The organism is Bacillus sp. FSL K6-0993, from assembly GCF_037977205.1.
GTDB classification, from domain to species: domain Bacteria; phylum Bacillota; class Bacilli; order Bacillales; family Bacillaceae; genus Bacillus; species Bacillus subtilis.
The window spans coordinates 2,755,830-2,813,500 of sequence record NZ_CP150275.1; the positions used below are offsets into that span (position 1 = coordinate 2,755,830).

Sequence of the window (57,671 nt, forward strand, 5' to 3'; positions counted from 1 at the left end):
TAATTTCATAAGTCGATTTTTCTTTTAAAAAGCCGTCCTGATGGATGCCTGATTCATGAGCAAATGCATTATCTCCAACAACCGCTTTGTTGCGCGGGACAGCCATGCCTGTCAGTTTGCTTACTAAATCACTTGTTCTCTTAATCTCGTTTAGTGTAATACCTGTTTCGACTTGGTAGAAATCTTTTCTGGTATGGAGGGCTACGGCAATTTCCTCTAATGCCGCGTTTCCGGCTCTTTCACCGATCCCATTCACAGCGCATTCGATTTGATCAGCGCCATTTTCAATCGCAGCAAGAGAGTTTGCGACTGCCATTCCCAAATCATCATGACAGTGGGCTGAAAGCTTTGCTTTGTGAATGTTCGGAACGTTTTCCTTCATATATTTAAAGATATTTCCGTATTCCGCCGGGGCCAGGTAGCCGACAGTGTCCGGAAGATTGATAACACTGGCGCCTGCGTCAATCACTTTTTCGACGATTTCTGCTAGAAACGGCAGTTCAGTGCGGCAGGCATCTTCAGCTGACCATTGCACAATCGGAAAACGTTCTTTTGCGTATTTCACCATTTCAACCGCTCTTTCAATGACTTGCTCACGTGTCATTTTCAGCTTGTGCTTCAAATGAATGTCCGATGTGGCGATAAAAACATGTATTCTCGGGTGAGAACCTTCTTTTAACGCTTCCCAAGCAGCATCAATATCACCTTTTACACAACGGGCCAGACCAGTTACTGAACAATTTTTAATGGTTCTTGCGATTTCCTGAACAGCTAAAAAGTCACCTCGGGACGAAGCGGGAAATCCCGCTTCAATGATATCTGCCCCGAGTCTTTCGAGCTGCTTAGCTATGGCAAGTTTCTCCTGTGTATTCAAGTTCACTCCAGGGGACTGTTCACCATCACGAAGCGTCGTATCGAAAAAATTAATTTTGCGCAACGGAGACCACCGCTTCCTTCTTCTTGCCTTGTTTCACAAACGGCATCATTTCACGAAGCTTTCTTCCTACTACTTCGATTTGATGTTCGTTCTCGCTTGCATTGATAGCGTTGAAACGAGGACGGTTTACTTGGTTTTCGACGATCCACTCTTTTGCGAATGTACCGTTTTGGATATCTTTTAATACTTCTTTCATAGATTCTTTTACTTTAGCATCAACAACGCGAGGCCCTGATACGAAATCTCCCCACTGTGCTGTGTCAGAGATTGAATATCTCATTCCTGCCAATCCTTCTTCGTACATAAGGTCTACGATTAATTTCAGCTCGTGCAGACACTCAAAGTATGCAAGTTCAGGCTGATAGCCTGCTTCAGTTAATGTTTCAAATCCGGCTTTGACAAGCGCGCTTAATCCGCCGCAAAGAACTGCTTGCTCACCGAACAAATCTGTTTCTGTTTCTTCTTTAAATGTCGTTTCTAATACGCCCGCTCTTGCGCCGCCGATTCCTTTAGCATAAGCGAGGGCTTTGTCTCTTGCTTCTCCAGTCACATCTTGATAGATTGCGAACAATGCAGGTACGCCAGCTCCTTGCTCATATGTTCTTCTGACCAAGTGTCCCGGGCCTTTAGGCGCCACTAAGAATACATCTACATCCGCCGGAGGAACAATTTGATGGAAATGCACGTTAAATCCATGAGCGAATACTAATGATTTTCCTGCTGTCAATTCATCTTTGATTTCAGCTTCGTATACTTTTTGCTGCTGCTCATCCGGAAGCAGAACCATGATGATTTCGGCTTGGGCTGCCGCTTCTTTTACTGAAAATACTTTATGTCCGTCTTCTTGGGCTTGAGTGAAAGATTTTCCTTGTCTAACACCGACGATCACGTCTACTCCGCTTTCTTTAAGGTTCAGGGCATGTGCGTGACCTTGCGAACCGTACCCGATAACCGCTACTGTTTTTCCAGCCAATACGTTCTCTTTGATATCACCGTTATAATATACTTTTACCATTTCAATCTCTCCCTTGTTATGTTTTATACAATAGATATTGTTTTATTGGATGACGCCTTTTGCTGGGTTCCCCTCGCAAAAGCCGTTGTACCTGTTCTCGCGATTTCTTTAATGCCATAAGGTTTTAATAAATCAATAAGCGCTTCAATTTTGTTAGATTCACCTGTCACCTGAACAACGATGCTGTCTCTGCTGACATCAACGACAGAGGCTCTAAACGGTTCTATGATTCCATTAATCTCTGTTCTCGTTGAAGGTGCGGAGACAACCTTGATTAAGGCCAGCTCCCTCTGGACAATCGATTGATTTGTGATGTCTGTGACTTTCAGCACATCAATCTGTTTGTTGAGCTGTTTCGTTAACTGTTCAACATCATTTTCTCCTTCAACGTGAACGACGAAGGTGATTCTGGAAACGCCGGCTGTTTCTGTGTGTCCAACTGTAATGCTTTCAATGTTGTAATGCCTTTTTGTGAATAGACCGGTGATCCGGTTTAACACTCCGGAGCGGTTCACCACAGTCAATGTGATAATTCTTTTCAAGGTTTCACCCCCACCATTTCATGCAGCCCTTTCCCCGGAGCCACCATCGGGAATACTTTTTCTTCGCTGGCAACCCGCACATCAATGACAACAGGTTCTCTTGATGTTAATGCCTCTTCCAGCTTTTCCTTTGCTTCCGCTTCTGATGAAATTCTGATGCCTTTAATGCCGTACGCTTCGGACAATTTGACGAAGTCAGGCTGAGAAGCGAATTTAGATTCTGAATAACGTTCTTCATAGAAAATTTCTTGCCACTGTCTGACCATTCCGAGACAAGCGTTATTTAAAATCACTACCTTAACCGGAAGATTTAATTCGCGAATAACATCGAGTTCTTGAAGCGTCATTTGGAATCCGCCGTCTCCGACAACCGCGACAACAGTAGCATCTTTTTCGGCCAGCTGTGCGCCGATCGCCGCCGGAAGACCGAATCCCATCGTTCCAAGTCCGCCTGACGTGACCCATTTATCTGCTTTTAGGAACGGATAAAATTGCGCTGACCACATTTGATGCTGGCCTACATCCGTTGCGACAATGGCCTCTCCTTTTGTAAATTGATGAATATATTCAATCAATTTCTGAGGTTTAAAACCTTCTTCTTCATTATCTACATACCAGAGCGGATACTCTTCTTTCCATTCTGCGAGCTGTTTTTTCCATTCGCTTGAATCGCTTTGTTTGCCGTCTTGTTTGATCAGCTCCTGCAGGACAATTTTGCTGTCTCCGACTACAGGAATCTGTGTTTTCATGATTTTTCCGATTTCAGCTGGATCAATATCGATGTGGGCAATCTTTGCGTTTCTGGCAAAGTGTTTCAGGTTTCCTGTGACACGGTCATCAAAACGGGCGCCGATACTGATTAATAGATCACATTCATGAAGGGCCATATTGGCTGTATAAGTACCATGCATTCCCGCCATCCCTAGGAAAAGCGGATGGTCAGCCGGGAAGCCTCCGAGTCCCAAAAGGGTGTGTGCCACAGGGATTTGCTGCTGTTCAGCATAATTTTTTAATTCTTCTGACGCTTTTCCGTGCAGTACGCCCGCACCCGCCAGGATCACCGGTTTTTTCGCACTGCTCACGGCTTCCACAAGCTTGCGGATCTGCAAATAATTCGGCTCTGTTGTCGGCTGGTATCCCGGGAGATTCATCTCATGATCGTAGCTGAATTCTCCTTCAATTGTTGCTACATCTTTCGGAATATCAATCAATACAGGTCCGGGTCTTCCAGTTGTTGCAATATGGAACGCTTCTTTAATGATGCGCGGCAGATCTTCCGGCTGGCGAACCTGGTAGCTGTGTTTTGTTACTGGCATCGTAATCCCTAAAATGTCCGCTTCCTGAAATGCATCGCTCCCGATTACAGAGGTTGCTACCTGCCCTGTAAAGACGACTAATGGCAATGAATCAATCATGGCATCAGCAAGGCCTGTAACAAGGTTTGTCGCTCCCGGTCCTGACGTGGCAATGACGACACCCGGTTTTCCGGAGACTCTTGCGTATCCCTCCGCTGCATGAATTGCTCCTTGTTCGTGACGGGGAAGGATATGTACCAACCCTGAATTGTATAGCTTATCGTAAATCGGAAGCACAGCCCCGCCCGGATAACCGAAGATCATTTCTACTTTCTCTTTTTTTAATGATTCAATCAGCATTAATGCTCCGCTCATCGTCTGTGTACATTTGGCAGATGCTGAATCCACCTGTACATTAGTCCCCATTTTAGTTCCTCCTTTTGGATTTTCATCCTTTAAAGATCATCTTTTCATTAGCTAGATAGCTGATTATTCAATAAAAAAAGCCCTTCCGCCCACAATCAGCCGCGCAGTAACTGCGATAGCTAAAAGGGGCGAAAAGGCTTTTCTTTCCGCGGTACCACCCTTGTTTACGGCCTGTTAATCGGCCGTCTCATGGATATTTCTATCCGCTTTAGTAACGAGTGAATCAAGTTCACCCGGCCAAGTCCTACTGTCATTTCAGACTGGCACTCTGAGGCGAGTTCACCTTGTAAAGCTTCGCCGGTTCTCAGCTACCCCGGTTCTCTGTGGAAAGCTTTTTCAAGGCTACTTATCCTCATCTGCGCTTTTCATATTCAGCCTTCGGAACGGCTTTCCAGCTGTTCAAGAAGGTCGTTTGTTTTTCATTTTTTTAGAATCATACTGCGATGATTTTCGCTTGTGAAGCTTGCGTTTATCTTTTGTTGAACTCATATTACGCCGCTTTGGACGCAGTGTCAACAGCATTTTTTAAAATTATTAGACAATTTTGATTAATCAATCTATATTGTATACGCTTTCATTATTGGTACAAAAGGAATTGCAAATGTTAAAAGTTTTTATAATTTTTTTATTAATCTATCAATAATACACCAGAATTATTTAATTTTATATAAACATGTAAGGTTTTATAACACGCTATGGTTCGTATATGGATTGAGTCTGACAGATCATCTTGCAATCCATTTCAATTTCGGATAGGCACCCCTATTATTCCCCGGCATACATTAATGGTATCTTGCAAAGAAAAGGTGATACGATGAATAAATCATTAGCAGACATGCAAGGATTCCCTGCAGGCTTTCCAAGCTTCCCGAGCTTTCCGCAGCATCACTATCCTGCTGTCCCTTCCTTTTACCAGCAAAGCCATCAGCCATTTGGAGGCTACGGATACGGACAGCCGTTCAGCCAGGCATATAGCCCGTTAACCACTCCCTCTGCTATGTACTCCTCTTATCCATACACTTCAGATTTTTTCGGGCAGCAATTTTCAGGCACTGGCTTCAGCGGCCATAGCGGCGGGTTCAGTATTCCGGCGACACACGTCGGCGGGTTCAGCGGAACAGCCGGTGTGCATGGAGGCTTTAGATATTAAAGAAAACTACAAGGGCCGAACAACGATTTCGGCCTTTTTTTCTTTCAAGCATCTTCTGCAACTCATACATTCCAAAAGTGCTTCAATACTGTCAGATTTTCTGTCTTTATAGTTGGAAACAGGATGGAATATGATTAAGATGAATGTTTGAGGAGGAATAAAATGTATATAAAAATAGATGATTTAACTGGACATCAGGTGGTTTCACTGGTGAATGAGCATTTACATAGCATGACGCTTATGTCCCCGCCGGAAAGCATCCATGCCTTAGGTTTAGAGAAACTAAGAGGGCCTGGAATAACATTTTGGAGTGCATGGGAGGGTGATGAACTAGCCGGTTGCGGAGCGCTAAAAGAACTGGACAGCCGGCACGGAGAAATCAAATCAATGCGAACATCTGCATCACATTTAAGAAAAGGCGTTGCCAAACAAATTCTCCAGCATATCATTGAAGAAGCTGGAAAACGAGGCTATGAGCGGTTAAGCTTAGAAACGGGTTCAATGGCTTCATTTGAGCCGGCAAGAAAGTTGTATGAAAGCTTCGATTTTCAGTATTGTGAACCGTTTGCAGACTATGTTGAAGATCCAAACAGTGTGTTTATGACGAAGGAATTATGAGACGATTTTATAAGGATAGATAAGTGCAGGGGAAGGTCTGTCTTATCTATCTTTTTTTATATTCACACATTTTTCACCTTTATGATACACGCCAATGTTTTCAATTTTGTTTAATTCAAAGAACAGCGGGAATTACAAACGACATGAACGATATCATGCAAATTCATAAAGGAGGAGATTGATATGAAAAGCATAGTTGGTGTATATGAAACTCCGCAGGAAACCATCGCAGCGATTGAAGGCTTACTCACAAAAGGCTATGATTCTGATGACATTTCTGTTGTGACAAGCCGGCGAGATACAGATTATTTGGAGTCACGTACAGGAACAGAAGTCAATCAAGCTATCGATGCACATCAGGACGAATCTGAATCTTTTTTCGATAAACTGAAAGATTATTTCACAATGGATGATACTGCTACACACAGCAAAGCATTATCCGACTTGGATATTAAAACGGATGAAATAGACAAGTATCAAGAAGATTTGGATGACGGAAAACTTCTGGTAGCCGTCGATACAGATGCAGATGTAATTGCTCCTATTGATAACGGCAATGCCCTTTCAGGCGGCTTTTCAAGCACAAATGAATTGGATTATACAACGAAAGAAGAAAAAACGATGCCGCTCCGAGAAGAACAGCTGAAAGTCGATAAGGAAGACGTTCAAACCGGCGAAGTAGAAATAGGAAAAGAAGTGAAAACAGAAAAAAGAGATATGGACATCCCGGTGAGACATGATGAAATTTATGTCGAACGCCGTCCAGTGGATGAAAATAAAACGGATGCTTCTCCCGTCAACGATTCGGAAGAAATCAGAGTGCCAATCGTTGAGGAAAAGCTGGAAGTGACTAAAAAACCAGTTGTCACTGATGAAGTGGTTGTCGGTAAACGCACTGTTGAAGAAAATGAACATATTTCTGAAACTGTGAAAAAAGAAGAACCTCGTCTGAATAAAGGCGGAAAAGTTGACGGCTTGGATGATGATCCGTTAAATAACAAATGAAAATCATAAGCTGACAACAAAAAACCTCAAATCCTAAATGGATTTGAGGTTTTTCTTTTAGTACGTCCCAGGAGAGATTCGAACTCCCGACCGACGGCTTAGAAGGCCGTTGCTCTATCCAGCTGAGCTACTGGGACACGTTTTGTTTTTTTGTTTTTCGCTTTAACTATCAGCGACAAGATTTATTATATACGGGATGCAATAATAAGTCAACGGTTTTTTAGAATTTTTTTCATGAGGAAGAAAATTTTCTTCCTCATGACATTTTCATAGTGTGACTCGGTTTTGCAGATCCTCAATTTCATTGCCTGCTTGGTCGTAAAAACGGACTGTCGCAGCATCATTTTCTAATGTCAGTATAGCATAGCTTTCTGTCCTGCGCACCCTCGGAAGCCGGATGCTGCCTGGGTTAATCATCAGTTTTCCGCGCAGCACTTCGCTTCCCGCGATGTGCGAATGCCCGAAGCAGATTACATCCGCTCCGAGCTCCTCTGCACGATAGTATACGTTTAACAAGGTCTGTTTTATACCGTGAAGGTGGCCGTGTGTGACCAGTATTTTTCTTGAGCCGGCAGTCAGAAGAAGCTCGTCCTTAAAATCGCCGGCAAAATCGCAATTGCCTTTTACAACCGCATAAGGCTCCAATGCAGGATGCCTCGTTTCAAGCTCAGAGTCCCCGCAATGAATCATGAGATCAACTTCTGCCTCATGCCGTTTCGCAATGGTTTGGAGTTCTTCTTCAAGCCCATGGCTGTCACTGATAATCAGCACGTTCATGTACAAGCTTCCTCCTTATGTCTCCAAAAGCTTAGACAGCTTTTTAAGCGCGTCAGCCCTATGGCTGATTTTATTTTTTTCATCACTTGTCAGTTCAGCCATTGTCTTATCTTTATCTTTCACGATAAAAATTGGGTCATAGCCAAAGCCATATTCTCCTCTCGGTTCTTCAGCAATATACCCTTCAACATGGCCTTCGACTGTTTTTGTTTCCTCTCCGGGAATACTCACGGCCAGTGCGCAGCGGAAACGGGCGGTGCGCTGTTCTTTTTCGATACCTTTCAGCTCGCTGAGCACTTTTTCGATATTTGCCTGGTCGTCTTTCTGTTCTCCTGCATAGCGGGCTGAATAAACCCCGGGTCTGCCGCCAAGATTATCGATGGATAGACCGGAGTCGTCCGCAATCACCATTTTGTTCACTGCTTTGGCAACAGCTTCCGCTTTCAGAATGGCATTTTCTTCAAATGTATGGCCTGTTTCTTCAATTTCTTCTGTGAATCCAATTTCAGCTAAAGATTTGACATCATAGCCTCTTGGCTCAAGAATTTCTTTGAATTCCTTCACTTTTCCCGGATTATGTGTTGCAATAATTGCTTCTTTCATGATGATCAAGCCTTTCTGTCTTTATTTATTTCAGTTCTGGCAGAGAATCACCCAGCACTTCTTTTTGCTTGTCAATCAGCTCTTGAATTCCTTTTTCCGCAAGACCGAGAAGACCGTGCAGATCCTCTCTTGAAAAAGTCGCCTCTTCCCCGGTTCCCTGCAGTTCCACAAAACGGCCGCTGCCTGTCATGATGACATTCATGTCAACTTCAGCGGAGGAATCTTCTTCATAATTTAAATCTAACAAAATTCCCTGTTCCTTATCAATTCCAACAGAGATTGCAGCAAGAAAATCAGTGATCGGATTTGTCTTGATTGTTCCTGCTTTGATCAGCTTGCCAATCGCAATCGCCATAGCAAGAAATGCGCCTGTAATGGAAGCTGTTCTAGTTCCTCCGTCAGCTTGAATGACATCACAGTCAATCCAAATCGTCCGTTCACCGAGCTTTTCCAGATCTACAACAGCTCGAAGCGCGCGGCCGATCAAGCGTTGGATCTCCATTGTTCTGCCGGAAATTTTCCCCTTAGAAGATTCTCTGATTGTTCTTTGGTTTGTTGCCCGCGGCAGCATGCTGTACTCTGCTGTAATCCAGCCTTTCCCTCCGCCCCGCAAAAACGGCGGTACGCGGTCCTCAACAGACGCGTTGCAGATTACCTTTGTATTTCCCGCTGTTATTAGAACAGAACCTTCCGGATGGCTGATAAAATCCAAATCGAATGTGATTGGACGCAGCTCATCGTGTTGTCTTCCGTCATGTCTCATGTTTTACCTCCGATTGTATGTACATAAACCATTTTTGTCCCGGAATTGAATAAAGAAAGAGGCAGCCGGAACGCTAACCTCTTTCTTTCTAGTATATCAAAAATCCCAATTTAAAAACTACCCGTATTCACTTGAGAAGGTCTGGAGACCGGTTCTGTGAGCTTTTCGCCTTTTTCATTTACAAGCTCTGATTTTCCGTTCACTTTAACAGAGACGCTTTTTACATCCGGCTGCTCCGTTAACGTCAGCACAATGCTGTTCAGCACTTCTGAAGAAATCATTTTCGTCTTCTCATCGGCGCTGCCGAATATAGATTGATTGAAATCCAACGTCACGCGCCCGTCTTTGATTTTCGGTTTGCTGACCAGCTTTACATCTTCACTGAAGTCTGTTAACAGCCCGCTCACCTTGCTTGGCCCTTTAGCCAATTCATTGATGGCTGCTGTAATGTCGTCCTTTTCCGAATTGTCGATTCGTTTCGTCACCGGCACGTAGTATTCACTGTCCTCGTTTTCCGCCAAATAGTAGACTGTCAGCGGATGGGTAGCAGTGAGATCATTTACACCGGCTGTTTCCAAATTAATGCCGTCTTTGCGGCTTAAATCATCTGAGATCGGCGTCCCTCCTACAGGCATCTCCTTCAATTCATGCCCGTTTATTCTTAGCTTCACTTTATCTATCGAACTAAATTGCGTCAGCGTCCACGTCACAGATTGAACGATTTTCTGTTCGTCTTCTTTCTTATAATTTTTGAACTCATTAGAGAAATCAGCTATCGCGGTTCCATCTTTTTTGATGTCAACGTTAACGGTGGTGTCAGCCGGCAATACAGCTCTGAAGCCATTCGGAAGAATTTCTGACACAGGCCCGCCCTGTACGAGGTATTCAAGCGCCTGCTTAGCCGTGCTCTCACTTTTAGGGAGAGGCAGCGTTTGCGCAACAACATACCCGTTTTTATCAATGAGATAAAGCTCCCTCATAACAGTAGATGAGGCTTGATCCGCTTTTGCGGTATCGCTTTTTTCACTTTCTGTTTTTTTGGCTGCTGTTGTATTTGAATTGGCACCCGCTTCATCGTTCACGAATGTAACGTCTTGAGGCGGATCAATTTCCTCGGCTGCCTTATCAGATTGAAACAAACCGCATCCGGATAAAAGCAAGGCAGAGGTGAGACAAGTGGCACCAATGACTGCAGGTCCTTTTTTCAGCATACTTTTCCCTCCTAAGGATGTTTGTACTATTATGTATACGAGCCTCTTTAGGAAATAGACCGAAGAATTCCGGCAAAACAGAAAAAAACCCGCAACATACCGTTGCGGGGAAAACTATCTTCTAATCGGTTCTTGCAGTGAGATGCATTCCACATGGCCCACCTCATGCCCAAACCAATCGTCTGCGATTTTCGCAAACTGATCACGCGCTCCTGTTGTCAAGAACTGATGATCCGGGGCATTCGCAGACTGGTTCAGCAGCCCTTTATACGAGAGAATCGTGCTGACTTCCCGGGCTGTTTCATCGCCGGACGAAATAATGTTAACGTGTTCTCCCATATATCTTTGAATGGCTTCTTTCAAAATGGGATAGTGGGTGCAGCCTAAAATCAGCGAATCAATCGATGTATCTTTTAACGGATACAGCGAGGTTTTGACAATCTCGTCTGCTGTTTTGTCAAGAAACTTCCCGCTTTCCACAAAAGGCACAAGCAGCGGGCAGGCAAGGTTTTCAACCTTCAGATCAGGATTTAATGCCAAAAGCGCCTCTTCGTACGCATTGCTCTTAATCGTATTCTCTGTGCCGATGACACCGATATGCTGATTATCCGTCACTTTTATCGCTGCTCTCGCACCAGGCTGAATCACTCCGACCACCGGTATACCGACGCTTCGCTGGATGTCATCCAATGCGATCGCTGTTGCTGTATTACAGGCGATCACGAGCATTTTGATATGGTGGTTTTCGAGTAAATAATTCGTCAGCTCCCACGTATATTGAAGCACCTCTTCTTCAGGGCGCGGCCCATAAGGACACCGTTTCGTATCCCCGACGTAGATAATATTTTCTTTAGGTAGCTGTCTCATGATTTCCTTCGCAACGGTTAAACCGCCAACCCCGGAATCAATGACTCCTATTGGTTGTTCCAACAAAATCGCCTCATTTTCTCTTCATTTCATGCTGCAGTTTCATCAAAGATTTTTCGAAGATGGCTATTTCTTCATCTGTAAACGATTCGAACATATCACGCAGATATTCCTGTCTTTTTGTAATGACCTCTTGGATAATACGTTCTCCTTCAGGCAGCAGATGTATCCGGACAACACGTCTGTCCGCCGGGTCCTTGACCCGCTCAACAAGCTCATTTTTTTGCATGCGGTCAATTAAGTCCGTTGTCGTGCTGCATGCCAGATACATTTTGCCCGATAATTCACCGATTGTCATATCTCCTAATTCATAAAGCCATTGCAAGCCGACAAATTGCGGCGGCGTAATCGCATATTGGTTAAGGATTTCTCGTCCTTTTTGCTTAATGATCGCGGCAATGTGGCGGAGTGACTTTTCAATATCCGCAACATGCTCCAAAGGTTTTGATGTCATTTGTCCATCCCTCACTCAAGGATCTCTTACGCACAAAAGCGTTCCGTGTCTATTTTCCTTCTTTTTTGAAGAAAATGCAAGACTCGCAGGAGAGAAATAGAGGACTTTAGTCAAACAACATCAAGTCATAAAATTTATTTTATGACTTGCCTACGTTTTGCACAGCATTCCAAATATGGTTTCGAATGTTCCAACAAACAGCAATAACCGGCTCCTTCCTAAAAGAAGGAATACCGGCAAGGATTAAAGCTCTAGCTCACCCATTCTAAGAAGCTCAACAACGGCTTGCGAACGCCCTTTCACACCCAATTTCTGCATGGCATTTGAAATATGGTTTCGAACGGTTTTCTCACTGATAAATAGCTCGCTTGCAATCTCCTTTGTTGTCTTATCTTGAACGAGCAATTCGAACACTTCTCTTTCTCTTTTCGTTAGCAGCGGCTTCGATTGAAATTCTTTCTCCTTCAAGTATTGTAACCCTCCTTGCTAAGGTGAGAGCGAATCAGAAACGAATGGGTTTTGATATAGTCGAGATATCATATGTAAGAAGGGCGCAGGAGGTGACGTTTACAAGATAATTAGTTTATCGTGTATGAAGAAGCGTTTCTTTCTCCTCATCCGTCCAACTGACAGCCTTGCCGCTTTCCTTTGAAACTTGAACCATCACAACTGCCCCGGTGAAGCAGGGCTCGCCTTCGAGGTTCTCTCCGAGATAGTGCAAGGTAAGAGATGAACTGCCGACTGCGCTTGTTTTCACATAGATACGCAACTCTTCATAAGGCATGACTTGGCGCAAATAATCGCATTGCTGGCTTGCCACGACTGTCATGGTCTGTTTGTTTTCACTCATCATATTCAGCTTTTTAAAATAAGAAATCCGCGCCTCCTCAAAATATATAAAAGGGGTTACATTATTCATATGCCCAAACATGTCTGTCTCGGAAAATCTTACGGATACCTCATTGAAAAAAGAAAAGGATGTTTTCCATTCTTGAAACGGCATATCAATATAAGCGGGAAGCTTCATCTTTTTTCATCTCCTTATTGTTTAAAAAAACCTCTCCCATGCGGAAGAGGTTTTTTCTTCTTATACTCTGTCGCTTCCGAAGAAATTGCGGAACGCTTGTAAGTTTGTATCTCTATTCAAGGCTGCAATCGAAGTGGTAAGCGGAATCCCCTTCGGACAGGATTGAACACAGTTTTGCGAGTTGCCGCAATCTGCAAGGCCGCCTTCATCCATTAATGCTTCTAATCGTTCAGATTTATTCATGGCGCCTGTCGGATGCGCGTTAAACAGGCGGACTTGCGACATCGGTGCAGGCCCCATGAACTTCGATTTGCTGTTCACATTCGGGCAAGCTTCGAGGCAGACGCCGCATGTCATGCATTTTGATAATTCATATGCCCATTGACGGCGTTTTTCCGGCATTCTCGGCCCCGGTCCTAAATCGTACGTACCGTCAATCGGTATCCACGCTTTAACTTTTTTCAATGAATCAAACATTCTGCTGCGATCAACCTGCAAATCACGAACGACTGGGAATGTTTTCATTGGTTTTAAACGGATCGGCTGTTCAAGCTGGTCAATAAGCGCCGTACAAGACTGGCGGGGTTTTCCGTTTATGACCATTGAACATGCGCCGCATACTTCCTCAAGACAGTTCATATCCCATGTGACAGGGGTTGTCTTCTCACCTTTGACATTAACCGGATTCCGGCGGATTTCCATCAGAGCGGAAATGACGTTCAGATTCGGGCGGTATGGAATCTCAAATTCTTCATCGTAAGGCGTGCTGTCGGCTGTATCTTGACGTGTGATAATAAATCGTATGGTTTTTTGTTCACTCATGATTATTTCGCCACCTTCTTCTTCGAGTAATCCCGTTTCCGAGGCGTTATCAGTGATACATCGACATCCTGATACTCAAATTCCGGCGCTTCATACGGGCTTACATGTTTAGCCATTGTTGTTTTGAGCCATTCGTCATCATTACGTTCAGGATAATCTGGTTTATAATGGGCGCCCCGGCTTTCATTACGGTTGTATGCGCCAAGGGTAATCACCCTCGCAAGCTGAAGCATGTTCGAGAACTGGCGTGTGAACATCGCTCCCTGGTTGCTCCATTTTGTCGTGTCATTGATGTTGATCTTTTTGAAGCGCTCCATTAACTCCTGAATTTTGTCATCCGTTTTCAAAAGCTTGTCATTATGGCGGACAACCGTTACGTTCGCCGTCATCCACTCACCGAGCTCTTTGTGAAGAACATAGGCATTTTCGGTTCCGTCCATACTCATAATATCAGCCCATTTTTCTTCTTCTTTCTTAACGTGAGCGTCGAATAGGGATGAAGACATGTCTTCCGCTGAAGATTCTAAGCCGTTTACATATTTCACCGCATTCGGTCCGGCCACCATGCCTCCGTAAATCGCAGACAGCAGGGAGTTCGCTCCCAAGCGGTTGCCGCCGTGCATAGAATAATCACATTCCCCAGCCGCAAACAGTCCAGGGATGTTTGTCATTTGATCGTAATCCACCCATAAACCGCCCATAGAATAATGGACCGCAGGGAAGATTTTCATTGGAAGCTTACGCGGGTCGTCTCCCATGAATTTCTCATAAATCTCAATGATGCCGCCAAGCTTAATATCAAGCTCTTTCGGATCTTTATGAGACAGATCGAGATATACCATGTTTTCACCGTTAATGCCGAGCTTCTGGTTCACACACACATCAAATATTTCGCGTGTCGCAATATCACGCGGCACCAGGTTTCCGTATGCCGGATATTTTTCCTCCAGGAAATACCATGGTTTGCCGTCTTTATATGTCCACACGCGCCCGCCTTCTCCACGCGCTGATTCACTCATCAGTCTTAGTTTGTCATCGCCCGGTATGGCTGTCGGGTGGATTTGAATGAATTCTCCGTTTGCATAATACGCTCCCTGCTGATAAACGATTGATGCAGCAGATCCTGTATTAATCATGGAGTTCGTTGATTTTCCAAAAATGATTCCCGGTCCGCCCGTCGCCATAATGACAGCGTCTGAACGGAAGGATTCAATTTGCATGTTTGTCAGGTTTTGTGCAACAATTCCGCGGCAGGTTCTGTCATCATCTAAAACAGCGCCAAGGAATTCCCAGCCTTCGTATTTTGTGACCAGACCCGCAACTTCGTATCTACGCACTTGCTCGTCCAGTGCGTAAAGCAGCTGCTGTCCCGTCGTCGCACCAGCATAAGCAGTTCTGTGGTGCTGTGTACCCCCGAATCGGCGGAAATCAAGCAGGCCTTCAGGCGTCCGGTTAAACATGACGCCCATTCGGTCTAATAAGTGGATGATAGAAGGCGCCGCTTCACACATCGCCTTGACCGGCGGCTGGTTGGCAAGAAAGTCTCCCCCGTATACCGTGTCATCAAAATGTTCCCACGGAGAGTCACCTTCCCCTTTTGTATTGACCGCTCCGTTTATGCCGCCTTGCGCACAAACCGAATGAGAACGTTTGACAGGAACGATGGAAAACAGCTTAACCGCCATTCCTGATTCCGCTGCTTTAATTGTCGCCATGAGGCCGGCAAGACCCCCGCCGACTACGATAATGCTTGATTGACTCATGATAGCCCCTCTCCCTCTAGTAATCTAGTACTCTTAAACAAATGCAAAAATCGCTTTTAAGCCTACGTATGACAGTGCAACAAAAATAATCAGCGTAACGTATGTCGAAATTCTTTGAGAACGAGGCGTTACCGTGATGCCCCATGTAACAGCGAAAGACCATAAACCGTTCGAGAAGTGGAAAATTGTTGATAAAACACCGACAATGTAAAAACCAAGCATAGCCGGAGAGCTCAAAATATTCGCCATCATGTCGAAATTGACCTCAGCGCCCATTTGTGCAGCAATGCGGGTTTCCCACACGTGCCAGCTGACGAAAATGAGGGTGATGATACCGGTTACACGCTGCAGGACGAATAGCCAGTTTCTCATGTAGCTGTATTGGCCTGCGTTATTTTTCGCAGTAAACGCTATGTACACACCATAAACTGCATGATAAATTAATGGTAAGAAGATAATAAAAATTTCCAAGGCATACCTGAAAGGCAGACTATCCATAAAATGAGCAGCGCTATTGAATGCTTCAGCGCCCCTTGCGGCAAACTGGTTGACGACTAAATGCTGAATAAGAAAGATGCCGACCGGTATGACGCCAAGCAAGGAATGCAATCTTCGAAAATAAAACTCTCTGTTCCCAGACATTACTTTACCCCCTGTTTGATAAGTGCGAAATGTGCTAAATCTCTTCCCCCACTTCTTTCAATTGTAAGCACTTTATTAAGATTTATTGACAATTTCATTTTACTCCTCCCTCAAAAGGGCGTCAAGAAAACGCGTACATAAATTATAATTTTCCGAATTGATTAGTTGATTGAAAAATTTTATTTTATCAATATATATTTCTTGCTTAATTTTTCATAAGAATTACAGGATCATTCTGTAATCCTCCCCCCTGTTTGAGCTATAATATACGCAGGAGAGAGGGGAGACAGATATGAAGTCTAAATTTGAAGCATCTATTGACAACCTAAAAGAAATTGAAATGAACGCCTATGCCTACGAACTAATACGAGAGATCGTTCTCCCAGATATGCTTGGCCAAGATTACTCTTCCATGATGTATTGGGCAGGAAAACATCTCGCCCGTAAGTTTCCTCTTGAATCATGGGAGGAATTTCCGGCCTTCTTTGAAGAAGCGGGCTGGGGAACCCTCACCAACGTAAGCGCTAAAAAACAGGAGCTTGAATTTGAACTTGAAGGGCCGATCATTTCCAACCGGCTTAAACATCAGAAAGAACCTTGCTTTCAGCTGGAGGCTGGTTTTATCGCTGAACAAATTCAATTGATGAATGATCAGATTGCCGAATCATATGAACAAGTGAAAAAGAGAGCCGATAAAGTGGTTCTGACTGTGAAATGGGATATGAAAGACCCAGTGTAATCAAAAAGGCGGTGACTGCATAGTCCCGCCTTTTTGATTGTCATTACACAGCTGAAGGATGTTTTGAAAGCTCAAATGCATCGTGAAGCGACTCGACTGCTTTCACCATGTCATTTTCGCTTACGACTGTTGACACTTTGATTTCAGATGTGCTGACCATTTTGATTAAAATGTTTTTTTGCGCCAGTACAGCAAACATTTCAGCCGCTACACCAGGATTTGAGACCATGCCGGATCCAACAATGGATACTTTAGCCAATTTGCTTTCTGTCTCGATTTTCTCAAATTCCAGCGCGTCTTTATACTCTTCAAGCACCGCAACGGTTTGGTCTGCATCTTCTGTTTTGACAGAGAAGGAAATTCCAGTCTTGTCCTCGGCCTGCGTTTGGATAATGATATCTACGTTTATGTTTCTTTTGGCAAGTGTTGTAAAAATAGTAGACAAAGTTGTCAGGCCGCTAGTCAGCCCGTAAATGGTTACTCTTGTGATTTGATCTTCAAATGCAATGCCTCTGACAATTAAATTCTGTTCCATGGATGATTCCTCCTCAATTAATGTTCCCGCTTCGGTTTCTGTACTTGAACGCACTTCTAACGGCACTTGGTAATTTTTCGCGAACTCAACTGCTCTCGGATGAAGAACACCGGCGCCTAAATTGGCAAGCTCAAGCATTTCATCGTATGAGATGCCCGCAAGTTTTCTCGCTGATTTCACATAGCGCGGATCGGTTGTAAACACGCCTGGCACGTCTGTGTATATGTCACATTTATCAGCTTTTAAAGCGGCAGCCAAAGCAACTGCTGTTGTATCTGAACCGCCCCGGCCCAATGTCGTAATTTCACAATCCTTTGTCATGCCTTGGAATCCTGCAACAATGACAATTTTTCCTTTTTCAAGCTGGTCTGCTAAAACCGAAGTGTCGATATCTGTAATTCTGGCGTTTCCGTGAATGGCCTCCGTACGGATTCCCGCCTGCCAGCCAGTATAAGACACAGCGTCATAGCCTTTTTCCTGCAATGCCATTGAAAGGAGTGAAATCGTGACCTGCTCGCCTGTCGCCAGCAGCATATCCATTTCACGTTTGCTCGGCTGGTCAGAAATAGCTTTTGCAAGGCTGACCAATTCGTCAGTGGATTTTCCCATTGCTGAAACGACGATAACGACTTGATGGCCTTTCTGTTTTTCTGCAATTGCGCGGTTTGCCGCATTTTGAATTTTTTCGACTGAGCCGACGGAAGTGCCTCCGAATTTTTGTACAATAAGACCCATGTATTACCACCCTTTACATTTTGGTTCGTGCGGGTGAGGAGAAAGAGCGCTTTGTCCACAATAAAAAAAGCAATGAGAGGAATACTCTCATTGCTTATCAATTAATCATCATGAATGATTATGAACAACGAGATAGCCCTCCAAGAAAATGATTTCTTGACAGCCTTACATTTATTCAATGCACGGCCAGCAAATAATACCGATGGGGTTTTATTTGCTTCGGCGACGCTCCCCTTTCAGCCTTTTTCACAGAATCCATCTTTCTCCAAAGGCATACTCTTGAAGTTCGCACCTCTATCTTCACCATATAACACGATCTAACTATGAAATTAGTTCACATTTTATCAGATCTTATTTAAAAGGACAACATTATTTTTGCAATTTGTCGTAAATGAGCTGAGCCGCCGCTGCAGGAACACCGGCTTTTTTGATGTCCTCAAGGCTTGCTTCCTTCATTTTTTTAACGGAACCGAAATGCTTTAACAGCATTTTCTTTCTTTTCTCTCCGATACCCGGGATGTCGTCCAAAACGGATTGAAACGCGCTTTTTCCGCGGATTTGCCTGTGAAAACTGATTGCAAAACGGTGCACCTCGTCCTGAATGCGCTGCAGGAGGTAAAATTCCTGGCTGTTTCGTTCCAGATACACCACCTCCAGCGGCTCACCGATCAGTAAATTTGAGGTTCTGTGTTTTTCATCTTTCGCTAAACCGGCGATCGGGATATCCAAGCCGAGTTCATTTTCAATGACATCCCTTGCTGCGTTGATCTGCCCTTTTCCTCCGTCAATGATGATCAGATCGGGCAGCGGTAGATTCTCACGAAGCACTCTCGTATAGCGTCTTCTGACAACCTCTCTCATAGAACCGTAATCATCCGGCCCTGTAACAGTTTTGATTTTATATTTGCGGTATTCCTTTTTGTATGGTTTGCCGTCGATAAACACAATCATCGCGGAAACCGGGTTTGTCCCCTGTATGTTTGAGTTATCAAACGCTTCAATTCTGTGCGGCGTATAAATATTTAATGCCTCACCTAGTTTCTGCACTGCCCCGATTGAACGCTCCTCGTCCCGTTCGATTAAAGAGAATTTTTCTTTCAATGCGATTTTCGCATTTTTATGGGCAAGCATGAGCAGTTCTTTTTTCGGGCCTTTCTTCGGCTGGTGAACGTTTGTTTCCAGCAGCTGCTCGATCATGGATTGATCTACGCTGTCCGGAACTAAAATCTCCTTCGGAAGGAAGTGGTTGTTTTTTGAATAGAACTGCCCGATGAACGTGAGGAACTCTTCATCTGCTTCCTGATAAAGCGGGAACATGCTGACATCGCGTTCAATGAGCTTTCCTTGGCGGATGAAAAAAACCTGCACGCACATCCAGCCCTTATCGTACGCATACGCGAATACATCACGGTCGACTAGATCGTTCATCGTCATTTTTTGTTTTTCCATCGTTGATTCAATATGGGCAATTTGGTCACGAAGCTCTTTTGCTCGTTCAAACTCAAGATTCTCAGCAGCTTCATGCATTTTCTCTTCAAGCTCTTTTTTGACCTCATTATAGCCGCCCCTTAAGAAACGTGTAATGCTTTCAACCAGCTCTCTGTTCGTCTCTTCGGAAATATCCTTTACGCACGGAGCGAGACATTGGCCCAGATGATAATAAAGGCACACTCTGTCCGGGAGCTTGGAGCATTTTCTGAGAGGATACAGACGGTCGAGCAGTTTTTTTGTTTCCCTTGCTGCCTGTACATTCGGATACGGCCCGAAATAGCGCCCTTTGTCTTTTTTGACATTGCGGGTGACAATCAGCCTTGGGTGGCGTTCATGGGTGAGTTTTATGAAAGGATAGGTTTTGTCATCTTTGAGCATGACGTTGTATTTCGGATCATGCTTTTTGATCAGATTCATTTCTAAAATAAGCGCTTCAAGATTGGAGGACGTCACGATATATTCAAAATCCTCGATTTCCGTCACAAGCCTTTGGGTTTTCGCGTCGTGAGAGCCGGTAAAGTAGGAGCGTACTCTGTTTTTCAGCACTTTTGCTTTCCCTACGTAGATCACAGTCTGCTGCCGGTCCTTCATGAGATAACAACCCGGTTGATCAGGAAGGAGGGCGAGTTTTTCTTTCAGTTGTTTGTTCATATGTTACCCTTCCTTATGTTTAATCCTTTATTCCCAGTTTAACACGAACGTTTGTTTTTCTCTATGATTCACAATTGGCGAATAAAAAAAGCGATCCCTCAATCGGAATCGCTCTGGCATGTAAGCAGCGGAAAATTAAAGATGTTTGTTTACAAGCTCTTGAAGCGCTTCTTTTGGTTTGAAGCCGACTGAAGTTTCAACTACTTCGCCGTCTTTTAACACAAGAAGAGTCGGGATGCTCATAACGCCGTATTTTCCGGCAGTTTCTTGGTTTTCATCTACATCGATTTTTACGATTTTCAGTTTGTCTCCCATTTCTTGATCCAATTCTTCAAGAACAGGTGCAATCATTTTACAAGGTCCGCACCAAGGAGCCCAGAAGTCTGCCAGTACGACGCCTTCGCTTGTTTCAGCTGAGAAAGATTGATCAGTTGCTTTTACGATAGCCATTATTGAATTCCTCCAATGTGAAATGATGATTTTTAGTATAGCATCTCCCATTCGTTCACGCTATTTTAATGCTTACAAATTATTTTTTCCTGATCACAGCCGGTTTACTCATTTTTATATGGTTGAATGGGATATGCTCTTTTTTTAAAACACAAATCTGATAATGGCCCCGATCACTACAATTGCCCCAATAATCATTAAAATGGTACGAAGCATAAGATCACATCTCCTCTTCACTGTCATGTACTTTACCATGCCCTGCCGGAGCTGTTTTAAAACCTGAAAAAGAGCGCCGGCATGAAGCTCCGGCGCTCTTGCGCAATTAAGAATCAGCACGCAGCGTAAGTAAGACGACTGACATTGGCGGGAGTTTTACTTTCAATTTGTTTTTGCTGAGCGTGTATTGTCTGAAGGATTCCGGTTTGACATGATGAGGATCGTCAAACGTGTTATGCGCATTCATTTTTTCTGCCGTAAGAATGACTCCGGAATGGTCCGCTGCCTTGTGTAGGCCCCTCAGCTCGATTTCCACCTCCGCTTTGTTTTGGTGATCGATGTTGCAAATTGTGATATTGATATCGCCTTCAGCTTGTTTCGACGCTGAAATGCTGATTTGCGGAAGCGTTTCACCGTTCCATTCATAGTCGGCAGACATTGTCTCTGTGGCTAAAAGAGAAGCGTCCTGGTGCACCTTAAACATATTGAATACATGGTACGTCGGTGTCAAAAGCATCCGCTCTCCCTCAGTCAAAATCATTGCTTGAAGAACGTTGACCGTTTGGGCGATATTGGCCATTTGCACCCGGCGGCAATGCTGATGGAAGATGTGGAAATGAGAAGCCGCCACCAGCGCATCACGAATGGTATTTTGCTGATATAAGAAACTGGGATTCGTGCCTGGCTCGGGATCAAACCACGTGCCCCATTCATCAATAATCAGCCCGACCCGCTGCTCCGGATCATACCGGTCCATAATCGTGCCGTGTTTTTGAATCAATTCATCGATGTATTTGGCTTTTTTCATCGTAATAAACCATTCATCTTCCGTGAATTCTGTGGCTGATCCTTTGCCCTTCCAAAAATCCCCCGGAATCGTGTAATAATGAAGACTCAACCCGTCCATCAGGCCAGCGGCTTTTTTCATAAGCACATCCGTCCAATTAAAATCATCCACATTTGCGCCGCCGGCAATTTTATAAATGTCATTCCCGCTGTAATTGCGGACATAAGTCTGAAAACGCCGGTACAGATCTGCGTAGTATTCGGGATGCATGTTGCCGCCGCAGCCCCAGTTTTCATTGCCCACGCCGAAATATTTCAGCTTCCAAGGCTCTTCTCTTCCATTTTGTTTTCTCCAGTCTGACATCGGCGTGCCTTCTTCAAATGTCATATACTCAATCCACTCCGCCATTTCCTGAACGGTTCCGCTTCCGACATTGCCGCAAATATATGGCTCGCATTCAAGCAGCTCGCAAAGCATCATAAATTCATGCGTTCCGAATTCATTTGATTCAATTGTACCGCCCCAGTGAGTGTTCAGCATTGTCTTACGGTCACCGACACCGTTTGCCCAATGGTATTCGTCCGCAAAACACCCGCCCGGCCATCTGAGGACAGGAATGTGCAGCTGTTTGAGCGCCTCCAGCACGTCCTTTCGTATCCCGTTGATATTGGGGATGTCTGAGTCCGTTCCGACCCAGATCCCCTCATAAATCCCTCTTCCTAAATGCTCAGCAAAATGACCGTATATATTTTTGTTAATGGTTCCTTTTACGATATCTGTTTGAATCACTGCTTGATGTTCAGACATGCCTCTGATCATTCCTTTCATACGGATATGAAAAGCACCACAGTCAAATATGTGATCTGTCTTTTGCCTGAGGAGTCATCATGAATGTAAGCGCTTTTAAAGTAACCATATTATATATGTTCGTACATGTCAACGATATTTTCTATTGTTTTTATATTTGTACGTATGTATTTATAACTATGAAAAAATCCCGAACTTTTAAAGTCCGGGATTTCCTTTATGAGTGTATATTCAATTGTTTGAATTCCTCAGTTAATAACGGGACAACTTCAAATAAATCACCGACGATGCCGTAATCCGCTATTTTAAAGATATCGGCTTCGGGGTCTTTATTGATGGCGACGATCACCTTGCTGTTTGACATGCCGGCCAAATGCTGGATGGCGCCGGAAATGCCGCATGCAATGTACAAATCCGGAGTGACGACTTTCCCCGTCTGCCCGATTTGAAGAGCGTAATCGCAATAATCAGCGTCACATGCCCCGCGAGAAGCCCCGACTGCGGCCCCTAGCACCTCTGCAAGCTCCTGCAGAGGCTGAAATCCCTCCTTGCTTTTGACTCCTCGGCCGCCCGCAACGATAATTTTTGCTTCGGAGAGATCAACGCCGTCAGCTGTTTTTTTCACGACCTCTTGGATAACAGTGCGGAGGTCAGTAAGAGAAACATCAATGCTTTCGATGCTCCCCGATCTGCTGGTGTCTTTTTCTGAAGCTTGAATGTTATTGGGGCGAATTGTCGCAAAGATCATCAGATCGGTTGAAATGACGCGTTCAAAAGCTTTCCCCGAGTAAATCGGCCGTGTGAACACAACATTCCCTCCGGTAACGCTTACATCTATAGCATCAGAAATTAAGCCTGTTTGCAGCCGGGCAGCAAGCTTCGGTGAAAGATCCTTGCCCATTGCCGTATGCCCGAAGATGACTGAATCAGGATTTTCTTGCTCGATAACACCTCTCATGACCTGGCTGTACCCGTCTGCCGTGTATGTTTTCAGCTTCGGGTCCTCAGCGGTAAGAACTTTATCTGCTCCGTAATGAATAAGCTCTTGTGCAATGCTTTGTACATTTTCACCGATGAGAACACCGATGACTTCTCCATCTCCTGAAATGGTTCTTCCTGCAGCTATTGCTTCAAAGGTGACATTCCGCAATTCCCCATCGCGTATTTCTCCAAGTACGATCACTTTTTTTCCCATTCTAACATCCCCCTGTTTCTTTGAATGTCCAAGCTTTAAATGACTTTAGCTTCGCTGCGGAGCAATGAGACAAGCTCTTTTGCCTGTTCGGCAGGCTCACCTTGGAGAAGCTTCCCGGCTTCTTTTTTTGGCGGCAGAAAACGCTCAATGGTTTTCAGCTTTGGTTCAGCATCCTCTTCGTCCAGGTCAAGATCATCAAGTTCAAGCTCTTCAAGCGGCTTTTTCTTAGCCTTCATAATTCCCGGAAGCGATGGATAGCGCGGCTCGTTTAAGCCCTGCTGAGCTGTGACAAGCAATGGGAGCGTCGTTTTGATTTTTTCAACATCCCCTTCGACGTCCCTTTCTGCTTCTGCATCAGTGCCGTTGATTTCGAGTTTGGTGATCGTAGTGATACACGGAATGTCCAGTAGCTCGGCAAGCCGAGGCGCCACTTGTCCTGATCCTCCGTCAATGGCAACATTTCCGCCGAGAATCAAATCAAACTCCTGATCCTTCATATAGTGGTATAAAACTTGAGAAATGGAATATTGGTCGGGTTCTTCGAGATCATCTTCTATGTTGATTAAAACAGCTTGGTCACAACCCATGGCCAGCGCCGTACGCAATTCTTTCTCCGCTTCTTCACCGCCGACCGTGACGGCGGTGATCGTGCCGCCATGCTTTTCCTTCAGCTGGATGGCTTCTTCTATCGCGTACTCATCATATGGATTAATGATCCATTCCGCTCCGTCATCCTGAATCTTTCCTGTTTCAATGACGATTTTTTCTTCTGTGTCAAACGTCCGTTTCATCAGTACAAATAGATTCATGATCATATCCCCTTTTATTCGCCTTTGAACTGAGGCTTTCTTTTTTCGAGAAATGCCTGGATGCCTTCCTTGGCGTCCTCTGACTCAAATGCTTCCCCAAATCGCTTTGCTTCAAGCTTTAAGCTGCCTTCATAGGAATACACCTTGTTGGAATAAAGAAGTTCAAGCAAAGATGCCAGCGTTTGCGGGCTTTTCTCTGCAAACTTAGCGGCAAGTGCTTTTGCTTTTTCAATCACTTCTGCCTCATCTTTCGCTCCAATTGAGACAAGTCCGAGATCAAGCGCTTCTTTTCCGGATATCGGTTCTCCTGATCCGATGAGCTCTAGTGCTTTGGCTGTACCGACATATCTCGGAAGGCGCTGTGTCCCCGCAAAACCCGGAATGATACCGAGATTAAGCTCCGGGAGCCCCAGCTTGGCGTCTTCTGCCGCGATTCTGATATGACAGGCCATCGCCAGCTCCAGCCCGCCTCCAAGAGCAGCGCCGTGAATTGCCGCGATAATCGGTTTTGGAAAGCTTTCGATTCTTTCCATCAGCTGCTGGCCGCGCTCAGCCAGCAGTGAGGAATCCTCGTTGCCTTTAAGCGATGTAAATTCTTTAATATCAGCGCCGGCTGAGAAAAATCTTCCCTCGCCGTGAATGATAATGCTTCGTACGCCTGCATCTGTCTCACATTGATCAAGACAGGAAGACAGCTCTTCTAATATCCGGCTGGAAAGTGCATTTGCCGGCGGATTGTGAATCGTCAAAACTGCCACAAATTGATCAACTGCCAGTGATATTGCATTCATAGGACAGAACTCCTTTACTTATTATGAATTCCAGACACCAATAATTCTAAAACGCTGTCTGAAAGCGCAGCGAGATCGTACTTTTGGTCATTCATCACCCAAGTTGTCACGGTTTCGTCAATCGTTCCAAAAATCATCTGCCGGGCGAGGCGGACGTCGAGGCCTTCTTTTAATTCGCCTGATTGTATACCTTCCGTTAAAATGTTATCCAAAATATTTAAGTAGCCTTTTAATATTTCGTTGATTTTTTGGCGCAGCTCCAAGTTGGATTGGCGGAGCTCAAGCTGCGTGACAATTGCGAGATTATGGTCACCCGCTAAAAGGGAAAAATGCTTTGAAATCACAAGCGCCAATTTCTCTTTTGCTGTTGCTTTTTCTTTAATGTCCTCTTCCATCCGCTCAATAAATTGACCCATTTTTTCTTTGAAAAGAGAAATTAAAATATCTTCTTTGTTTTTAAAATAGAGATAGATGGTGCCGTCCGCTACTCCGGCTTGTTTGGCAATTTTGGATACCTGTGACTGGTGGTAGCCGTTTTCTGCAATGACTTCTACTGCTGCATCAATAATCTGCATATACTTTGGCCGTTTTTGCTTCAATGTTCATCGTTCCTTCCTATAGAAATGAATGACTATTCATTCATAATTTCATGATAAGAAGGATTTTCAGGTTTGTCAAGTTTATTCATAAGCGTTCTCTTTTTTTATTTGATATGATGATTTTCGGCTTCTTCTTCAAGTAAACGCCTTCTTAAAATTTTTCCCACCGCCGTTTTCGGCAGCTCTTTTCTGAACTCATAGGCTTTGGGCACCTTATAGGGAGCTAGACGTGATCTCGCAAAAGTGTCTAGTGCTTCTGCATCGGCTTTTGCGCCTTTCTTTAACACCACAAATGCTTTTACTGTTTCTCCCCTGTAGGAATCGGGAACGCCTGCGACAACAATTTCCTGGATAGCTTCATGTTCATAAAGCGCTTCTTCTACCTCACGCGGGTAAATATTGTAACCGCCGGCAATGATGATATCCTTCTTCCTGTCAGCAATATAGAAAAAGCCTTCTTCATCCATATAGCCCATGTCCCCGGTGAACAGCCAGCCATCTCTCAGCACTGCGGCGGTTTCCTCTGGTTTATTCCAGTATCCTTTCATGACTTGCGGACCTTTTACAATGATTTCTCCATGCTCATACGGAGCGGCAAGCTCACCCGTCTCTTCAGAATAGATCGCGGCGTCCGTACTCGGCCAAGGACAGCCGATACTGCCCGGCTTGTTTTTTCCCCAGATAAAGTTTGCATGTGTCACTGGAGATGCCTCAGACAAACCATAGCCTTCCACAAGCTTTCCGCCAGTCACCTTTTCAAATTTCTGCTTTACCTCCACGGGGAGCGCGGCTGATCCGCTAAGACAGCTTTTAATGGATGACAGATCATAATGCTGCAATTCGGGGTGATGCAAAAGGCCAATGTAAATTGTCGGTGCGCCAGGAAAGAGCGTTGGTTTGTGTTTGTCGATGATTTTAAGTGTTTCGAGCGGATCAAACTTAGGAAGAAGAATCATTTCGAAGCCTAGTTTAATCGAATAGTTCATGACTGCCGTCAGTCCGTAAACATGAAAAAACGGGACGATGCCCAGCACTTTTTCAGCGCCTTCTTTCACGTCATACATCCAAGCGGCGCACATTTCAGTATTTGCCAAAATATTTTGGTGCGTGAGCATGACCCCTTTTGGAGCTCCGGTTGTTCCTCCGGTATACTGGAGGACAGCGATATCATGCTCAGGATCGGTCTTCGGGATTGTCAGGAGTTCAGTTTTTTCCTGCTTCATACTGGAAGCAAACGTGTGAATGTTAGCTGTTTTGTCAAAGTCGATATGCACTTTTTGTTTTTGCGTCAGCGGGTAAAGAATATTCTTCGGAAAAGGCAAATAGTCTTTTACGCTGGTTATCAAAATCTGGTCGACTATTGATAACGTTTTCATTTTTATTGCCTTCGGGAAAAGCAAATCTAAGGTGATGATCACACTTACCTGAGCATCTCTAAGCTGGTATTCAAGCTCATGCTCGGTATAAAGCGGATTCGTCTGCACCACGATGCCACCGGCAAACAAGACGCCATAATAAGAAATCACTGTTTGCGGGCAATTGGGCAGCATAACAGCCACTCTGTCTCCTTTTTGCAGGCCATTGCACTGCAAAAAAGCTGCAAGTTTAAGAGCATCCGTCAGAATGTCATGAAAGGTGAGTTTTTTTCCATAAAACGATATTGCGGTTTTATCAGGGAATCGTGCGGCGGAGTCTGTCAGGATGGATTGCAGGGTTTTATTCGGCAACGGAAGCTCATGCGGGATATCGTTGGGATACTCGGCAAGCCACGGCTTTTGAGACTGCATAAAACCTCCCCTTTCGATTTTAGAGATCCACCTTATCATTATAGCAGATGGACGGCAAAAAAAAGAAAAAGAAAGGTAAATCTTTCTTTTTCTCATAATATGAACAGATATATAAGACCAATTAACAAAAAGATTCCCGCCGCGGCGAGCAGTATTTTCGCAAGCTTTTCCATCTATTCTCCGTCCCCTTATATTCCGGCTGCCACCACAAAAGAAAGCCCGACAGAAATAACAAATGAAATAAAGCCGACAGCCCGGTTATCATTCTCGATTTCCTGATCAATTTTAAACCGCGGAGTCAAAAACTCAAAAATAAAGTAGCTGATCAGAAGCATAACAAACCCGTAAACGCCCCAGCCGATCATTTGCAGCAGCGAATTATGCTGGGAGATGGAATGCTGAAATACGTTTGCGATTCCCAAAATTTTTCCGCCGGTCGCCATTGCCACCGCAAGATTTCCTTTTTGAATCTCTTCCCAGTTTTTATAAGCCGTCACCAGCTCAAACACAGTCAAAAAGAGGACGAGGCAGAGAACCGCGACACTGTAATATGCCGCGATTTCCACAAGCTCGTTTTCCCAAAAATCACTCATGGCCATACTCCCTTTTATTTTAGTTCAACAACCGTAACGCCTGATCCTCCCTCACCTGCTTCACCGAAACGGGAACTTTTGACGCTGCGGTGGTTTTTCAGAAGATCCTGTACGCCTTTTCTTAAAGCGCCGGTTCCTTTTCCGTGGATGATTGACACTCTTGGATATCCGGCTAACACCGCATCATCCAAGTATTTTTCAACCCGGCTGAGGGCATTTTCATAGCGTTCGCCGCGGAGATCAAGTTCAAGCGATACGTGATAGTCCTTTCCCTTGACCGCTGTAATGATTTTTTCTTTTTTTGGCTCCGGAGCTGATTTGATAAACTCCAGATCTTTTTCTTTTACTTTCATCTTTAAAATACCGATTTGAACATTCCATTCATTGCCGCCTGTTTTTTCGAGCAATGTTCCTTTTTGCCCGAAAGTGAGGACTTTCACCTCGTCACCAGGCTTAAAGTCGCGTTTTTGCGCTTTTGGCTTTTCCGGTTTCTTGGACTTTTCAAAAGCCGGCATAGCGCCTTCTAACCGTTTCTTCGCGTTAATCAGCTCGTGATCCTTGAAGGATTTGTGTTCTTCTTTTATGGAGCGCAATTCATGAATAATGTCCTCGGCTTCTTTCATTGCCGCTTTTACTTTTTCAGCAGCCTGCTGTTCTGCCTCTTCAAGCATTTTGTCTTTTTTGCTGTTAAGCTCGATGATTTGCTGCTGCAGCTCTTTATGCAGTTTTTCCGCTTCTTTTCTGATTGATTCTGTCTCAGAAAGCTCTTCTTCCGCACGTTTTTTGCTTTGTTCCAGCGACGCAATCATCGTATCGACTTCGTTATGCTCGGCCGTCATTTCTGACTTCGCCTGCCCGATGATATGGTCCGGAAGCCCGAGGCGTTTTGAAATTTCGAAAGCATTGCTTCGACCCGGCACACCAATTAAAAGTTTATAGGTCGGTGACAGCGTTTCAATGTCAAATTCAACGCTGGCATTCATGACGCCTTCTCTGTTATAGCCGTACGCCTTCAATTCCGGATAATGCGTCGTAGCTAACACTCGTGCATTGGTGCGATGCACGTCATCCAAGATGCTCATGGCGAGGGCCGCCCCCTCCTGTGGGTCTGTCCCTGCACCAAGTTCATCGAAAAGCACAAGGCTGTTTTCATTGACCTGTTCTAAAATGCCGACAATGTTCACCATATGGGATGAGAACGTGCTTAAACTTTGCTCAATCGACTGTTCATCACCGATATCAGCGAATACGTACTCAAATACTGCCGCTTCTGACCCTTCATCTGCCGGGATATGAAGACCTGATTGCGCCATTAAGGTTAGCAGGCCTAACGTTTTAAGGGTGACTGTTTTCCCCCCGGTGTTTGGCCCTGTGATGACAATTGTTGAAAAATCGCGGCCAAGCTCGATGTCATTGGCAACAACCTGGTCAGGCGGAAGCAATGGATGGCGGGCTTTTTTCAAACGGATAAAGCCGGTGTCGTTCATAATCGGTTTTGTCGCTTTAACCGCTTTTGCATATCTAGCTTTTGCAAAAATAAAGTCAAGCATCTGCAACACTTGCAAATCTAGAAATAGCTCCTCTGTATGCTCTGCCGTTTTCTCTGTCAGCACACGCAAAATCCGTTCAATTTCTTGCTTTTCTTTCACTTTCGCCTGCTGAAGGGAATTGTTCATATCTACAATCGCCTGCGGTTCAATGAATAGTGTCGCACCAGAGGATGAGGTGTCGTGCACAATTCCTCCATAGCTGGATCTGTACTCCTGTTTGACCGGGATCACAAAGCGGTCATTCCGAATCGTAACAATCGTATCAGACAGCATTTTCGAAGCGGAAGAGGAACGCAGCATCGACTCTAACCGGTCTCTGACTCTTGATTCGAGTGTTCTGAGCTGTGTGCGGATTCCTCTTAATGTTTCCGATGCATGATCAAGCACTTCTCCGTGATCATCGATGCAGGAATTAATGTCCCGCTCTAAATCGGACAGCGTGATAAGCTGTTCAGCATGCTGATGGATCAGCGGAATGTCGACACCGTCTTCAGCCATTTGGGTGATAAAATGTTTCATTTGTTTAACTGCATAAAGCAGGCCTGAGATTTCAGTGAATTCAGAAGGACTGAGAACGCTGCCGATTTCCGCCCGTCTTAATGCCCCTCTGATATCAACAAGGCCGCCAAATGGCGCTTGGCCTCTCAGCCGGATAATGTCAGAAGCTTCGTCTACTTCATCCAGCTGTTTTTTGATTTCGTCTATAGAAGCAGAAGGCTTAAGCTCGAGAAGCATTTCTTTTCCGAGCGATGAAGCGGCATGCCCAATAACCTGTTCTTTCACTTTATGAAATTCAAGAGCTGATAATACTTTTTGCTGCACGATTGTGTGAGCCTCCTTACTTAATCGTTGCGCTTCAGAAATGCCTCTACGTCTTTAAGCGACCGGGCATTCAGAACGTTTTTCGTTTCCGTCCATCCTTTGCGCGCGGCAGTAACGCCAGTTTTCATATCGTCTAACATCTCAATATTATGGGCATCAGTATTAATCACCAATGTAACCCCTTGTTCGTTTGCTTTCATTAAATGCTCTGTGCGCAGATCAAGGCGCGCAGGGTTGGCGTTGAGTTCAAGCGCCGTATTTGTTTTCCTCGCAAGCTCAATCAGCTGATCAATATCGATTTCGTAACCGGCCCGTCTGCCGATAAGGCGCCCGGTCGGGTGTGCGATAATGTCAACATGCTTGTTTGTCAGTGCCGTCTCAAGCCGTTTCATAATCACGTGTTCCGGCTGATTAAAACTGGAATGAATCGATGCAATAACGATATCCATTTCCGCAAGCACATCGTCATCATAATCGAGCGTACCGTCAGGCAGGATATCCATCTCAACGCCTTTCAAAATACGGAAGTTTTCAAACTCTGCATTCAGCGCGTCAATTTCTTTTGCCTGCTGCTTAAGTCTTTCTGCAGTAAGCCCGTTGGCGACCTTTAAATATTGTGAGTGATCGGTGATCGCCATGTATTGATAGCCTTTTTTGATGCAGGCTTCAGCCATCTCTCTGATCGAAAATGCGCCATCGCTCCACGTTGAGTGCATGTGGAGATCACCTTTGATTTGCCCGATCTCTATCAGTTCAATGCTGTCGCTGTAAGTTTCCACTTCCTGTCCGCTTTCACGAATTTCCGGCGGAATCAGCGGCAGGCCGAAGTGCGCATAAAATTCACGTTCACTCGGAAATGTTTTGATCTCTCCGGTTTCAACTGTCTCAACGCCGTATTCACTGATCCGCTCGCCGCGTTCTTTGGCGATTTGGCGCATCTTAATATTGTGATCCTTTGAACCCGTAAAATGATGGAGTGTTGTCGGAAACTGCTCTTCCGTCACAAGACGGAAATCGACGCTTGTTTCATATTCAAAGGAAAGGATGACGGACACCTTCGTATCTCCGCTTGCGATCACGCTTTTGATGTTTGGCAGCTCAAGAAGCTGCTCTCTTACTTCAGCCGGATGATCTGTAGCAATGATATAATCCAGATCCTTCACCGTTTCCCGCGCTCTGCGGAGACTTCCGGCACGAGAAAATTTGATGATATGCGTAAATTGAGAAAGATGCTCCTCAATTTCCCGCGCGATCCGGAGGGCGTATCCGATCGGGAACCGTTCAGGCTGTTTTCCGGCTTCCCCGAGCGCCTGTAATATTTTTTCTTCCGATTTTTTGCCGAAGCCCGCAAGACCCTGGACCTTTTGCTGCTCACAGGCTTCCTTCAGAGATTCTGCATCGTGTACGCCGAGCTCTTTATACAGCTTTGCGATTTTTTTGCCGCCGAGCCCTGGCAGCTTCAATAAAGGCACGAGTCCTTCCGGCACTTCTTTCTGCAGCGATTCGAGCGTGCTTGACTTTCCTTCATCTATATACTCTTTAATGACGCTGTACGTTCCTTTTCCAATGCCGGACAGCGACATCATATCGTCCATTTCTGATAAACTGCGGTCATCCTGTTCCAGGGCTGCCGCTGCTTTTCGGAAGGCGGATACTTTAAACGGGTTGTCCCCTTTGAGTTCCATATAGACTGCAATGGTTTCAAGCAGCCGGATAATATCTTTTTTATGCATATCATAACCCCCAGACGTTCACATATGTTTCCATCATACTTGAAAAAAACTTCTCCGGACAAGAGAAGTTTTTTTATGCCCCGTACTGTGTCCACAGCTCTTGTAGGAGCCCTGACAAGTATGGTGTATGGTTAATGATCACATTTGCGAGAGACGATTGCCCCATCATTTGCTGCAGTGCATCTATCGGAAGAACGGATGCGACATACAGCAGCACAAATGTAAATAAATAGACTTCTAGAAAACCGAGAACGGCGCCCAGCATCTGGTTGATTTGTTTAATCACCGGAATGCCGGCTACAATACTCAGGAACGAGCCAATGATTCTCAGTAAGATTTTAGCAATGATAAATAAAACGATAAACGCAATCGCATTATAGTACGCTGCTTCCAAATTCCCCGTAAAAAAAGAAAGAGCCGGCTGTCCTGCTGAAAAATCAGGTGCGGGAATCCAATGTAAATGCGGTGCCACGTTTTTATAGAATAAAGCCGCAAAGGCAATTGATAAAATAAAGCTCGTCAAGCGGATAAACTGCAGGATAAAACCGCGTTTTAACCCCAGTAAAGTCCCCATCAGGAGCAAGATTAAGATGATGATATCTAGCATAGTTGTTCAATCCTTTTCTTTAAGCTGACGCTCCAGTTTTTCACATTTCTCTTGTAATTTGACATAATCGTGCACCACATTTACCGCTGTCAGCACTGCAAGTTTATTTATATCAAGGTATGGATTTTTTTCATTGATTTCTCTCATTTTATCATCAACAATTCCGGCGACATACCTCATATGGGCTCTGCTTTCTTCACCGACAATCGTGAAGTGCTGGCCGTAAATGTCAACGGTTGTTTTTGTTTTTTTGCCGTCAGACAACGTTTCTCCTCCATTCCGCGAGAATCCTAGTTCTTATCATAACACGTTTATTAAATGAATGGAAAGACGAGCCTCCCGCTGTTATGATACACTGGTATATACAGCGAAAAGTGTAAAAAAAGGAGATTATTACGTGTCCCATTCAGTGATAAAAGTATCGTTGTCTGCTATTGACCAAATGAAAATGACATACAGTGGTTCGCTTACAGCCTCTGTTCCGCAGGGAGCCGTTTTTCAGGCGAAACCGCCCGGCTGTACCATTACAGCATATAAATCAGGCAAGGTCTTGTTTCAAGGCAAAAACGCAGCGGCAGAATCCGCGCGCTGGGGAACAGCGGAGCCTCAGGAAAAGAAGAAAACGGCCAAAAAGCCGGCTGATCCCCGCTATGCCCCTCCGGCAGATATCGCCGGAATGTCTGTTATCGGTTCTGACGAAGTCGGAACCGGAGATTACTTTGGCCCAATGACGGTTGTATGTGCGTACGTCGACAAAACCATGCTTCCTTTAATGAAGGAACTCGGTGTTAAGGATTCTAAAGATTTAAAAGATCCGCAAATCATCGAGATTGCCCGAAACCTGATCAAAACCATTCCATATAGCCTGCTGGTTTTAAAAAATGAAAAGTATAACAGCATGCAGGAAAAAGGCATGAGCCAAGGGAAAATGAAAGCTTTGCTGCACAATCAGGCGATCACACATATATTAAGAAAATTGGATGGAGTAAAGCCTGAAGCCATTTTGATTGACCAATTCGCTGAGCCAGGCGTCTACTTCAATCATTTAAAGGGCAGAGACATTGTGAAGGAGCGGACCTATTTTAGCACAAAAGCTGAAGGTATTCACCTGGCTGTCGCCGCTGCTTCAATCATTGCAAGATATTCGTTTTTAATGGAAATGGATAAACTATCACGCGAGGCAGGAATGACGCTTCCAAAAGGGGCCGGTCCGCACGTCGATGAAGCGGCCGCCAAGCTGATCCTCAAAAAAGGGGCATCTGCACTCAGAACCTTTACAAAACTCCATTTCGCCAATACGCAAAAAGCGCAGCGCCTTGCTGATAAAAAACGTTCATAGAAAAAAGCTTGCAGATTTCTCTGCAAGCTTTTTTCATCTTTTCAGCGTGATTGAAAACCCTAGAAGTCTAGGAAAGGCGAGCATTGGAGCACAGCGAATGTTCTCATTCGTGAGCACCAACGCGCAGACCTGACAACGAATGCGGGGGTTTGCCGACACGCTGAGCTTGCAGATTTCTCTGCAAGCTTTTTTATCAGCCTCTTAAAACAGCTTGATATGTGTCTTCTAACGCTTTCAGCACTTTGCTGTGCGCCTTTGTCACTTCTTCTTCAGTCAGTGTTTGTTCAGGGTTGACATACTGGAGTGAGAAAGCGACTGACTTCTTGCCTTCCTCCATATGTTCGCCTTCGTATACGTCAAAGACAGTTACCTCTTTCAGAAGCTTGCCGCCAGCCTCTTTAATGACGCTCTCAAGCTGGCCGCTTGTGACGGTTTTATCTGTTACAAGAGCAATATCACGTGTCACAGACGGATATTTCGGAATCGCCGTGTAAACAAGAGGTGCTGTTTCTGCTGCGAGCAACGCATGAAGATCGAGCTCAAATACGTATGTTTCCTTTATATCCAGTTCTTTTTCCAATGAAGGATGGACTTGGCCGATGAAGCCGATCAGAGAACCATTTAATAAAATGTTCGCTGTTCTGCCCGGATGCAGCTGTTTGCGTTCTGACTGTACAAATTCAATGCTGTCTAGGACGTTGAGTTTGTCTAACAGCCCTTCCACAATTCCTTTGACAACAAAGAAATCAACTGGTTTCTTTTCACCCTGCCATAGCTGCTTGCGCCATAATCCGGTAACAGCTCCTGCTACGCGTTCTGTTTCAACAGGTTTTGTGTCCTCTTCCTTCGTCAGGAAAACGGAGCCGACTTCGTACAGTGCAACTGAGTCAGTCTGCCTCGCGAGGTTGTAAGAAACAGAATCAAGCAGATTCGGAACAAGACTGTGTCTGAGAATGCTTCTTTCTTCACTCATTGGAAGCGCAAGCACAGTATTCAGTGATTTTTCAATCGCAAACGCTGCCGCTTTCTTCTCATTTGTCAGTGAGTAAGTGATGGCTTGTGATAAGCCTGCGCCTTCAAGGAAGCGTCTGACTTTACGGCGTTTTGCCTGGTATGGCGTTAATCCGCCTGTAGTTCCCGCTGTCTCAGGAAGCGTAGACGGAATGTTATCGTAGCCGTACAGTCTTGCCGCTTCTTCGATTAAATCCTCTTCTATTGTAATGTCGCCGCGGCGTGATGGGACAGTCACAACGAGAAGTTCACCCGCTTCACCGACCGTAAAACCGAGACGTTTATAAATGCTGATCAGTTCTTCTTTACTGATCGTCAGGCCTAGAACGCTGCTCACTTTGTCAGCAGATACGTGAATGTTATTTGCTTCGATTGTCAGGTGATCTTCCTCAACTGTTCCAGCAAGCACCTCACCGCCGGCATACAGATGGATCAGCTGCGCAGCCCGTTCTGCTGCAAGACGTACGCGCGCCGGATCAATTCCTTTTTCAAATCTTACGCTTGATTCACTTCTCAAACCAAGGTCTTTGGAAGCCTTGCGAACCGTCTGCCGATTGAAATACGCAGCCTCAAGCAAAATCGTTTTCGTATCTTCCTGAACCTCTGACTCTGCTCCTCCCATGACACCCGCAACGGCCTGCGCTTTCGTTCCGTTTGTAATGACAAGGTGATCGGCGGACAGCTTACGTTCTTGATCATCAAGAGTGACGAGCATTTCATTCTCAGCTGCTTTTCGTACTACGACTTCCTTAGAGCCAAATCTGTCATAATCAAACGCATGAAGCGGCTGTCCGTATTCCAACAGGACAAAATTTGTGATGTCAACGACGTTGTTGTGCGGACGAATGCCTGCATTCATCAGCTTTGTCTGCATCCAAAGCGGTGACGGAGCAATCGTGACATTTTTAATGATTTTTGCAGTGTACAGCGGGTTCGCTTCTTGATCTTCAATTTTGACTGCAATGTAATCAGACGCTTGTTCTGAAGCAGCCGGGTAATCCGTTTGCGGAAGCTTTACCTCAGTGTCTAAAATCGCGGCAACCTCGTAAGCAACACCAAGCATGTTCATGGCATCCGCGCGGTTTGGCGTTAAACCCAGCTCAAGAATCGCATCGTCAAGCTGTAAAGCCGCTAAGGCATCGCTTCCTGTTTCAGCGTCATTAGGGAATACGAAAATGCCTTCTGCATACTCCTTCGCCACAAGTTTGCTTTCGATACCAAGCTCCTGTAAGGAACAGATCATGCCATTTGATTCTTCACCGCGAAGCTTGGCTTTTTTGATTTTGAAATTGCCCGGCAGCACCGCTCCGACAGTTGCAACCGCGACTTTTTGTCCCTTATCCACATTCGGCGCGCCGCAAATGATTTGTACAGGGGCTTCAGCACCGATATCCACAAGGCACTTATTCAGCTTATCAGCATTCGGGTGCTGCTCGCGCTCCAGCACATGGCCGATGACAACGCCTTTGATGCCTTCTCCTTTGTATTCAATTCCTTCAACCTCAATACCGGCTCTTGTAATTTTTTCAGCAAGAACAGCCGGGTCCATGCCTTTTAAATCAACATAATCCTCTAACCATTTATAAGAAACAAACATCCTTGCATCCTCCTCTTACGCCTGTTTAAACTGCGAAATAAATCTGACATCGTTTGTATAGAAGTGGCGGATATCATCAATGCCGTATTTCAGCATGGCGATGCGCTCAACACCCATTCCGAATGCGAAGCCCTGATATTCCTTCGGATCAAAGCCAGCCATTTTAAGCACGTTCGGGTGAACCATTCCGGCGCCGAGGATTTCAATCCAGCCTGTTCCTTTACATACTGAACAGCCGTTTCCACCGCATTTAAAGCATGTCACATCCACTTCTACTGAAGGCTCAGTAAACGGGAAAAAGCTTGGGCGGAGTCTGATTTCGCGGTCTTGCCCGAACATTTTTTTCGCAACGAGTTCAAGCGTTCCTTTTAAATCACTCATGCTGATGTTTTTGTCAACGACAAGCCCTTCAATTTGCATAAATTGGTGAGAGTGCGTCGCATCATCGTTATCACGGCGATATACTTTACCCGGGCAAATGATTTTAACGGGACCTTTGCCTTCATGCTTTTCCATCGTCCGTGTTTGGACAGGAGAAGTTTGCGTTCTCATCAAAGTCTCCTCTGTGATGTAAAAGCTGTCCTGCATATCGCGCGCAGGGTGTTCTTTCGGAAGATTGAGCGATTCGAAGTTGTAGTAATCCGTTTCAACCTCTGGCCCTTCCTCGACTGTGTAGCCCATACCGATAAATAAATCTTCAATTTCTTCAATGACAACAGTGAGCGGATGGCGGCCGCCGACTGCAACAGGGTTCCCCGGCAGCGTGACGTCAATTGTCTGTCCTGCAAGCTTCTGCTTCATTTCCTCTTCTTCAAGCTTCTCGTTTTTGTCAGCAATCGCATTGGCAATACGCTCCCTTACTTCGTTCGCGAGCGCCCCCATTTTTGGACGTTCCTCAGCAGAAAGCTTGCCCATTCCGCGCAGCACTTCTGTAATCGGCCCTTTTTTTCCGAGATATTGCACCCGAATATCATTGACAACCTTCAATGAGCTTGCCGCTTCTACTTGTTCTAAAGCTTCTTGTTCCAGCTGTTTTAGCTTTTCTTCCATTTTGCATCCTCCTTTTATGTAAACAAACCGTCATATGTCTTTGGAAAATAAAAAAAACCCGTCCCTTGTACAAGGGACGAGTTGTGGCCGCGGTACCACCCTTATTTCAGACAGACTGATGCTGTCGTCAGCTTCATTGACATAACGGAATCAGATTCCGGTTCACCTTTACGCGCAGTGTACGCGGTCCCGGCGACAACTCAAGAGGTGAAGCCAATTTCCGGCTGCGTTAAAAATGCTCTCAGTCAGCGGCATTTTCTCCCTGGAAAGCAGTTGATCAGAAATTGAGGTCCTCTGTCACGGTTTTTGAAATATTATGTTCTATTATAGAGAAATCCAACGCTTGGCGCAACACTATCCTCGCAAGTGATACACGAGGATGGCAGCCGCAACCGCAACGTTTAGTGATTCAGCCTGTCCGTAAAGCGGCACGTATAGGTTCAAATCCGTTTTTTCCAGCAATGCAGCATCCACCCCTGCACCTTCATTTCCTACAATGAGCGCAAAGGATTCAGACTGAGGAATCTCCTGGTAAGGCGCTCCGTTTTGCAGCGCCGTGCCGTATACTTTTACGCCCTCTGCCTTCAAATCGTCCACATATGAAGGCAGGTTTCTTCTCACAACAGGAATATGGAAGTGAGATCCTTGAGCAGATCGCAGTGTTTTTCCGTTAAAGGCGTCCGCCGTGCCGTCACCGAGTACAACCGCATCCAAACCGGCCGCATCAGCCGTTCGAATCATTGTGCCAAGGTTTCCCGGATCTTGAACAGCGTCAATCAGCAGCACCTTGCGTGCCGTTGCCAGCTTTTCTTCAGGCATATGGCACACAGCGGCAAGCTGCTGCGGCGTTTCGGTTTCAGTCACAGCTGAAAACGCATCTTCACTCAGCATATAGCACTGGATACCAGTCTCAAGATCTGAAGGAATCTTCGTTTCATCCTTTACAAGGATTTCTTTCACAATGCCCGGGCTTTTCAACGCCTCTTCAACGAGGTGTTCTCCCTCTATCAGAAATGTATTTGTTTTTGTTCGTTCTTTTTTTGTGTGAAGCTTTTTCCAATCCTTCACTTTTTGGTTTTTTGCCGATTCTATTTGTTTCACTGTCTATGTGGCGCTCCTTTTTTTAACATGATGTTATTATATCGCAAGAACAGCACATAATAAACCAGGTGCAGGGTTAGAATATACGTATTACATTTTAGAAAAAGGAGCGTTTTACATGGATCTTAATTTACGTCATGCCGTCATCTCCAATGTCACCGGCAATAATCAGGAGCAGCTTGAGCATACAATCGTAGATGCGATTCAAAGCGGTGAAGAAAAAATGCTTCCAGGGCTCGGCGTTTTATTCGAAGTCATTTGGCAGCACGCATCTGAAAGTGAGAAAAACGAAATGCTGAAAACGCTTGAAGGCGGATTAAAACCCGCCGAATAAGACATGAAACCGGGTGACAGCGCCCGGTTTTTTTCTTATATAATAAAAACATGATGAGGGGGAACGCCATGTTTTTACAGCCGTTATTAGCGAAAAAAATTATTGCTGAAGTTAAAAAAATGTACGAACGTGAAGTCATAATTGTAAACACGGACGGTCTTATTATGGCAGGCACAAACGATGAGCGTGTCGGACAATTTCATGAGGGAGCGCTTATCTGCGCAAAAGAAAGACGCAGCGTGATTATTACAAGAGAAGATGAAACAAGGTTAAAAGGAGTGAAAGCAGGCATAAACCTCCCTGTATTTTTTGACCATGATGTGATCGCCGTCTTCGGGCTGACAGGTGAGCCTGCAGAGATTCAGCCATTCGGAGAACTGCTTCGAAAAATGACAGAGCTGTTCATTAAGGAATCACGGCATTTAGAGCAATCCCAGTGGCGTGAGAGAATGCTGGAGTCCTTTATGATCGATTGGCTGCAATTAAAGGAGTGGTCTCCCAGTTTTCTTGAGAAAGCTCAGCTTCTTGGTGTTGACCTTTCCTCCCGGCGCCAAATGATTCTGATTCAGGGGTATGAGTGGTCACGTCATGATATTGAACAAATGGCACGCAGCTGGAAATCCTCGTACCCTGCGGATTTGTTCATCAGGTGGGGAAATGAACGGATTTTGATTAATCATGAAGTGCCGCAGCATGAACAAAGGGATCAGCTTTTACGGAAGATCCTTCACATTTGTTCGTTTGCCAATACCGCAAGCAGCCAATATACAGCAGCTGGCGCCGGAAGGGCTGTCGCAAGCTCCAGCCTGACAGATTCATACGAGCAAGCGGAAAAAGCGCTGGCTGTCAGCCTTAAGCGAAAAACGCCCATATTTGAAGAGGATCTGAAGCTTGATATGTGTCTGACGGAGATCAGCCCGGGAACCCGAAACGAATTTCCGCAAAGAGTATTAGGAGAGGCGCTAGAGCATCAGGAACTTATGAATACGTTACGGACTTTCTTTCATCTCGATTTGTCTTTGAAACAAACCGCAGAAGATATGCATATTCATATCAATACATTGCGATATCGTCTGGCTAAGGCTGAACAGCTGACGGGTTTACGTTTTGACCGTACCGAGGACATCGTCACGATGTACGTCGCCCTCTATTTTTTAGATCAAGATACAAAATAGAGAGAGTTTCAGTTTCATTTTTTGTATGTTTCTCCATGGAAGGCTTTGCTTTTTTTCTTTTACAATAGATTGAAAGCGTTTTTTGACAGGGGGATGGGTAAAATGATCACCAAGGATGTAAAGGAGCAGCTGATTCGGGTCTCCGGACCAGAAAACTTTGATGACTCGACTGCCGGCCGTCTCGTCTATTCATATGATGCGACGCCTCAGTATCAGTCTATGCCTGATGCCGTGATTGCTCCGAGGAGTACTGATGAAGTATCACGCATTTTAACAATTTGCAGCGAACATCGAGTGCCGATCGTTCCAAGAGGATCAGGGACAAACCTGTGCGGCGGCACGTGCCCGACTGAAGGCGGACTTGTGCTTCTCTTTAAGCACATGAACCAGATTCTTGAGATTGATGAAGAAAATTTAACTGCCACAGTTCAGCCGGGCGTCATTACGCTGGATATGATCCGCGCGGTTGAAAGCAAAGGTTTGTTTTATCCGCCTGACCCGAGTTCTATGAAAATATCAACCATGGGCGGAAACATCAATGAAAATTCCGGCGGGCTCCGCGGATTAAAATACGGCGTCACCCGCGACTATGTTATTGGACTGGAGGTTGTGCTCGCAAATGGTGACATCATCCGCACCGGCGGAAAACTCGCAAAGGATGTGGCCGGATACGATCTCACACGTCTTTTTGTCGGCTCAGAAGGAACACTCGGCATTGTGACAGAGGCAATCGTCAAGCTCGTTCCAAAGCCTGAAACAAAAAAGACGCTGCTTGCCCTATATGAAAATATCGATGCCGCTGCTCAAACGGTATCAGACATCATTGCCGCAAAAATCATACCCGCCACGCTTGAATTTCTCGACCAGCCTACACTATTGGTGATTGAGGATTATGCCAAAATCGGACTGCCGACAAACGCAAAGGCGGTTCTATTAATTGAGCAAGACGGACCGCTTGAAATCGTGGCACGGGATATGGAAAAGATTGAGGTGATTTGCAAAAAAGGCGAGGCCGTTTCCGTTCAGACCGCACAAACGGAGGAGGAAGCATTCGCCCTGACTGAAGCACGGCGCTCTGCACTTTCTGCCCTTGCCCGCCTCAAGCCAACGACGATTTTAGAGGATGCGACCGTTCCTCGCTCAGAAATCGCCAATATGGTAAAAGCGATTAATGATATTGCTGCTAAATATGATATTTCCATCTGCACCTTTGGCCATGCGGGAGACGGGAACCTCCATCCGACATGCACGACAGATATAAGAGATCAAGATGAGATGGAACGTGTCGAACAGGCCTTTGCCGAGATTTTTGAGAAAGCGATTGAACTTGGCGGCACGATAACCGGAGAGCACGGAGTCGGGGCAATGAAAGCGCCTTACTTGGAAATGAAGCTGAAAAAAGAAGGCATTGATGCGATGAAAGCGCTGAAAGCGGCATTTGACCCCCGGAACATATTAAATCCGGGCAAAGTGTTTGCGAAAGATGCCAGAAAACGTGTGGTGGCGGAAAGATGACAACAGAAAAAGAAATGAAACAGATCCAAAATGAGTTTAAAGAGCGCATGGATGAAGGCGAGCTTTTGAATTGTATGCGCTGCGGCTTCTGTCTTCCTTCCTGTCCGACCTATATCGAATCGGGATTTCAGGAAACACACTCTCCGCGCGGGCGTATCGCCTTAATGAAAGCCGTAGCCGACGGTATGATTGAACCGGATGAAGATGTCGAACGGTCGCTGTCACTTTGCCTCGGCTGCCGCGCCTGTGAACCTGTATGCCCGTCAGGCGTGAAATACGGACAGCTGCTTGAGGAAGCCAGAGATATTATCCACCAAAACAAAAAACACTCGCTCGGCGCACGTGTCATGCGAAAGACGGCTTTTCTCGAGCTGTTTCCTCACCAAAACCGCATGCGATCAGCTGTAAGCCTTATCGGTTTGTATCAGCGGTCAGGACTGCAAACAGCTGTGCGAAAATCAGGCATGCTTCGGGTCCTGCCTGAGCATTTGCGAACGATGGAAGCCGTTCTTCCTGATGTTCCTCAAAGCAAAGACATGAAACATCGGCCGCGTTTCCTGCCGTCCATTGGCCCCATGAAAAAGCGGGTTGCCTTTTTTTCCGGCTGCTTAATGGATACAATGTTTTTACCGACCAATAATGCCACACTGAAGCTTTTACAGCTGGCAGGCTGCGACATTGTCATTCCGCCTGAACAGGCTTGCTGCGGGGCGCTTCATGGACACAGCGGTGAAAAAAACACAGGGAAAGAGCTCGCGAAACAAAATATCGCTGCTTTCGAAGCATTAGACGTGGATGCAGTCATTACAAACGCAGGAGGATGCGGAGCCTTTCTTACCGAATATGATCATTTGCTGAAGGATGACCCGGAATGGTCGGAGCGAGCCGCCGCTTTTGTTCAAAAGCTGAAGGATTTTTCTTCCGTTTTGGTTGAACTCGATTTCCATCAAATGGACTTAGCGCTCGAGACACCTCAGGTCGTTACCTACCAAGATTCATGCCACCTAAGAAATGTAATGCATACGTCGCTTGAGCCCCGCCAGCTTCTTAAAAGCATCAAAGGGGCTGAATTCAAAGAAATGGAGAAAGCAGACAGCTGCTGCGGGTCAGCGGGAATTTACAACATCGTCGAAGCTGAAATGTCTATGAAAATACTGGACAGCAAAATGGCTGCCGTCAAAGCAACCGAAGCGATCCTCATTGTAACAGCAAATCCCGGCTGCCTGCTGCAGATGAAGCTCGGGATTGAACGCGAAGGACTAAGCGGTAAAGTCAGAGCCGTTCACCTGGCTGATCTGCTATTGGAAGCAGCCGGGCACAAAACATCATGAGAAAGCCCAAAACAGAAATTGTTTTGGGCTTTTGTGCGTTATTCCATCGGACTGCAAATTTCGATATAATGTCCATCCGGATCAGCGATATAGGCGACCGTCTGCCCCCATGGTTTCACTTTCGGCTCCCCGATAATCGATACGCCTTGTTCTCTCATCCTTTTGATGATCGCTTCTACATTTTCAGTAACAAACCCAATTTCAAATGTGTTTGAAGCAGATGTATCCGGAATGTCCAGCGCCGTGATGTCTCTGGCGCTTTCCCGGGTATTAAGCGCCAATATCGTAGACCCTGTATCAAATTCGACATACGTGCCGTGTTCAGCACGAATCGGCAGTCCTAAAATATCCCGGTAAAAATGAATAGCCCGCTTGCTGTCCGATACGTATAGAATAAGATATTTCATTGATAGATTCATTGCCACCCCCCCTCAGCATTTTCAATAGTCCTTCTAGCCCGGTATAGACGCTTCCATCCTTAAGCTCGGATCTTTCCACATCTGCGCCCATTTTTTCACAGCCGCCACGATAATGATGAAGCCTAACACCAGCATGATGATAGATAATACGCCATTCAATACACTATATCCTGCTGCTTCAGGATTGAGATACACATTGCGCACCATCCAATAGCCCGCATAATTGACAGTGACATATAAATAGGCAAGCGGGATAAGGCAAGTCAGAATGTACCGGCGTTTATCAGCGATTTTCAGCACGATGGTCGCTCCGATAATCAGCCCCACTGAAGCCATCAGCTGATTAGAAACGCCGAACAGCGCCCAAATGGAACCGATATCTCCTGAATACAGCAAGTACCCCCACATCAAACAGGCAAGCGCGCTGGCAAATACAGAGCCAGGAATCCAGTCTGTTTTCTTCAGCGGTTTATACACCTCCCCGAAGAAATCCTGGATCAAATAACGGGCAACGCGTGTGCCGGCGTCAATCGCTGTTAAAATAAAGACCGCTTCAAACATAATGACAAATTGGAAAAAGTATGAGGCCAAATGGCTGAAAAACGGCATTCCGGTAAAAATATAAGTCATTCCCACCGCAAGCGTAACGGCTCCCCCTGTTCTTCCTTCTAAGTCCAGACCGATTTCCCTGCTCAATTCAGGCAAATGTACGACATTCATGCCAAGCGTACGGAAAACCTCAGGCGTGCTGTTAATCGCAAAGTAATCAGCAGGCTGTAAAGCGGTCGCTGCAATCAGCGCCATGATTCCGACAAGACACTCAACAAGCATTGCGCCAAACGCAACCGGCTTCATGTCACTCCATTTATTCAGCATTTTCGGTGTCGTTCCTGAGCCGACAAAGGCATGGAACCCAGAGATCGCCCCGCAGGCAATGGTTATTGAGATAAACGGCCAGACAGGTCCTGCCAGCACCGGCCCGCCGCCTTTTACGAATTCTGTAAATGCAGGGAACGGAATGGACGGATTGACGACAAACACACCAACAATCAAAGCGATAAAAACACCGATTTTCATAAAGCTGCTTAAATAATCACGCGGAGCAAGAAGCAGCCAAACGGGAAGCGCAGCCGCAAAAAACGCATAAACAGGAAGCGCGATTGCAAGCGTTTTCGTATCTAGCGTTAAAAAGTCACCTAGCGCGGTAGTCTGTACCCATGGACCGATAAAGACTCCTGCCATTAAAAAGAGAAAGCCGACCGTTGAAGCGAGCTTTAAATTTCCCGTTTTCTTATAAAATAAGCCCACACCCATCGCAATCGGAATCGTAATCCCTACCGCAAATGTTCCCCATGGATTACGTTCAAGCGCATGCAAGACAACCATCGACAGGCCAGCCATTGTGATCGTGATGATAAACAGCATGGACAGTCCTGTACAAAATCCTGCAACAGGGCCAAGCTCATCCTTCGCCACTTCCGACAGCGATTTTCCGTTTTTGCGCATCGATGCAAACAACACCACAATATCATGGACGGCTCCCCCAATTACCGCCCCGATTAACAGCCACAATAATCCCGGCAAATAGCCAAACTGCGCCGCCAGAATGGGTCCGACCAACGGCCCGGCCGCTGCGATCGCAGCAAAGTGGTGGCCGAACGAAACCCATTTATTTGTAGGCACATAGTCTTTCCCATCCTCAAGCGCATGAGCAGGTGTTGGCTTGTCATCATTCACTTTGAGAACCTTCACCATCATAAATGTTCCGTATAAACGATAGGCAATAGCCAAAATACACATTGATGCTATCACAATTGTAACCGCATTCATTTTCTCCCATCTCCTTTGCTGTTTTTCATAAATATATCACAATTTCATGGTGAAAAGCGGTCATTTTTTCCTATACAAAAAGCCGGCTTGAACGGGCCGGCTCGTGGCAGTTGAAAGACAAGCCGGAGAGAAATCTCCGGCTTAGCTTCTCTTATGACTGTTTTTTCAGGCGGATCACATTCCAGGAAAGCGGCGTGAAATGAGCAGTTAAGCCGTTTTCGCTGACAGACGATGTTCCGTTGGAATGCGGGACGACATTTTTTCTGTTATGCTGGTTTGTCGCTTTGATATCCTGATGCTCAAGTACGATGTGTTCTGCGATTTGGTAGGATTCAAAGCCTCTGAGCGAAATCTCCGTCTCCATCTGATCCTCAGCCTTGTTTACCGCAAAAATAGTGAGTGTTTCTTCCTCTTCAGAGTACACAACAGCAGCATCAACATATGGCACATCAGTGAAATCAGAACAGTCGTACTTCGGAGAAGAAATAAGCGGTTTCAGTGACTCGCCCCTTCCGTAAACAGAAGCATGCATGTATGGATAGAAAATCGGCTGTCTCCATGCTTCTCCGCCTTTTTCCGTCATGATCGGCGCGATGACATTGACAAGCTGTGCAAGACACGCAATTTTCACACGGTCTGCGTGCTGCAGCATCGTAATGAGCAGAGAGCCGACTAATAAGGCATCTTCAAAATTGTAAATATCCTCTAAAATCGGACGCGCAGTGATCCACGGCTCGACTTTTTTATCAGCCTCATTTGAGTGGTACCAGACGTTCCATTCATCCAGAGAAAGATTGATTGTTTTCTTGCTGCGTGTTTTCGCTTTTACATAGTCACAGGTCGCAGCGACGGATTTGATAAAATGATCCAGATCCATAGAACGGGCCAAGTAGTTTGGCAGATTGTTATCCCGGTTTCCGTAGTAGGTGTGAAGAGAGATATAGTCAACATGCTCGTACGTATGCTCCAGCACCTTCGCTTCCCAATCGATAAAGGTCGGCATGCCGCTGTTTGAGCTGCCGCAGGCAACAAGTTCAATTGATGGATCAACCCATTTCATGACCTTTGCCGTCTCTGCGGCTAGCCGTCCGTATTCATCAGCTGTTTTGTGGCCGATCTGCCACGGTCCATCCATTTCGTTTCCTAAGCACCATGTTTTGATGCCATACGGCTGTTCATAGCCATGCGATCTTCTTAAATCACTCCAGTAAGAGCCTTTCGGATGGTTGCAATATTCAACGAGATTACGGGCGGCATCTATGCCTCTTGTACCAAGGTTGACGGCCATATTGACCTCAGTGTTCACCTTTTTTGCCCAAGATAAAAATTCATTTGTTCCCACTTCATTGGTTTCTGTCGTTTGCCATGCCAAGTCAAGCCGTCTCGGGCGGTTTTCGACTGGTCCGACACCGTCCTCCCAGTTGTATCCGGATAAAAAGTTTCCGCCCGGATAGCGGATGATGGGAACCTGTAATTCTTTGATCAGCGACTGAACATCTTTTCTAAACCCATCTTCATCCGCTTCAGGGTGATCAGGCTCGTATATGCCTTCATATACCGCACGACCCATATGTTCGATAAACGAGCCATAAATTCGTTTATCTACTTCACCGATTTTATATTCTTTGTCTACAATCATTCGCGCTTTTTTCATCACACGTTTCCTCCTTCATTAACCTTTGACTCCCCCTACCGTCAGGCCGGAGATAAAGTACTTTTGGAAAAACAAGAAAATGATAATCACCGGCAAAATCGCAAATACTGAGCCGGATATAAGCATGTCGTAATTATTTCCATAAGGGCTCAGCAAGCTGGACAGCCCTATTGGAAGCGTAAACATTTCTTTCGACCGAAGCACAATCAGCGGCCACAAGAAGTTGTTCCAGCTGTTTAAGGACTGAAGGATAATCATCGCGCCGAAAGCCGGTTTCATCAGCGGTGCCATAATCCTGAAAAAGATGCCGAATTCCGTACAGCCGTCCATTCTTGCAGAGTCCAGCAGATCTCTTGGAAGGCCAAGAGCATATTGCCTGAAAAAGAAAACGGCAACAGGTGAAACGATAAACGGCAATATGACACCCGTATATGAATCGATCAAGTGCAGTCCGACGGTAAGCTTAAACAGTGGAAGCATCATCACTTCCAGCGGAACCATCATGATAATCAGCACAAGAACAAAGATGATGTTTCTGCCCTTAAAATCATAAACCGCAAGCCCGTACCCGATCATCGAAGAAAAAAACAGGGTGAGCACGGTTGTGAAAAGCCCAAGTACAAGACTGTTAAAAAACCATTTGAAATAAATGCTTCCGCCGTTAAACAGAAATGTATAATTATCAAGACTCATTACTTTAGGATCAATGTCAAGATTGAGCCCCACACGCAAAAGCTCAGATGACGGCTTTAATGATCCTAAAAGCAAACAGAAAATCGGAAAAAGATACAATAGGCTCAGCATAATAAAAAACAGGGTTAGCGCAATTCTATAAACGCTGAACTGAGGACTGTGCCGCAACATTTATCCCTCCCCCTTAAACGAGCCTGACAGCTTTAATGAAATCAGGCTGACAACAAGGATCACAATCAAAAGCACGATGCCGATGGCCGCTCCGTACCCCATTTCGTTGTAGGCAAGCCCCTGCTGATACAAATATCCGACAAGCGTCAGGCCAATATTACCCGGGGAATTATTCTGCCAAAGGACGTAGCTTTCCTCAAACATCCTGAAGCCGCCGATGATGCTGATGGTCAGCACATATACAGTTACAGGCTTAAGAAACGGCAGCGTGATGTGCAGAAATTTTTTCATTGTATTCGCGCCGTCTATATCAGCGGCTTCGTACAGCTCTTTCGGCACATTTTGCAAACCGGCTAAAAAGTAAAGGATGTTGATTCCCATCCATCTCCACGAAGCAAGCAGCACCATCAAAAACATGCCGGTATGTTCATTGTTCATCCAGTTCTGAGGTGATAAGCCGAGTTTGAGTAGGATGGAATTGGCCAGAGACGTTTCCATTTCTCCGAAGATCAGCCGAAAAATGATCCCCGCTACAATGGTGGAGGTCAATGCCGGGATGAATAGCGCTGATTTAAATATATTTCTAAATTTGACCAGCTTTGAATTCAGGAATATGGCCAGAAGCAATGGGACAGGAATCAGCACGATCAGCGTCCAAAAGGTGTATTCCAGCGTATTCCAAAGGGCGGTATAGAACGTCGGGTTGTTTAGCGCTGAATAATTAGTCAATCCGACAAAGGACACCTCTCCCGGCAAAATTCTTTGGAAGCTCATGATGAAGACACTAATGATGGGGTATAGAAAAAATACGAGAAAGGATAAAACGAATGGCGCTGTAAACAGATAGGGCGCCGCTTTTTTTGAATAAAATAGATCTCGCCAGCCTGATTGTTTCGCAGCTGAAGGAACGGGATGAACCGTTCCTGTTTTCACAGGTTTCATGAGAACCTCCCCGCTTTCACTTTTTGAATGGGATTCTATTTCTGTTTCAGTTCACCTGCCGCTCTGTCCAAGGCCTGTTTAGGCGTTTTTTGCTGAGATTTAAGTGCGTCGAACAACACGCTTCTGTTGACAAGGTCTGAAGCCTTGGCAAAATCCTCATGTAAATAAATCGGATTGATTTCATCCTTGATATCGAGCAGCACGGAAAAAATGCCTGTTCCGTTTTGGAAGTAATCCGTGTATTTGTTTTTCTCTTTCAATTCCTTAGAGCTCCAAACATCCCAGCGAAGCGGGTCAAACCCAAGTACGCTCCAGAGCTTTTTGTTTCCTTCTTTAGAGCCCTTCGCAAAGGCTAAAAACTCTTTTGCTAACTCAACATGCTTGGCTTGCTTCGGCACAACGGTTGCCGTACCGCCCAAACCTGCCGAGCGGTCGCCTCCCTCTTTCCATGCCGGGAGCGGCCTGATGGCAATCTTCCCTTTCAGATCAGGCATATAATCGATAAATCTTCCCATATACCAAATCGGCATGAGGACTGAAGCAGCTCCTCCTTGGTTCATAAAGCCGTAGTATTCTTCACTGTGATGCCCGCCGCCCGGCGCAGGAATCATCGTTTTATCATTGATCATGTCTTTTAAATATTGAAGTGTTTTTACGTTGGTGTCATTATTGAGGATCAGCATGCCGTTTTTATCAAAATAGCCTGAGTTTTGCTGTGAAATCATAGATAAGAACGTTCCGGAATCATTTGTTTCCACCGTTCCCATCGGCTTCCCGGTCACTTTGCGCACTTTCTGTCCGGCTTTATGGTAATCATCCCATGTTTTAATATCGTCAGGATTGACGCCGGCTTTCTTCATAACATCCATGTTATAAAACATGACTGTTGTTCCTACATGCGTATCGAGTCCGTAAAGCTTGCCGTTTTTGCTGTACAGGGTCAGCCGCGCCTCAACGAATTTATCGCGGTCCTTTTCAATCAGCGGAGTCAAGTCGGCAAGCGGTATGTCAGAGCCCTTCAAAAAGTTTGAAAAACGGGCCAATTCGACATCGGCAATATCAGGGACGCCTTCTCCTGCAATTAAGGAGATAGACAAGTTATCGTGCATTTGTCCATACGGATAAACGACCGTATTCAGCTTAATTTTGCGGTCAGGATATTTTTCATTCCATTCCTTCACCATTTCTACATAGAACTGCTCATGAAGTCCGTTAAATGTCCAAAAGGTCAGCTCGGTTTCACCCGACTTCCCGGATGATCTTTCTGCTGAACACCCAGCAATGACTAATGTCAGCAGCATCATGAGCACAAGAAAACAGACAGTCATTTTTTTCATCTGCGTTACCCCTTCCATTCGAGGTGCGGGCTATTCATATAGACCATGGTTGATCAGCGTTTTGTTTTCATTAATGATTCTTAATCCGGTGCAGCGGTCTCTTAAGGTGTGCGCGTGTCTGAAGGCATTCTTGACGGAATCCTGCCCGACACCGATTTCGTCAAAATACGCAGGGCCTCCGGCTGATCTCAGCCAATCAGCCAGCACTTCTCCTTCCGGGAGAGTTTGATAAGCCGATTGGATGGCTTGCCGCCGGCTCGGTAAAAATTCGTTCAGCCCGTCATCCTTAGCAAGCTTTCTGTATGTGTCAGTTAATAAAACAGCTGCACAGCCCACCTTTGCCCCATGAAGAATCTGTGGCCGTTTTTTCTCCATTAATTCCATCTCAATCCAATGTGAAATATGATGTTCTCCGCCTGATGCCGGGCGGGAATGATCTAATGCCAGCATGACAAGCCCCGATACGATTAAAGACTCCATCAAAACCTGTATGCCTGTTTCCGTTTTCATCGCAATGTCTTCTGTGTGTTCAATGCAGGCAGCAAGCGCCTCCTGAACAATCTTAGCTCCTGCTGGCGAATAAGGCTCGCCGGCAAGATGCCGGGATATTTCCCAATCTGCTAAAGACGTTATTTTACCGAGCATGTCACCAAACCCAGCCGCCACCATTGACTGGGGTGCCGCTTTTAATAGATCCAGATCAGCGAACAGTGCAGAAGGGGCCTTCGTTTGAATGGTTGTTTTCGTGCCGTATAAAATAATCGGCGCCCCTGCTGATGTAAAACCGTCTACAGATGGAGCAGTCGGATAAGAAATAAACGGCAAATCTCTTTGAAACGCCGCAAAGCGGACGATATCATGAATCGTGCCCGAACCGACTGCGATCATGACATCCGTTGTTTGTTTCGTATGGATCAGCACATGAATGAGCGATCGTTCATCAGCTGTCACATCTCCGGCTTCATTTTCTGGAATGATCAGGCACTCGGCCTGAAATCCTTCTTGATTTAGCTGATTTTCCAGATCAATTCCTGCAATGCGGTGTGTATTCGCGTCGCAGACAAGGACAATATGTTTATTGTTTTTTCGTTTTACATAATTCAAAAGCGAATCAGCTGCTTGTTTACCGAGAACAATTTCTTCAACTTTTATAGGAAACGTCTTTTCTCCGGCGTGTTCAAAAGCACGCTGAACGTCAGCTGCGATACGATTCATATCAGAATCCCCTCCTCAGCCAATTTGGTTACATCCTTAATAGAATCCAGCACATAATCTGGTGTGTACAAACGCTGTTCGCCCTGTTTCGCAGAACCAGTAAGCACTAAGGCGCTTTTCATGCCATAAAGCTTCCCCATCGCAATGTCAGATTCAATGCTGTCTCCTATAATCATGCATTCATGTGCGGACAGCCCCATTGCTGTACAGGCAGCCTCCGCCATCAGCCATGACGGCTTACCGACAACAAGTTCAGTCTTCGCTTGTGCGGAAGCCTCTATCGCCCCAATCATTCCAGCCACATCAATGGCATTTCCGTCTTCGTTCGGAAAAGAGCGGTCTTTGTTTGTAGCAATAATACGAGCGCCGCCGGCAGCTGCTTGAAAGGCTTGATTTAAATCTTCGTACGTGACCGTTTCATGAAGGGAGATCACGAGCCAATCCGCTTCCTTCGGTTCGTTCGCGTGCTGCACACCGGCCAGCCTCAGCTCGTCAACCAAGCCTTGCTCCCCAAGCACCCATACCTTTGAAAAACGATAATGTTTTTTCAGAAAAGCCGCTGTCACGCTTGATGACAGAACAATGTCGTTTACGTCCGTTTCAATCCCCGCGCCAAGAAGTTTTTTTCTGCACATGGCACGGGAGATATTCCCCCGGTTGCTTAAAAAGACGATTTTCTTTCCCATTCTCCTAAGCGTTTTGATCGCTTCTCTTGCTCCTTCGATCAACTCATTTCCTCTGAATACAGTACCGTCCAAGTCAATCAGAATGCCGGCTGGTGACACAGGCGTATCATGACTGGCCATAATACGCATTTGCTCCGTGCTTTCGATAAAAATGCTTTTCATGCAGGACTGTATTGATTGGGGTTACATCCTTGTTCAGCATAATGGAGTGATAGGCCATTTCGGCAACCGTTTCTAATACAACTGCGTTATGAATGGCATTTAAGGCGTCAGTGCCCCAGCAGAACGGTCCGTGATTATTCACAAGCACACCCGGCACCTGTTCGTAGTTATGATGCTGAAAGGTTTCCGCTATGACTTTTCCTGTATTCAGTTCGTAGTCATGAATGATTTCTTCATCGTACATTTCTCGAGTACATGGAATCGCACTGTCAAAATAATCAGCATGGGTCGTGCCTAACGGAGGGATGTCTCTGCCCGATTGCGCCCAGCTTGTCGCCCATTGAGAATGGGTATGGACAATTCCCCCGATATTCGGAAAGGCTTTATATAAATAAACATGGGTAGGTGTATCTGAAGAAGGCTTAAGCGAGCCTTCGACGACCTCTCCATCAAGGTTCAAAACAACCAAGTCATCTGCTGTCAGGTCGCTGTATTCGACTCCGCTAGGTTTGATGACAATTCTTTCTTTTTCACGGTCAATGCCGCTGACATTTCCCCACGTAAAGGTTACCAGCTGATGCTCTTGAAGCTTCAGGTTGGCAGTCAGCACTTCCTTTTTTAATGTTTCAAGCATGCTCCATCACCCTTTATCAATTCTTTTTGGCGGCAGATGAAAATTGAAGATTTTTGATCGTTTTCAGACGCTTCATGACATGGTTTTCTTTTCCGAAATAATGAACCAGCTCTTTATATTCAGCGTACAATTTTTCATAAACCGCGGCTTTTTCGGCATTTGGCGAATAAGTTATATCTTTCAGTTTTCCCATGTTCGCCGCTGCCTCTTTGATGTCATCGTAGCCGCCTTTTTCTTTGCCTGCTGCAAGCGCGCCGAAAATGGCAGATCCTAAGGCTGGGGCTTGCGGTGAACCAGAGATTTTAATGTCCATGTTTGTCACATCCGCATAAATCTGCATGACAAACGGGTTTTTCTCAGCTATTCCGCCGGCTGCGTATAGTTCCTCAATCGGAACACCGCTTTCTTTGAATGTTTCGATAATCATCCGGGTTCCGTAAGCTGTCGCTTCAACTAACGCTCTATAAATCTCTTCAGGCTTCGTCAGCAGTGTCATGCCAAGCAGCATCCCTGTTAAATCTGCATCAACAAGAGTTGAACGGTTTCCATTCCACCAATCTAAAGCAAGCAGGCCGCTTTCACCTGGCGCTTGATGGTTTGCTTTCTCACTCAGCAGCTCATGAACGCCAATGTTTTTTTCCTTTGCTTCCTCTTGATAAGCTGGCGGGACACATGTTTTCACAAACCAGTCAAAATGATCGCCGACACAGGACTGCCCGGCTTCATATCCCGCATAGCCCGGGAGAATTCCGTTGTCCACAACGCCGCACATACCTGGAACGATATGCACCTCTTCACCAAGAAGAACATGGCACGTTGAGGTTCCCATAATCATCAGCATTTTCCCTGGCTCTGTAATGCCGACCGCCGGTACGGAAACATGAGCGTCCACATTGGCAACCGCAACAGCCGTTCCCGGGAGAAGCCCTGTCAGTTTTGCCATTTTTTCAGTCAGACTGCCGGCTTTTTCTCCTACTGAATGAATAGAACCTGACAATTTGTCATTTGTAATCGTTTTCATTGAAGGATTTAATTTCTCAAAGAAATCATCTGACGGATACCCCGCTTTTTCACTCCACATCGCTTTATACCCTGCGGTACAATTGCTTCGCTTGAGCGAGCCGCACAGCTGGTACACGATCCAGTCCGCAGCCTCGATGATCCGGTCGGCCGCTTCATAAATATGAGGCGCTTCCTCGGCAATTTGCATGACCTTTGGAATCATCCATTCTGATGAAATTTTTCCTCCGTACCGCTGTAAAAAAGCCTCTCCTTCTTCTTCCGCGATTTGATTGAGCCGATCAGCATGTTTTTGGGCCGCATGATGCTTCCAGAGCTTCACATAGCTGTGCGGCTCCTCTTCATATTCAGGCAGCATGCATAACGGCTGCCCGCTGCTGTCAATAGGAAGGATCGTACATGCCGTGAAATCAATTCCAATCCCGATAATGTCTTTCGGTTCAACGCCCGTCTGTTCGAGTAAAGACGGAATGGTTGTTTCCAAAACTTCGAGGTAATCAGCAGGGTGCTGCAGCGCCCAGTCACGCGGCAGCTTTTGACCCGTTTTTGGAAGGACGGTATCAATGACAGCATGCCTGTATTCTTTTACAGCAGCCGCAAGTTCCTCCCCTGTTTGGACATGAACGAGCACCGCTCTTCCTGATAAAGTTCCAAAATCAACCCCTATTGTGTAAGCCATGTGACATCCCCCTCTACTTTTGAAGCCGGTAAAGCGCCTCGTTCCATTTTAACTCGTGTTTCAGTTTATGAATTGTCGTATCACGGGAAATGAAAACACTTTCGATCCCCGCCATTTCCGCCCAATCAAGCATTTGCTCCGCTGTCAGTTCATAAGACAGGCAGGTATGGTGTGCACCGCCGGCTAAAATCCATGCCTCCGCTGCTGTTTTCAATGACGGCTCCGGCTTCCAGAGAACACGGGCAACCGGTAAATTCGGCATGTCTTTTTCAATTCCCTGGCCGTTGACTTCATTCAGCACAAGGCGGAAACGCCCGCCAATATCAACAATGCTAGCTTGAATGGCAGAACCGCTGATGCCGTTAAATACAAAACGCGCAGGGTCTTCTTTGCCGCCAATCGAAAGCGGATGAACCTCGATTTTCGGCTGATCCAAAGCGACAGTCGGACACACTTCAAGCATGTGAGAGCCCAGAATCATTTCATTTCCCGGTTCAAAATGGTACGTGTAATCTTCCATGAAGGAAGTTCTTTTTCCTTTAGCCATGATTTTCATCATCCGTACAAGGGCCGCTGTCTTCCAATCTCCTTCACCGGCAAACCCGTAGCCTTTCTCCATCAGGCGCTGAACGGCAAGTCCCGGCAGCTGTTTCATTCCGTGCAGCACTTCAAACGATGTCGTAAACGCTGTGTATCCGCCTTGCTCAAGAAAAGCGGTTAAGCCAAGTTCAATTTTCGCCTGTTCTTTAATGGACGCTACCTTTGCTTCGTCACGTTTTGTTTCCTCACTGATCACATATAGTCTGTCATACTCCGCATAAAGCGTGTCAACCTCGTCGTCCGTAATGCGATCCATCACTTCAACAAGATCCCCGATGCCATATCCGTCAACCTGCCAGCCAAATTGAATATGCGCTCCCACCTTGTCTCCGTCCGTTACCGCGACATGACGCATGTTATCTCCAAATCTGGCAACCTTAATATGTCTGCTTTCATTTAATGCAGCCGCCGTATCCATCCACTGGGACATTTCTTTTTTCACTTCTTCATCATCCCAATAGCCGGCAATGACTTTTCGGCTAAGCCCCATTCTCGAGTTGATGTAACCGTACTCTCGATCGCCATGCGCGGATTGGTTGCTGTTCATAAAATCCATGTCAATCGTACCCCACGGGATATCGCGATTATATTGGGTATGCAAATGCATAAGCGGTTTTTGATAAGAGGAAAGGCCTTCTATCCACATTTTTGCAGGGGAAAATGTGTGCATCCATGTAATGATGCCAGCGCATGTCTCACTGTACTCCGCTTCTCTTAACAGCTCTCTGATGGTTTCCGGTGAAGTGACGACGGGCTTATGAGTGATTTTATATCTGGAAGAAACCCCGCTGAGCCCCTCACAAATGCTTTTAGCATGCTGATCTACAAGTTCCAGCGTCTCTTCCCCGTATAGGTGCTGGCTTCCTGTCACAAACCAGAATTCATAATCCTTTGTCTGAAGCATGTAAACTGCCCCTTTCTCATAAAATAAAACGCTTTCAATTATAAAAGATACGTACTAATGATAGATAATAAACCTATAAATAAATATTTGTACGAACAATTTCATTATAGTAATTGACTATTATACTGTCAATCTTTTCTTTTAAAAAAAGCCGGGATCTCCCCCCGGCTTTTTGATTCAATAGGACGGCCAGCCCGAGCTCCAATTCAAATCATTGATAAGAAGCTTCGGAATGCCGTTGTTATTGGCATCATAGGCATGGCGAACAAGAATGTTTCCATTTACAATATCCTGGCCTCCAGGTCCTTTCCATTGGTCATTGCCCGAATCCAAAATGGTGCCTCCGCCTTCGAGCATGCTTTTTCCGCTTTTATCAAGATAAGGGCCTGTAATGTTTTTAGATCTTCCGTAAGCAATTTTGTACGTACTGTTCACTCCAGCACAGCATTTATCAAATGAAACCATTAAATAGTAGTAACCATTTTGATACGTAAGAGTAGGAGCTTCTAAGGCATCGCCATTATTCGGTCTGGCTGCAATCGAATAGAGCGAGCCAGTAGGCTTCATCGTATTCTTATCAAGCTTGGTCAGCTTAATGCCGGTCCAAAACGAGCCAAACGCGAGCCACGGGTTGCCATCCTTGTCGAATGTCAGCTCCGGATCAATGGCGTTATAATTATTTGAGCTTGTCGAACGAATCACCAAGCCCTCGTCCTTCCAGCTCCCCGAACTAATGCTTGTGGAAGATGCCAGGCCAATGGCAGATGTATTGCTTCCAAAAGTAGAAACAGAATAATACAGCCAGTACTTTCCGTTATAGTATTGGATGTCCGGCGCCCATTGGTTTGGCTCGTAATTCGGCACATAATTGGACCACCACGATAGCGGTGTGCTAAAAATGGATTTTTGTACGGTCCAATTTTTAGCGTCTGAAGACTTCAACACCCGCAGTCCCCGTTCTTCCGTAAGCCCTGTTCCGAGCGCATACCATGAGCTCCCCTCTTTAATCATAGTCGGATCATGAAGGAGCTCATTGGATGCACCCCAAAATGCTGCCTCTGCAGGAGCAGCGGAAGTGAATATCAAACCTGCAGCCAGAGCGGCACTCGAAAAGTGTAAGAAGCGTTTCCATGTTTTTTTCTTTTTCAATGTTGTTCAACCTCCTTTATTTTAGAGAGCGCTTACAAATTAGATTGTTTATCCTCCCTTCCTGTCAAATCGAGCTGCGTCTCGTATATCGTCATGTTCAGGAAATTTTCGGTATCCTCTTTATTGTAGTCACTATGCTGTAATTTGTACAGACAAAAAAATAGAATCCGCCTCAATAGGCGGATTCTTCCGTATCTTTTTATTGGTACGTAATTTCGTCAACCGTTTTTCGGTCTAACTTCTTAATGA

Annotated in this window: 56 protein-coding genes, 1 tRNA gene, 1 riboswitch and 1 other annotated feature (2 of these 59 cut by a window edge); of the genes, 10 read left to right on the forward strand and 47 right to left on the reverse strand. The window is 45.5% G+C overall.

Features of this window, described 5'->3' with window-relative positions:
* The 4 genes in view from MHH79_RS14405 to ilvB are tightly spaced (at most 23 nt apart) and all read right to left on the reverse strand, a layout consistent with a single transcriptional unit that may run on beyond the window.
* A protein-coding gene (locus MHH79_RS14405) for a 2-isopropylmalate synthase (protein ID WP_100506482.1) crosses the window boundary here: on the reverse strand, nucleotides 1-937 show its 5' portion. 620 nt of this gene lie to the left of the window's left edge; only the first 937 of its 1,557 coding nucleotides appear in the window; its start codon is at nucleotides 935-937; the stop codon falls past the left edge of the window.
* Complete coding sequence (ilvC, locus tag MHH79_RS14410; RefSeq protein WP_003222549.1) at nucleotides 924-1,952, reverse strand: ketol-acid reductoisomerase; 1,029 nt, start codon at nucleotides 1,950-1,952, stop codon at nucleotides 924-926. The genes MHH79_RS14405 and ilvC overlap by 14 nt, the downstream gene beginning before the upstream one ends.
* Nucleotides 1,953-1,975: 23 nt before the next feature.
* Nucleotides 1,976-2,494, reverse strand: a complete 519-nt coding sequence (gene ilvN / locus MHH79_RS14415) for an acetolactate synthase small subunit (protein WP_047182982.1) — start codon at nucleotides 2,492-2,494, stop codon at nucleotides 1,976-1,978.
* A complete protein-coding gene (gene ilvB / locus MHH79_RS14420) occupies nucleotides 2,491-4,215 on the reverse strand; it encodes an acetolactate synthase large subunit (RefSeq protein ID WP_047182983.1) in 1,725 nt (574 codons plus the stop codon). The genes ilvN and ilvB overlap by 4 nt, the downstream gene beginning before the upstream one ends.
* A 121-nt stretch (nucleotides 4,216-4,336) precedes the next feature.
* Nucleotides 4,337-4,583, reverse strand: a binding site (T-box leader).
* 446 nt (nucleotides 4,584-5,029) lie between these two features.
* Between ilvB and cotQ the strand changes: the two genes are divergently transcribed.
* The 3 genes from cotQ (at nucleotide 5,030) to MHH79_RS14435 (ending at nucleotide 6,988) form a co-directional block, all read left to right on the forward strand.
* Complete coding sequence (gene cotQ / locus MHH79_RS14425) at nucleotides 5,030-5,365, forward strand: inner spore coat protein CotQ (protein WP_021480258.1); 336 nt, start codon at nucleotides 5,030-5,032, stop codon at nucleotides 5,363-5,365.
* Between the two features lie 162 nt (nucleotides 5,366-5,527).
* The gene (locus MHH79_RS14430; protein ID WP_063335549.1) at nucleotides 5,528-5,983 is read left to right on the forward strand and encodes a GNAT family N-acetyltransferase; all 456 of its coding nucleotides are present in this window, start codon (nucleotides 5,528-5,530) and stop codon (nucleotides 5,981-5,983) included.
* 183 nt (nucleotides 5,984-6,166) lie between these two features.
* Nucleotides 6,167-6,988, forward strand: a complete 822-nt coding sequence (locus MHH79_RS14435) for a YsnF/AvaK domain-containing protein (RefSeq protein WP_309530181.1) — start codon at nucleotides 6,167-6,169, stop codon at nucleotides 6,986-6,988.
* Nucleotides 6,989-7,051: 63 nt separating this feature from the next.
* Here MHH79_RS14435 and MHH79_RS14440 read toward each other — a convergent pair.
* The 12 genes from MHH79_RS14440 to sdhC form a co-directional block, all read right to left on the reverse strand.
* A tRNA-Arg gene (locus tag MHH79_RS14440) sits at nucleotides 7,052-7,125 on the reverse strand.
* A gap of 130 nt (nucleotides 7,126-7,255) precedes the next feature.
* A complete protein-coding gene (locus MHH79_RS14445; protein WP_003229585.1) occupies nucleotides 7,256-7,765 on the reverse strand; it encodes a metallophosphoesterase in 510 nt (169 codons plus the stop codon).
* 15 nt (nucleotides 7,766-7,780) lie between these two features.
* Nucleotides 7,781-8,377 carry an XTP/dITP diphosphatase gene (locus MHH79_RS14450; protein ID WP_216999853.1) on the reverse strand — a complete coding sequence of 199 codons (597 nt, stop codon included), beginning with the start codon at nucleotides 8,375-8,377 and terminating at the stop codon, nucleotides 7,781-7,783.
* Nucleotides 8,378-8,393: 16 nt separating this feature from the next.
* Nucleotides 8,394-9,131, reverse strand: coding sequence for a ribonuclease PH (rph, locus tag MHH79_RS14455; protein ID WP_063335552.1), 738 nt, complete (start codon nucleotides 9,129-9,131; stop codon nucleotides 8,394-8,396).
* A gap of 110 nt (nucleotides 9,132-9,241) precedes the next feature.
* Nucleotides 9,242-10,342, reverse strand: a complete 1,101-nt coding sequence (gene gerM, locus MHH79_RS14460; RefSeq protein WP_003229578.1) for a spore germination protein GerM — start codon at nucleotides 10,340-10,342, stop codon at nucleotides 9,242-9,244.
* A gap of 114 nt (nucleotides 10,343-10,456) precedes the next feature.
* Nucleotides 10,457-11,275 carry a glutamate racemase gene (gene racE / locus MHH79_RS14465; RefSeq protein ID WP_015251521.1) on the reverse strand — a complete coding sequence of 273 codons (819 nt, stop codon included), beginning with the start codon at nucleotides 11,273-11,275 and terminating at the stop codon, nucleotides 10,457-10,459.
* Between the two features lie 7 nt (nucleotides 11,276-11,282).
* On the reverse strand, nucleotides 11,283-11,723 hold the full coding sequence (locus MHH79_RS14470; RefSeq protein ID WP_003229573.1) for a MarR family transcriptional regulator: 441 nt from the start codon (nucleotides 11,721-11,723) through the stop codon (nucleotides 11,283-11,285).
* Between the two features lie 243 nt (nucleotides 11,724-11,966).
* Complete coding sequence (gene gerE, locus MHH79_RS14475) at nucleotides 11,967-12,191, reverse strand: spore germination transcription factor GerE (RefSeq protein ID WP_003184172.1); 225 nt, start codon at nucleotides 12,189-12,191, stop codon at nucleotides 11,967-11,969.
* A 115-nt stretch (nucleotides 12,192-12,306) separates the two neighbouring features.
* Nucleotides 12,307-12,750, reverse strand: coding sequence for a thioesterase family protein (locus MHH79_RS14480; protein ID WP_015251520.1), 444 nt, complete (start codon nucleotides 12,748-12,750; stop codon nucleotides 12,307-12,309).
* A gap of 60 nt (nucleotides 12,751-12,810) precedes the next feature.
* Nucleotides 12,811-13,572 (reverse strand): succinate dehydrogenase iron-sulfur subunit, encoded by a 762-nt coding sequence (gene sdhB, locus MHH79_RS14485; protein ID WP_003229569.1) that lies wholly within the window; start codon nucleotides 13,570-13,572, stop codon nucleotides 12,811-12,813.
* Between the two features lie 2 nt (nucleotides 13,573-13,574).
* Nucleotides 13,575-15,335, reverse strand: coding sequence for a succinate dehydrogenase flavoprotein subunit (sdhA, locus tag MHH79_RS14490; protein ID WP_003229567.1), 1,761 nt, complete (start codon nucleotides 15,333-15,335; stop codon nucleotides 13,575-13,577).
* A gap of 33 nt (nucleotides 15,336-15,368) precedes the next feature.
* Nucleotides 15,369-15,977 (reverse strand): succinate dehydrogenase cytochrome B558, encoded by a 609-nt coding sequence (gene sdhC, locus MHH79_RS14495; RefSeq protein ID WP_003222512.1) that lies wholly within the window; start codon nucleotides 15,975-15,977, stop codon nucleotides 15,369-15,371.
* Nucleotides 15,978-16,269: 292 nt separating this feature from the next.
* Between sdhC and MHH79_RS14500 the strand changes: the two genes are divergently transcribed.
* Nucleotides 16,270-16,716 carry a YslB family protein gene (locus MHH79_RS14500; RefSeq protein WP_003222508.1) on the forward strand — a complete coding sequence of 149 codons (447 nt, stop codon included), beginning with the start codon at nucleotides 16,270-16,272 and terminating at the stop codon, nucleotides 16,714-16,716.
* 43 nt (nucleotides 16,717-16,759) lie between these two features.
* Here the strand turns inward: MHH79_RS14500 and MHH79_RS14505 are convergent, their stop codons facing one another.
* From MHH79_RS14505 to zapA, 14 genes are all read right to left on the reverse strand, one after another.
* Entirely contained in the window at nucleotides 16,760-17,986 is a 1,227-nt protein-coding gene (locus MHH79_RS14505; protein ID WP_100506477.1) for an aspartate kinase, read from the reverse strand.
* Nucleotides 17,987-18,111: 125 nt separating this feature from the next.
* Nucleotides 18,112-18,291, reverse strand: a riboswitch (Lysine riboswitch).
* Nucleotides 18,292-18,355: 64 nt separating this feature from the next.
* Complete coding sequence (gene uvrC / locus MHH79_RS14510; RefSeq protein ID WP_063335832.1) at nucleotides 18,356-20,128, reverse strand: excinuclease ABC subunit UvrC; 1,773 nt, start codon at nucleotides 20,126-20,128, stop codon at nucleotides 18,356-18,358.
* Between the two features lie 135 nt (nucleotides 20,129-20,263).
* The gene (trxA, locus tag MHH79_RS14515) at nucleotides 20,264-20,578 is read right to left on the reverse strand and encodes a thioredoxin (protein ID WP_003222500.1); all 315 of its coding nucleotides are present in this window, start codon (nucleotides 20,576-20,578) and stop codon (nucleotides 20,264-20,266) included.
* A 322-nt stretch (nucleotides 20,579-20,900) separates the two neighbouring features.
* Nucleotides 20,901-22,388 (reverse strand): alpha-L-arabinofuranosidase AbfB, encoded by a 1,488-nt coding sequence (abfB, locus tag MHH79_RS14520; RefSeq protein WP_340034677.1) that lies wholly within the window; start codon nucleotides 22,386-22,388, stop codon nucleotides 20,901-20,903.
* A 217-nt stretch (nucleotides 22,389-22,605) separates the two neighbouring features.
* On the reverse strand, nucleotides 22,606-23,583 hold the full coding sequence (gene etfA / locus MHH79_RS14525) for an electron transfer flavoprotein subunit alpha (protein ID WP_340034678.1): 978 nt from the start codon (nucleotides 23,581-23,583) through the stop codon (nucleotides 22,606-22,608).
* A 35-nt stretch (nucleotides 23,584-23,618) separates the two neighbouring features.
* Nucleotides 23,619-24,392 (reverse strand): electron transfer flavoprotein subunit beta, encoded by a 774-nt coding sequence (etfB, locus tag MHH79_RS14530; protein WP_014480500.1) that lies wholly within the window; start codon nucleotides 24,390-24,392, stop codon nucleotides 23,619-23,621.
* 14 nt (nucleotides 24,393-24,406) lie between these two features.
* The gene (locus MHH79_RS14535; protein WP_003229549.1) at nucleotides 24,407-25,183 is read right to left on the reverse strand and encodes an enoyl-CoA hydratase; all 777 of its coding nucleotides are present in this window, start codon (nucleotides 25,181-25,183) and stop codon (nucleotides 24,407-24,409) included.
* Nucleotides 25,184-25,197: 14 nt separating this feature from the next.
* Entirely contained in the window at nucleotides 25,198-25,782 is a 585-nt protein-coding gene (gene fadR / locus MHH79_RS14540) for a fatty acid metabolism transcriptional regulator FadR (protein WP_100506475.1), read from the reverse strand.
* Nucleotides 25,783-25,886: 104 nt separating this feature from the next.
* On the reverse strand, nucleotides 25,887-27,569 hold the full coding sequence (lcfA, locus tag MHH79_RS14545; RefSeq protein WP_251218146.1) for a long-chain-fatty-acid--CoA ligase LcfA: 1,683 nt from the start codon (nucleotides 27,567-27,569) through the stop codon (nucleotides 25,887-25,889).
* Nucleotides 27,570-27,757: 188 nt separating this feature from the next.
* Entirely contained in the window at nucleotides 27,758-28,162 is a 405-nt protein-coding gene (locus tag MHH79_RS14550; protein WP_003237674.1) for a DUF350 domain-containing protein, read from the reverse strand.
* A gap of 14 nt (nucleotides 28,163-28,176) precedes the next feature.
* Nucleotides 28,177-30,534: an endonuclease MutS2 gene (locus MHH79_RS14555; RefSeq protein WP_251218145.1), complete on the reverse strand. Its 2,358-nt coding sequence runs from the start codon at nucleotides 30,532-30,534 to the stop codon at nucleotides 28,177-28,179.
* A gap of 20 nt (nucleotides 30,535-30,554) precedes the next feature.
* Nucleotides 30,555-32,267, reverse strand: coding sequence for a DNA polymerase/3'-5' exonuclease PolX (gene polX, locus MHH79_RS14560; RefSeq protein ID WP_063335829.1), 1,713 nt, complete (start codon nucleotides 32,265-32,267; stop codon nucleotides 30,555-30,557).
* Nucleotides 32,268-32,340: 73 nt separating this feature from the next.
* Nucleotides 32,341-32,874, reverse strand: a complete 534-nt coding sequence (locus MHH79_RS14565) for a CvpA family protein (RefSeq protein WP_014477597.1) — start codon at nucleotides 32,872-32,874, stop codon at nucleotides 32,341-32,343.
* A 6-nt stretch (nucleotides 32,875-32,880) separates the two neighbouring features.
* Nucleotides 32,881-33,138 (reverse strand): cell division protein ZapA, encoded by a 258-nt coding sequence (gene zapA / locus MHH79_RS14570; RefSeq protein ID WP_003229534.1) that lies wholly within the window; start codon nucleotides 33,136-33,138, stop codon nucleotides 32,881-32,883.
* Between the two features lie 133 nt (nucleotides 33,139-33,271).
* Here zapA and rnhC point away from each other — a divergent pair, with 133 nt between their 5' ends.
* Nucleotides 33,272-34,213, forward strand: coding sequence for a ribonuclease HIII (gene rnhC, locus MHH79_RS14575; RefSeq protein WP_063335828.1), 942 nt, complete (start codon nucleotides 33,272-33,274; stop codon nucleotides 34,211-34,213).
* Nucleotides 34,214-34,406: 193 nt separating this feature from the next.
* On the opposite strand, the gene pheT is transcribed toward rnhC, so the two are convergent.
* Entirely contained in the window at nucleotides 34,407-36,821 is a 2,415-nt protein-coding gene (pheT, locus tag MHH79_RS14580; RefSeq protein WP_340034680.1) for a phenylalanine--tRNA ligase subunit beta, read from the reverse strand.
* Between the two features lie 15 nt (nucleotides 36,822-36,836).
* Nucleotides 36,837-37,871, reverse strand: a complete 1,035-nt coding sequence (gene pheS / locus MHH79_RS14585) for a phenylalanine--tRNA ligase subunit alpha (protein ID WP_004398818.1) — start codon at nucleotides 37,869-37,871, stop codon at nucleotides 36,837-36,839.
* Between the two features lie 81 nt (nucleotides 37,872-37,952).
* On the opposite strand from pheS, the gene MHH79_RS14590 reads away from it, so the two are divergent.
* Entirely contained in the window at nucleotides 37,953-38,159 is a 207-nt protein-coding gene (locus MHH79_RS14590; RefSeq protein WP_004398812.1) for a hypothetical protein, read from the forward strand.
* Between the two features lie 66 nt (nucleotides 38,160-38,225).
* Here the strand turns inward: MHH79_RS14590 and MHH79_RS14595 are convergent, their stop codons facing one another.
* Complete coding sequence (locus MHH79_RS14595; RefSeq protein ID WP_340034681.1) at nucleotides 38,226-38,972, reverse strand: RNA methyltransferase; 747 nt, start codon at nucleotides 38,970-38,972, stop codon at nucleotides 38,226-38,228.
* 118 nt (nucleotides 38,973-39,090) lie between these two features.
* On the opposite strand from MHH79_RS14595, the gene sspI reads away from it, so the two are divergent.
* The 4 genes from sspI to MHH79_RS14615 all read left to right on the forward strand — a co-directional run bounded on the left by sspI (nucleotide 39,091) and on the right by MHH79_RS14615 (nucleotide 43,327).
* Nucleotides 39,091-39,306 carry a small acid-soluble spore protein SspI gene (gene sspI / locus MHH79_RS14600; RefSeq protein WP_021480275.1) on the forward strand — a complete coding sequence of 72 codons (216 nt, stop codon included), beginning with the start codon at nucleotides 39,091-39,093 and terminating at the stop codon, nucleotides 39,304-39,306.
* Between the two features lie 68 nt (nucleotides 39,307-39,374).
* The gene (locus MHH79_RS14605) at nucleotides 39,375-40,481 is read left to right on the forward strand and encodes a CdaR family transcriptional regulator (protein ID WP_015483539.1); all 1,107 of its coding nucleotides are present in this window, start codon (nucleotides 39,375-39,377) and stop codon (nucleotides 40,479-40,481) included.
* A 102-nt stretch (nucleotides 40,482-40,583) separates the two neighbouring features.
* A complete protein-coding gene (glcD, locus tag MHH79_RS14610; RefSeq protein WP_340034682.1) occupies nucleotides 40,584-41,996 on the forward strand; it encodes a glycolate oxidase subunit GlcD in 1,413 nt (470 codons plus the stop codon).
* Entirely contained in the window at nucleotides 41,993-43,327 is a 1,335-nt protein-coding gene (locus MHH79_RS14615; protein WP_340034683.1) for a (Fe-S)-binding protein, read from the forward strand. The genes glcD and MHH79_RS14615 overlap by 4 nt, the downstream gene beginning before the upstream one ends.
* Nucleotides 43,328-43,365: 38 nt before the next feature.
* Here the strand turns inward: MHH79_RS14615 and MHH79_RS14620 are convergent, their stop codons facing one another.
* The 14 genes from MHH79_RS14620 to MHH79_RS14685 all read right to left on the reverse strand — a co-directional run.
* Complete coding sequence (locus MHH79_RS14620) at nucleotides 43,366-43,734, reverse strand: VOC family protein (protein ID WP_250541141.1); 369 nt, start codon at nucleotides 43,732-43,734, stop codon at nucleotides 43,366-43,368.
* Nucleotides 43,649-43,837 (reverse strand): hypothetical protein, encoded by a 189-nt coding sequence (locus MHH79_RS14625; RefSeq protein WP_080467363.1) that lies wholly within the window; start codon nucleotides 43,835-43,837, stop codon nucleotides 43,649-43,651. Before MHH79_RS14625 ends, MHH79_RS14620 begins: the two co-directional genes overlap by 86 nt.
* Nucleotides 43,780-45,576 (reverse strand): carbon starvation protein CstA, encoded by a 1,797-nt coding sequence (cstA, locus tag MHH79_RS14630; protein ID WP_014477607.1) that lies wholly within the window; start codon nucleotides 45,574-45,576, stop codon nucleotides 43,780-43,782. Before cstA ends, MHH79_RS14625 begins: the two co-directional genes overlap by 58 nt.
* Before the next feature lie 151 nt (nucleotides 45,577-45,727).
* Complete coding sequence (abfA, locus tag MHH79_RS14635; protein WP_003222445.1) at nucleotides 45,728-47,230, reverse strand: alpha-L-arabinofuranosidase AbfA; 1,503 nt, start codon at nucleotides 47,228-47,230, stop codon at nucleotides 45,728-45,730.
* An 18-nt stretch (nucleotides 47,231-47,248) separates the two neighbouring features.
* On the reverse strand, nucleotides 47,249-48,094 hold the full coding sequence (araQ, locus tag MHH79_RS14640) for an arabinose ABC transporter permease AraQ (protein ID WP_015251504.1): 846 nt from the start codon (nucleotides 48,092-48,094) through the stop codon (nucleotides 47,249-47,251).
* Nucleotides 48,095-49,036 (reverse strand): sugar ABC transporter permease, encoded by a 942-nt coding sequence (locus MHH79_RS14645; RefSeq protein WP_100506467.1) that lies wholly within the window; start codon nucleotides 49,034-49,036, stop codon nucleotides 48,095-48,097.
* Nucleotides 49,037-49,071: 35 nt separating this feature from the next.
* Entirely contained in the window at nucleotides 49,072-50,373 is a 1,302-nt protein-coding gene (locus MHH79_RS14650) for an ABC transporter substrate-binding protein (RefSeq protein ID WP_309530173.1), read from the reverse strand.
* A 30-nt stretch (nucleotides 50,374-50,403) separates the two neighbouring features.
* The gene (gene egsA, locus MHH79_RS14655) at nucleotides 50,404-51,588 is read right to left on the reverse strand and encodes a sn-glycerol-1-phosphate dehydrogenase (protein ID WP_340034684.1); all 1,185 of its coding nucleotides are present in this window, start codon (nucleotides 51,586-51,588) and stop codon (nucleotides 50,404-50,406) included.
* Nucleotides 51,585-52,403: a sugar-phosphatase AraL gene (araL, locus tag MHH79_RS14660; RefSeq protein ID WP_080344279.1), complete on the reverse strand. Its 819-nt coding sequence runs from the start codon at nucleotides 52,401-52,403 to the stop codon at nucleotides 51,585-51,587. The genes egsA and araL overlap by 4 nt, the downstream gene beginning before the upstream one ends.
* Nucleotides 52,381-53,070 carry an L-ribulose-5-phosphate 4-epimerase gene (gene araD, locus MHH79_RS14665; RefSeq protein ID WP_015384326.1) on the reverse strand — a complete coding sequence of 230 codons (690 nt, stop codon included), beginning with the start codon at nucleotides 53,068-53,070 and terminating at the stop codon, nucleotides 52,381-52,383. The genes araL and araD overlap by 23 nt, the downstream gene beginning before the upstream one ends.
* 16 nt (nucleotides 53,071-53,086) lie before the next feature.
* Entirely contained in the window at nucleotides 53,087-54,769 is a 1,683-nt protein-coding gene (gene araB / locus MHH79_RS14670; RefSeq protein ID WP_309530172.1) for a ribulokinase, read from the reverse strand.
* A gap of 13 nt (nucleotides 54,770-54,782) precedes the next feature.
* Nucleotides 54,783-56,273 carry an L-arabinose isomerase gene (gene araA / locus MHH79_RS14675; protein ID WP_309530171.1) on the reverse strand — a complete coding sequence of 497 codons (1,491 nt, stop codon included), beginning with the start codon at nucleotides 56,271-56,273 and terminating at the stop codon, nucleotides 54,783-54,785.
* Between the two features lie 177 nt (nucleotides 56,274-56,450).
* Nucleotides 56,451-57,422: an arabinan endo-1,5-alpha-L-arabinosidase AbnA gene (gene abnA, locus MHH79_RS14680; protein ID WP_015384330.1), complete on the reverse strand. Its 972-nt coding sequence runs from the start codon at nucleotides 57,420-57,422 to the stop codon at nucleotides 56,451-56,453.
* Between the two features lie 199 nt (nucleotides 57,423-57,621).
* Nucleotides 57,622-57,671, reverse strand: the 3' end of a protein-coding gene (locus MHH79_RS14685; protein ID WP_063335818.1) for a M42 family metallopeptidase. The gene runs 1,036 nt beyond the window's last position; 50 of the gene's 1,086 nt are visible here — the last part of the coding sequence; its start codon lies beyond the right edge, outside the window — the gene reads right to left on this strand; its stop codon occupies nucleotides 57,622-57,624.

Excerpts from the sequence above, each read along its gene's own strand:
- uvrC (WP_063335832.1), bottom strand. The coding sequence starts at position 20,128 with ATGAACAAACAACTGAAAGAAAAACTCGCCCTCCTTCCTGATCAACCG.
- etfB (WP_014480500.1), bottom strand. The coding sequence starts at position 24,392 with ATGAATCTATTTGTACTGATGAAACGGACGTTTGACACAGAAGAAAAA.
- MHH79_RS14535 (WP_003229549.1), bottom strand. The coding sequence starts at position 25,183 with ATGAATGCAATATCACTGGCAGTTGATCAATTTGTGGCAGTTTTGACG.
- cotQ (WP_021480258.1), top strand. The coding sequence starts at position 5,030 with ATGAATAAATCATTAGCAGACATGCAAGGATTCCCTGCAGGCTTTCCA.
- cstA (WP_014477607.1), bottom strand. The coding sequence starts at position 45,576 with ATGAATGCGGTTACAATTGTGATAGCATCAATGTGTATTTTGGCTATT.
- araA (WP_309530171.1), bottom strand. The coding sequence starts at position 56,273 with ATGCTTCAGACAAAGGATTATGAATTCTGGTTTGTGACAGGAAGCCAG.
- ilvB (WP_047182983.1), bottom strand. The coding sequence starts at position 4,215 with ATGGGGACTAATGTACAGGTGGATTCAGCATCTGCCAAATGTACACAG.
- MHH79_RS14650 (WP_309530173.1), bottom strand. The coding sequence starts at position 50,373 with ATGAAAAAAATGACTGTCTGTTTTCTTGTGCTCATGATGCTGCTGACA.
- pheT (WP_340034680.1), bottom strand. The coding sequence starts at position 36,821 with ATGTTTGTTTCTTATAAATGGTTAGAGGATTATGTTGATTTAAAAGGC.
- MHH79_RS14435 (WP_309530181.1), top strand. The coding sequence starts at position 6,167 with ATGAAAAGCATAGTTGGTGTATATGAAACTCCGCAGGAAACCATCGCA.
- MHH79_RS14500 (WP_003222508.1), top strand. The coding sequence starts at position 16,270 with ATGAAGTCTAAATTTGAAGCATCTATTGACAACCTAAAAGAAATTGAA.
- MHH79_RS14505 (WP_100506477.1), bottom strand. The coding sequence starts at position 17,986 with ATGGGTCTTATTGTACAAAAATTCGGAGGCACTTCCGTCGGCTCAGTC.
- glcD (WP_340034682.1), top strand. The coding sequence starts at position 40,584 with ATGATCACCAAGGATGTAAAGGAGCAGCTGATTCGGGTCTCCGGACCA.
- MHH79_RS14480 (WP_015251520.1), bottom strand. The coding sequence starts at position 12,750 with ATGAAGCTTCCCGCTTATATTGATATGCCGTTTCAAGAATGGAAAACA.
- MHH79_RS14615 (WP_340034683.1), top strand. The coding sequence starts at position 41,993 with ATGACAACAGAAAAAGAAATGAAACAGATCCAAAATGAGTTTAAAGAG.
- gerM (WP_003229578.1), bottom strand. The coding sequence starts at position 10,342 with ATGCTGAAAAAAGGACCTGCAGTCATTGGTGCCACTTGTCTCACCTCT.
- abfB (WP_340034677.1), bottom strand. The coding sequence starts at position 22,388 with ATGTCTGAACATCAAGCAGTGATTCAAACAGATATCGTAAAAGGAACC.
- abfA (WP_003222445.1), bottom strand. The coding sequence starts at position 47,230 with ATGAAAAAAGCGCGAATGATTGTAGACAAAGAATATAAAATCGGTGAA.
- lcfA (WP_251218146.1), bottom strand. The coding sequence starts at position 27,569 with ATGCAGTCTCAAAAGCCGTGGCTTGCCGAGTATCCCAACGATATCCCG.
- sspI (WP_021480275.1), top strand. The coding sequence starts at position 39,091 with ATGGATCTTAATTTACGTCATGCCGTCATCTCCAATGTCACCGGCAAT.
- MHH79_RS14565 (WP_014477597.1), bottom strand. The coding sequence starts at position 32,874 with ATGCTAGATATCATCATCTTAATCTTGCTCCTGATGGGGACTTTACTG.
- egsA (WP_340034684.1), bottom strand. The coding sequence starts at position 51,588 with ATGAATCGTATCGCAGCTGACGTTCAGCGTGCTTTTGAACACGCCGGA.
- MHH79_RS14620 (WP_250541141.1), bottom strand. The coding sequence starts at position 43,734 with ATGAAATATCTTATTCTATACGTATCGGACAGCAAGCGGGCTATTCAT.
- polX (WP_063335829.1), bottom strand. The coding sequence starts at position 32,267 with ATGCATAAAAAAGATATTATCCGGCTGCTTGAAACCATTGCAGTCTAT.
- ilvC (WP_003222549.1), bottom strand. The coding sequence starts at position 1,952 with ATGGTAAAAGTATATTATAACGGTGATATCAAAGAGAACGTATTGGCT.
- rph (WP_063335552.1), bottom strand. The coding sequence starts at position 9,131 with ATGAGACATGACGGAAGACAACACGATGAGCTGCGTCCAATCACATTC.
- sdhB (WP_003229569.1), bottom strand. The coding sequence starts at position 13,572 with ATGAGTGAACAAAAAACCATACGATTTATTATCACACGTCAAGATACA.
- MHH79_RS14605 (WP_015483539.1), top strand. The coding sequence starts at position 39,375 with ATGTTTTTACAGCCGTTATTAGCGAAAAAAATTATTGCTGAAGTTAAA.
- MHH79_RS14470 (WP_003229573.1), bottom strand. The coding sequence starts at position 11,723 with ATGACATCAAAACCTTTGGAGCATGTTGCGGATATTGAAAAGTCACTC.
- araD (WP_015384326.1), bottom strand. The coding sequence starts at position 53,070 with ATGCTTGAAACATTAAAAAAGGAAGTGCTGACTGCCAACCTGAAGCTT.
- araQ (WP_015251504.1), bottom strand. The coding sequence starts at position 48,094 with ATGTTGCGGCACAGTCCTCAGTTCAGCGTTTATAGAATTGCGCTAACC.
- MHH79_RS14625 (WP_080467363.1), bottom strand. The coding sequence starts at position 43,837 with ATGGGCGCAGATGTGGAAAGATCCGAGCTTAAGGATGGAAGCGTCTAT.
- pheS (WP_004398818.1), bottom strand. The coding sequence starts at position 37,871 with ATGGAAGAAAAGCTAAAACAGCTGGAACAAGAAGCTTTAGAACAAGTA.
- sdhA (WP_003229567.1), bottom strand. The coding sequence starts at position 15,335 with ATGAGTCAATCAAGCATTATCGTAGTCGGCGGGGGTCTTGCCGGCCTC.
- araB (WP_309530172.1), bottom strand. The coding sequence starts at position 54,769 with ATGGCTTACACAATAGGGGTTGATTTTGGAACTTTATCAGGAAGAGCG.
- araL (WP_080344279.1), bottom strand. The coding sequence starts at position 52,403 with ATGCGTATTATGGCCAGTCATGATACGCCTGTGTCACCAGCCGGCATT.
- sdhC (WP_003222512.1), bottom strand. The coding sequence starts at position 15,977 with ATGTCTGGGAACAGAGAGTTTTATTTTCGAAGATTGCATTCCTTGCTT.
- MHH79_RS14445 (WP_003229585.1), bottom strand. The coding sequence starts at position 7,765 with ATGAACGTGCTGATTATCAGTGACAGCCATGGGCTTGAAGAAGAACTC.
- MHH79_RS14430 (WP_063335549.1), top strand. The coding sequence starts at position 5,528 with ATGTATATAAAAATAGATGATTTAACTGGACATCAGGTGGTTTCACTG.
- MHH79_RS14550 (WP_003237674.1), bottom strand. The coding sequence starts at position 28,162 with ATGAGTGATTTTTGGGAAAACGAGCTTGTGGAAATCGCGGCATATTAC.
- MHH79_RS14645 (WP_100506467.1), bottom strand. The coding sequence starts at position 49,036 with ATGAAACCTGTGAAAACAGGAACGGTTCATCCCGTTCCTTCAGCTGCG.
- trxA (WP_003222500.1), bottom strand. The coding sequence starts at position 20,578 with ATGGCTATCGTAAAAGCAACTGATCAATCTTTCTCAGCTGAAACAAGC.
- etfA (WP_340034678.1), bottom strand. The coding sequence starts at position 23,583 with ATGGGAAAAAAAGTGATCGTACTTGGAGAAATACGCGATGGGGAATTG.